Here is a 57,671-nt window from a genome sequence, read left to right as displayed (position 1 = left end):
CCATCGACCGTCCCCGATCTGGTCCGTACGCTGACGCTCTGCGAACCGCCGCTCATCGAGCCGCTCGCCGCACCCGAGGACCACCACCTGCTCGCACCCCTCCGGGCCGGTGATCGGCGCGGCGATGGCAGCCGTCGAACGAGACGACCTGTCCACCGCGTTCGGCACCTCCATGACGCTGGTCTGCGGCGAGAGCCTTGGGGTACGCCCGCCCTGTTGTCTCCCACTGGTCGCCCTCGGTCGAAGCCTGACACCGACCGTTTTCGCACAGGGGTGGCCCGCCCGCCGGTACTGTGCTGCGGCAGAGTGTCGGCGGGCGGGTCCTCGGCGAGTTGCGCTTCCTGCGGTGCTCACCCGCAGGAGTCCGGTGGTGATCGTCCCGGGAGCGTCGGGTTAGCAGGCCCAGTCGGCGAGTTGGGCGGCGATCCGGTGGGCCGGTAGGACGGTGCTGGCCCCGCCGCGGCGGGCGAGTTCGCCGGGCATGCCCCACACGACCGCGGTCTCCTCGGATTCGGCGACGGTGCGGCCGCCGCCGGCGTGGACGGCGCTCATCTCCGCGGCGCCGTCGTCGCCGATGCCGGTCAGCAGGGCGCAGACCAGCCGTCGCGGTTCGATGTGCGCGCGAGCTGAGGCGACGAGCCGGTCCACGCTGGGATGCCAGCGGTGCCCGGTGTCGGACGGAACGCTCTTGACGATCAACCCGTCGAGGCGCCGGGCGACCACGACGTCGGCGCTGCCCCGGGCGAGGTAGATGTGTCCCGGGCGCAGGGTCGTGACCCGGTCCACCTCGTGTACCGGCATCTGGCATGTCTCATCGAGCCGGTGGGCCATTCCCGCGGTGAACGAGCCCGGGATGTGCAGGGCGACGACGACGGGGGCGGCCAGCGAGGCCGGTAGCTGCGGCAGCAGGTCCCAGAGCAGGGCCGGGCCGCCGGTGGAAGCGCCGATCAGCACCAGATCGACGATGCCCGCCCTGGCTGCGGAGCGGCGTTGGGCCGGGGCCGGCGCGGCGGTCCCGGTCTTCACCCGTGCGGACAGGCCCCGGGTCCGGCTGAGCCGGGCGCCGGCGGCGGTGCGGACCTTCTGGACGAGCTCGGTCGCCACCTCGTCGAGGTTCAGCGACACGGTGCCGCCCGGCTTGGCCACGTAGTCGACTGCGCCCAGCTCCAGCGCCTCCAAGGTGACCAGTGCGTTCTTCTCCGTCAGTGACGAGAGCATGACCACCGGCGTCGGCTGATTCGCCATGATCTTCGCCAGGCATGACAGGCCGTCCATCTGTGGCATGTTGATGTCCAGGGTGATCACGTGGGGCCGGAGCCGGCCGAGCTGCTCCAGCGCGTCGTGGCCGTCGCGGGCGGTGTGCACCTCGAACCCGCCGGCGGTGGTCAGCATTCCCTTGATCGCCCGGCGCATCAGCGCCGAGTCGTCGACGACGAGAACCACCAGCGTGGCGACCGCGCCTTCCCGGGCCGGACGGTCGTGTCGTGCGGGAGGGCCTCCTCTGGCCTGCAGTCGATCGTCGAACTCCAGCGTCGTGGCAGTGGTATATGGCACCAGTAACTCTCCGAAAACGTCGTTGTGCAAGTAGACGTGTAAGCCGTGCCGGACCTCTGACAAGCCCGCGCATTACTCGTACGGGGTGTGCACCGGCGCCCTGCGAACGTGGGACCTGGGCGTCGGCGGTGATGGTGATGCTGTGCGGGTGTGGCAGTGCGCGCGGTCAGTCCACTGCGGCGTGCAGGGCCCGGTAGGTGACGGCCTCGATCTTCTGTGAACGGGCGGCGGCGCGTACCAGGTCACCGAGCTCCATGAGGTACTCCGCCATTCGGATGAGGTCGTCCGTGCTGGCGGGGCGTCGGTGTCCCAGGTTCCTGAGTGCCAGGTCGGTAAGCACCGAGGCCGCCTGGACGCCGACGGTGCCGGTGAGAGCGCTGATCATGTTGCTGCGGGCCGACTGGGTGCAGTTGTATCGCGCACGGGTCATGTGGGCTCCTTCGATTTGCGGTCGATCAACGGATGGCTCGATGCCTTGGAGGCGGGCACGCTTGTGGGCGCGGCGACGGCAGGGTGCCGGCCGCGGTCGGTGATGGAAGCGCTGTACCGGGTCCTAGCTGTCAGCGCGGGTCGCGCCCGCCAGGTTCGATCGGCGACATTGCGGTACTGGTCCTTACCATGTCGCGGACCGGTCAGGCGTTGGCAGCCGTGCTGGGCGGTCGCACCACGAAGGTGGACCCGGGCCCGGTGTGCTCGGTCAGGGTGCTGGCGTCGTCGTGGCGCTCGACGATTTATGCAGTGGTCATGTGGGCTCCTTGAAGGTCGAGGGAACGGGCGGCTTCGTGCCCGGTTGCGGGCCTGCCTGTGCTGGCGGTGTCGGCAGGGTGCCGGCCGCGATCGGATATGCAGGCGCTATCAAGGTCCTGCGGTCAGCGCAGGACCCGCCGGTACGGTTCGACCGGACGTCATTTCGGTGCTGGGTGCTGATAAGTCAGGCGTTGGCTGCCGTGCTGGGCAGTCACACCACGAAGGTGGTGCCGGGCCCGGTGTGCTCGGCCAAGGCGATGGCCCCGTGGTGACGTTCGACGATGGTGCGGGTGATGACCAGGCCCAGCGCTGTGCCGGGGATGGGTTGGTCCAGGGCGGTGGAGGCACGGTAGAGGCGGCGGAACAGCCGCGGCCGTTCACAGTGCGGGGGATGCCGATACCGGTGTCGGCGACGGCTCAGACGATGGTCCGGGCGCAGTCCCAGGGCCAGGGCGACCTCGACGTCGGCGAACCGGACGGCCCGGCGGGCGTTGGTGATGTCGTGGGCGAAGGCGTGGAACATCCGCCCGCCGGGTTCCTCGGCGACGGTCGGGGTCAGCTCGATCGGGAACTCGTGGCCGTCGCGGTGCAGTGCGCTGAGCTGCAACTGCTGTCCGACACGGCAGCCGGGTGCACCGGCGGCAAGGTGGGGCCAGGCCGGCGCGGTGCGCGTCACGGGACCCTGCGGGGACGATCAGGTCGGCGACGTCACGGTCGCAGGCTTGGGCGGCGGTGTGGCCGAAGATCCGCTCGGCGGCGGGGTTCCATCCTTTCACCCGGCCGTCGGTGTCGATGGCGATGTAGGCCTGCAGGGCCACCACGAGCACGGACTGCGCCGCACTGACCATTCCATCGACGTTGTTGACTCTCTCCAGCGCGTCCTGTGTCATCACACACCCCAGGGGGCCTCGGCTCGGTGGCCGCGCCATGCCCGGAGGGCGGTAGTTCGACGCTGTCGGCCTTCAGCGTACCCCTGCCGTCCGATGAGGGATACCTCAACGGACACGTGAGCTGCGTTTCGCATAACCTCCTGAGCAGGGCAAACAGGGCCGAGAGTGAGGCATCCGCTGTGATGTCCGGCGATGGCCGAGTCGGCACTGCCGAACCGGATGGCGTCCGTGTTCGGTCCGGCGTTCAGTGCCGCGCTGATGGTCTGGGTGAACCGGATGCCCCAGTTGGCGGTGGCGCCCAGCGACAGACGCTCGACAAGAGCGCCGTTGACGTACAGCGAAAGGATCTTGATCGAACGGGCCCCGTTGGCGTGACACAGCGTGAGGTTGTGCTGTCCGGCGGCGGTAACCGTGACGGCGACGGAGGTTCGCGCCGCGCCGCGGTTGCCGCGGGTTGAGCCGCCGACGAAGCCGGTTCCGGTGTGGCCGGTGGCCTTCACGGCGCCACCGGTGAGGGTGCCGTTCTCGGCCTCCATTTTCGACGGGCCCGCCTGGACCCGGGTCGCCGACGGCGAGTGGTACTGCGCCACGTCATCGACGCCACACCCGGCGCCCACGCCCCGGTCGACGCTCCGGCGACCTGGGTGCCGTCCAACCACGACGTCACCCGGCTGTGGCGTACCGCTGTCTCAACGCGCCTGAGAAAATCGAATCAGCCGCGCCCTTGAAGACCGGGTCGGTGCCGGTCTGACCGGTCAATACCGGGAAGATCGTCAGGTGGACGAAGTCGACCAGGCCGTGGCTGCGGTACAGTGGCGGCGGCACGCTCCCGTGCCCAACCTCCTCCCGGGCGCCCACGCCGCCCGGCACCGCGGAGGCAAAGGGGTGTCCGGCCTCGGGAGAGCGACCGTTCGACGCTGAGACACACCGACGGTTGTGCGCACCGCTGCCGCGTGGGGTTCGCGGCGTGCGTGTGACCGGACGGGACAGCGATGACCGAGCAGAAACATCTCAAGGCCCGCATCCGTGCGCGGATGGCCCGGACCGGCGAGCGGTACGCCGCCGCCCGCCGGCACGTGGTCGGCGACACCGAACGGCCCGCCACCGACCACGACTGGCCGCTGCGTGGTGGACTGCACCCGGAGACCGCCGCCGTGGCGCACGTGCTCGCAAGCCACGGAGTCGGACTGTCCGAGGCGATGGTCCTCGGCATCGGTGGCGGCCTCGGCGCCGGGTACATCCTCTGGGAGTTCGCCGCGCACGACACCTGCCACCTGACGCTGGGTTTCCGGCGCCGGTGGAACTATCTCGACTGGACCGATCAGGTGCTGGACCGGCTCGGTGCCCGCTACCGGGTGCACACCACATCGGGAGCCAAGGGCGCGGCGGCCGCCCTCGACGCGGCGCTGGCGGCGGGCGAGCGGGCGATCGTGGTCCCGGACCGGTACCTGGCCGGGTACTGGGACCTGCCGCCACACCTGGAGGCGCACGGCGGCCATGCGGTCGTCGCCTACGCGGCCACCGATACCGGGGTACGCGTCGACGACCGCAACACCCGTCCGCTGACGGTCCCGGCCGACGCGCTGCACCGGGCGCGGGCGCGCGTCGTCTCGTACCGCAACAAGCTCGTCGTGGTGGAAAAGGCGGCCGCGCCGGAGGACCTCGCCGGCGTGGTTCGCGACGGGATCCGGGAATGTGCCGGGCACCTGGGCGGCACGTCCACGTCGTTCGCGCTGCCGGCCTGGCAGAAGTGGGCGAAGCTGCTCACCGACCGGCGCAACGCGAAGGGCTGGCCGACCGTCTTCGCGGACGGCCGCGGACTGGCCACCGCGATGCTGACGGTATGGGAGGAGGTGGAGCCGGTCGGCATGAGCGGCGGTCACCTGCGCGGCCTGTACGCGGACTTCCTCGACGAGGCCACGCCGCTGCTCGGTGAACGGGCGGCCCAGGCCGCGGAGGCATTCCGCGAGGCCGACCGCCGCTGGCACGCCTTCGCCGAGGCCGCGCTGCCGGCCGACGTCCCGGAGTACGCCCGCCTGCGCGACCTGTCGGCGGCGGTGGCCGAGGGTGTCGCACTGGGCGACGACGGCGCGGCCGGCCGGGCCGAGGCTGCTGCGGAACTGTGGCAGCGCCGGGACGAACTCGACGGGAAGCCGCCGGTGGCGCCTGATCTGGGCCTTCTGGCCGACCGGCTGCGCGCGGTGCACGCCGCGGAGGCCGAGGCGGTCGAGGTGCTGCGCACGCTGTGACGGCCGGAGCGGCGCCCGCCTGACCTGCGGGCGCCGCATCCATGCTGGTCAGACGGCGCGGGCGATGCAGATGCGGGCGTTCAGGCGGGCGCCGGCCTCGTAGAACATGTACTCCACGCCCCCGTCGGTGCCGAACGACGGCGCGGCGGCCCGGCCGTTGTCGGACGCGATCGGGGTGTGAAAGACGCCGAGGTGGACCTCACGGTCGAAGTTGTTGCCGACCTCGGTGATCCGCATCCTGCCGTCGTTGCCGTGGTAGGCGACGTACGTGGTGCCGTTGCGGACGACGACGTGCGGGCCGGAGATGTCGGTCAGGCCGTCGCCGGCCGGGTTGATCAGCGGCGTCTGGGCGAACTGCCACTGGTCCCAGCCGTTCGGTGACCATCCGTGATAGATGTGCCGCTTCCCGCCGAGCACGCCCATGTAGACCATCACGTAGCGGCCGCTGTGCGCGAAGACCCGTGCGTACGACGTCTCGGTCAGGCCGGGCACGAGCCGGGTGCTGAGGATCGGCGTCTCGTCACGGAACGTGAGCCCGTCAGAGGAGCGCGCGACCCGGGTCGTGGTGTTCTCGCCGTGGTAGTAGAGGTAGAACTGCTTCGCCGCCGGGATCCACGTCACGTGCGGTGACGACACGTGGGAGACCGTGGTGCTCGGCAGCACGTTGTCGATCACCGGGTTGGCGGTGTACTCGGTGAACGGGCCGGCCAGCGAGTTCGCGTACGCCACGCAGATGCCGCCGGGCTTCTCATGCGGCGCGTAGTACAGGTAGTAACGGCCGCGGGCCCCGCTGATCTTGTCGTAGACGCCGCGGATGCACGGGAAGATGAACTCGCCGGTCGGGTTGTAGCGCAGCGGCATGGTGAGCGCGTCGCGCAGATATCGGTAGGTCGGCATACCGGCCGGTCCGGCGGCCTGGGCCGCGCGGGGCGAGGCGAACAGGCCGGCGGCACCGGTCACGGCGGCGCCTTTGATCAGGGAGCGTCGATTCAAGGTCCAACCCCTTTGCGGGTACGGGAGACGAGCATCGCGATGCATCGAAGTTTCGTCATCGTTAACTGACCTGGTCAAGGTGCTAATACCTATTACTCCTGGGGTTTCCTTGACGGCCGCCGACGCGGTGCCCCACGATCTCCCCAGTTTGTTAATGCGTATTACCGGCGTAACAGAGGAGACCCTCGTGGCGTCCAGCAGCAGGCGGGTGACTCAGCAGGACATCGCCCGGATGACCGGCGTCAGCCAGACGACCGTGTCGATGGTGCTCAATGAGCGTGAGGACGCCGCCCGGATCGCTCCCGAGACCCGCGAGCGTGTCCTCGCCGCGATCCGCAAGACCGGCTACGTGGCCGACCCGATCGCACGCCGGCTCGCCGCCCAGCGCAACCGCTTCCTGGGCGTCTTCACCTACGAACCGGTGTTCCCGGCCGGGCTCGGCGACTTCTACCACCCGTTCCTCGTCGGGATCGAGGAGTGCGCCGAGAGCATCGGCTGCGACCTGCTGCTGTTCACCAGCGCGCCGGTCGTGGACGGGCGGCGGCGGATCTTCCAGTCCGACAACCGGCTGCGGCTGGCCGACGGCTGCATCCTCCTGGGCCGCTGGCTCGACCCGGAGGAACTGGCCCGGCTGCTCGCCGAGGGGCAGCCGTTCGTGAGCGTGGGCCGCCGCGACGACGCGGGCGGGCCGGTGCCGTACGTGGGCGCCGACTACCCGGCGGCCACGGCCGCCCTGGTCCGGCGGGCGGTGGAGCTGGGGCACCGGCGGATCGCGTACGTGGGCGAGGGCGCGGGGGCCGAGTCGCACGCCGACCGGCTGCGCGGCTTCAACGCCGCCGCCGCGGAAGCCGGCGTCACCGGGGCGCACGTGCGGTTCACCGAAGCACGCGAAGTGATGGACGAATTGTTGAATCAGGAGGTCACGGCGATTTTCGTGGAAGAGTTCGCGGACGGGGCGATGCTGGCCGAGGAGGCTGGGCGCCGCGCGCTGCGCGTACCGGATGATCTTTCTTTTCTGGCTCTCGGTGATCCGACCCGGCCGGCCAGCACCGATCTGGAGTTCACCGGATTCCGGATCCCGCGGCGGGAGATGGGGTGGCAGGCGGTCGAGGTCTTGTCGGCGATCCTCGACGGGACCGGTGGCGAGCTGCAGCGGCTGCTGCCGTGTGAGCCGGTTACCGGGGCGACGCTGGCGGTGGCCCGTGCCTGAGATGCATGCGGACGTGCTGGTCGTCGGCGGTGGGCTCGGTGGAGTGGCGGCGGCGCTGGCCGCGCTGCGGGCCGGGCGGACCGTGCTGCTGACCGAGGAGTACGCGTGGCTCGGAGGGCAGCTGACCAGCCAGGCCGTGCCGCCGGACGAGCACAGCTGGGTGGAACGGTTCGGTGTCACGGCGAGTTACCGGGCGCTGCGTGACGGGATCCGGGACTACTACCGCGCCCATTACCCGCTGACCGATCGTGCCCGCCGGACCCGCGACCTCAACCCGGGCGCCGGACATGTGAGCAGGCTCTGCCACGAGCCGCGCGTGGCGGTCGCCGTGATCGAGGCGATGCTCGCGCCGTACCGCGGATCGGGGCGGCTCACCGTGCTGCAACCGGCCGTGCCGGTCGCCGCGGACACCGACGGCGACCGGGTCACCGCTGTCACCGTCCGCCACAACGGTACGGACCTGGTCCTGACCGCGCCGTACGTGCTGGACGCCACCGAGACCGGCGAGCTGCTGCCGATGACCGGAACCGAATACGTCACCGGCGCCGAGTCGCAGACCGAGACGGGTGAGCCGAACGCACCCGAGACCGGCGATCCGGCGAACATGCAGGCACTGTCGGTGTGCTTCGCCATCGACCACGTCGACGGCGACCACGTCATCGACCGGCCGGCGAACTACGGCTTCTGGCGCACCTACCAGCCGCCGTTCTGGGGCGCGCCGATGCTGTCGTGGCAGACCCCGAACCCCCGCACGCTCGAGATCTCCACCCGCTCGTTCACCCCCAACCCCGACGACGACCCGTGGCTCGTCGACGCCGACCAGCGGGTCAACCCCGGTGACGGCAACCTGTGGACGTTCCGGCGGATCGCGGCGCGCCGCAACTTCACCGGCGGCCTCTACCCGAGTGACATCTGCCTGGTGAACTGGCCGATGATCGACTACTTCGAGCAGCCGTACGTCGACGCAGCCGACCCGGCCGCTGTCGAACGCGCCGCCCGGGAACTGTCGTTCTCGGTGCTCTACTGGCTGCAGACCGAGGCGCCCCGCGCCGACGGCGGCACCGGCTGGCCCGGCCTGCGGCTGCGCGGCGACGTCACCGGCAGCGCCGACGGGCTCGCCATGGCGCCGTACGTCCGCGAGTCCCGCCGGATCAGAGCCGAGTACACCGTCGTCGAGCAGGACCTGTCCCTGGAGATCCGCGGGGACAAGGGCGCGGCGTCGTATGCCGACTCAATCGGTGTCGGCATGTACCGCATCGACCTGCACCCGTCGACCGGCGGCGACAACTACATCGACGTCGCGTCGTGCCCGTTCGAGATCCCGCTCGGCGCGCTCATCCCCCAGCGGGTCGAGAACCTGCTGCCGGCAGGCAAGAACATCGGCACCACCCACATCACCAACGGCTCGTACCGGCTGCACCCCGTCGAGTGGAACGCCGGTGAGGTGGCCGGGGCGCTCGCCGCCTTCTGCCTCGACCGTGGCGTGTCCCCGCGAGCCGTCCGCAACACCCCCGAACTGCTCGCCGAGTTCCAGAACCACCTGAGCGCCGACGGTGTCGAGCTGCGCTGGCCCGACATCAGCGGTTACTGAGAGGAGATCTTTGATGCGCCGAACCCTTGCCGCCATATCCGTCTGCGCCCTGCTCGGCTCGCTCACCGCCTGCGGAGGCGACGAACCCGAGGCCGGCGGCCCGGTCACCCTGCGGATGACCACCTGGTCGGCCAACCCGGCCCACGTCGAACTGTTCAACTCGATCGCCGCCGAATACTCCAAGACCAAGCCGGACGTCAGCGTCACCTTCGAGGCGCTGCCGCTGGAGAACTACACCACCACGGTGACCACGCAGATCGCCGGCGGCAACGCACCGGACATCGCCTGGATCCTCGAGGGCGCCGCCCCCGACTTCGTCGCCTCCGGTGCGCTCACCCCGCTCGACGACAGCATCGAGAACACCGCCGACCTCGCTCCCGCCGCGACCGCGCTGTGGAAGAAGGACGGCAAGCTGATGGGCTACCCGTTCTCCACCTCACCGTTCGGGGTGTTCGTCAACAACGACCTGCTCAAGCAGGCCGGGCAGACGCTGCCCGCCGGTGCCGACTGGACGTGGGCGAACGCGGTGGCCGCCGCCTCGGCCACCGCGGCCAAAACCGGCAAGCAGGGCCTGGTGATCCGCGACTTCGACTACAAGGAGTGGAGCAACCTGGCCACCGTGTTCCGCGGCTGGGGCGCCGACGCCTGGACCGCCGACGGCAAGACCTGCGGCTTCGACCAGCAGCCGATGGTCGACGCGATGACCTTCCTGCACAAGGCGATCTTCACCGACAAGGCGCTGCCGGCACCCGGTGTGGCCGCCGACTTCTTCGCCGGCGAGTCGGCGATGACGATCGCCCAGATCTCGCGGGCATCGCTGCTCAAGGAGGCCAAGTTCGGCTGGACCCTGGTGCCGCTGCCGGCCGGGCCGTCCGGTGAGTACTCGGTGATCGGGCAGGGTGGCCTGGGTGTCATGAAGAAGGGCAAGAACGCCGCCGCCGCGGCCGAGTTCGTCAAGTTCTTCACCAGCCCGGACAACTCCACCAAGCTGGCCCAGTTCTTCCCGCCGCCGCGGCAGTCGCAGCTGAACGCCGACACCCTGGCCAAGGCCAACCCGCTGCTCAAGCCGGAACAGCTGCAGGACGTCGTCATCGACGGCATCGCCACCGGCGTGGTCAAGCCCAGCCACACCGGCAGCGCCGAGATCAGCCAGGCCGTCCGGTCCGCGCTCGACCCGATGTGGAAGCCGGACGCCGACATTCCCGGCGTGCTGCGCGGTGTGTGCACCGCGATCCAGCCGCTGCTCGCCAAGTGACCCTGCTGCAGGACCGGGCCGCCACGGCCCGGTCCGCCCCGGGCCGCCCGTCGTACTGGACGATGCGGCGGCGCGACCACCTGACCGGGTACCTGTTCATCACTCCGGCGCTGGTCGGTGCGGTCGCGTTCGTGTTCCTGCCACTGGTGCTGGTCGTCTGGTACAGCCTGCACGAGTGGAACGTGCTCGCCGACACGTTCGACTTCGTGGGTTCCGAGAACTACCGCAAACTCGCCGAGGACCCGAACGTGCCGGGCGTGCTGCGGGCCACCGCACTCTTCTCGATCGGTCTGGTCGTACTCAATCTCGGTCTCGCCCTCGTCCTTGCGGTGTTGCTGAACCAGAAGTTGCGCGGCACGACATTCTTCCGGGTGCTGTTCTTCTCGCCCGTCGTGGTGTCGCTGCTGGCCTGGACGATCGTGTGGGGCTTCCTGCTGCAGGACAACGGTGGTGTCAACGGGCTGCTCTCCCTGTTCGGCATCGACGGGCCGAACTGGCTGCGGTCGGGGGGCACGGCCATGGTCTCGGTCGTCGTCGTGCAGGTCTTCAAGAACGTCGGCCTCAACATGGTTCTGTTCCTGGCCGCGCTGCAGGGCGTGCCACAGGAGCTCTACGAGGCGGCGCGCACCGACGGGGCCGGGCGGTGGACCGTCTTCCGGCGGATCACGCTGCCGCTGATCAGCCCGACCATCCTGCTCACGTCGATCATCACGGTGGTCGGGTCGTTGCAGGTGTTCGCGCAGATCAGCGTCCTCACGCAGGGCGGGCCGGGCACCTCGACCACGGTGCTCGTCTACTACCTGTACCAGCAGGCGTTCCAGTTCCACGCCTTCGGTTACGGCTCCACCCTTTCGGTCCTGCTGTTCCTCATCGTGCTGGCGCTGACCGTGCTCCAGTGGCAGATGCGCAAGAGGTGGGTCTTCCATGAGTCTTAAAATGCGGATCTTCCTGTACGGGTTGCTGCTCGTGCTGTGCGTGCCGTTCGTCTTCCCCACGTGGTGGATGATCACCAGCTCGTTCAAGCCGAACGCCTCCATCTTCGCGTTCGACTTCGCGCCCAGCACCTGGAGTCTCGAGCCGTGGCGTCAGGTGTTCACCATGCAGCCGTTCGCTCAGCAGTACTGGAACAGCGCGTACATCGCCGTGATCGTCACGCTGGGCACGCTGGTGGTGGCGTCGATGGCGGGGTATGCGTTCGCGCGGATCCGCTTCCCGGGACAGAACGTTCTGTTCCTGGTGGTGCTGACCGGTCTGCTCATCCCGAGCGAGGTGACGATCGTGCCGCTGTTCCGGATGTTCAACAGCCTCGGCATGGTCGACACCCACTGGCCGCTCATCCTGGTCCCGATGCTGGGGCCGCCGAGCGTGCTGGCGACGTTCATCATGCGGCAGTTCTTCATCACGCTGCCCGGCGAGCTCGAGGAGGCGGCCCGCATCGACGGTCTGGGCCGCCCCGCCATCTTCCGGAGGATCGCACTGCCACTGGCCCGGCCGGCCCTCGGCGCGGTGGCGATCTTCACGTTCCTGCACAGCTGGAACCTGTATCTGGAACCGGTCGTCTACATCTCGTCGCAGACGAAGTACACGCTGCCCCAGGCACTGACCCAGTTCACCGACGCCTACCAGGGGCAGCTGTGGAACGTACAGCTGTCGGCGGCATCCATGACGGCTATCCCGGTGCTGATCGTCTTCGTGATCGCCCAGCGGCAGTTCATCGAGGGCCTCGCCCACACCGGGCTGAAGGGCTGAACGGCACGTGTGCCCGGAACTCCGATCGGGGTTCCGGGCACACACGTCCGGTCAGTCGGTGACGGTCCCGTCGATCACGGGACCGGTGATCGGGTCACCGAAGTCGGGCGGGTAGATGTCGGTCGCGAACCGGATGTGCTCGGTGCCCTCGGCCACCCCATCGGTGACCGTCGGCACGCTGAGCTCGACCGAGGTGGTACCCGGCTCGACGACCAGGAACGGCTGCAGGAGGGTCTCCGACAGCGGACGGGACGGCTCGGGGCTCTCGAAGGAGTTCTCCTCGAACCAGACCGGGTCGACATCGGTCGACGACAGCTCCGTCCCGGCAGCCGGCTTCTGCGGCGTGAACGCCAGGTACAGGTAGTCGTCGGCGGGCTCGGACAGAGTCACCGTCCACACCACCGGTGCGCCCTCGGCTGCGGTCGCCGGGTTCGGCGCGACGGTGATCTTCGGCATCGGGTCGTCCTCGCGGACGTCGACGCCGCCGTCGTAATCACCCACCACCGCGTTACGGACCGCCTTGGCGGCCAGCGGGTACCGCCGGTCGCCGCCGAAGGTCGTGTTGCCGGTCACCGAGACCGGTACCTCGATCTTCGTGGCGCCCGGGGCGATGTCGGCCACCCACGACTTGACGTCGCCGGTCCGGCGGTCGGTCAGGAACAACCGGACCGCGGCCCGCTGCTTGCCGCGCACCGACACGGGAACCGAGTAGGTGGCGGTGCCGGAGTCGCCCTCCTCCACCGCCAGGCGGCCGACGTCGACGCGGGCCAGCGGCTCCGGTCGCGGCGCGGGCGTGCCGGGACGCCAGCCCCACGCGTCGATCAGCCACGCCTCACCCTCACCGCGCGGGGTGATGTCGAGCCGCGACACCGCCCGCACACCGCGCGGCAGCGTGAGCCGCACCTCCTGGCCCCAGTACGAGGTCGTCAGGTCGGTGCCCGGCACGCCGCTGATCGTGGCGGTGCCCAGCTCGGTGCGCTTGCCGCGGTCGTCGGTGACCGCGACGCCGAACGAGGTGGCCGGCGCGTTCGGCGGCACGACGAGGCGCAGCGCGAGCGACTGCGCCCCGGCCACCGGCACGGCCTTCGCCGGCTTCAGCGTGGCGGTCGCGGTGCCGTTGAGCGCGACGGCGTAGCGGCCGGGCTCGGGGTACGTGAACGACACGAAGTGCGGTGACGGGCTGAACCAGCCCTCCGTCCACAGGCACGCGGTCTCCTGCGTGGCCCCGGCCTGCTCACAGAGCCGGGCGTTGCCGACGGTCAGTGCCTGGTCGGGAACGATCACCGGAGTGCGGTTGCCGCCGAGCGCGTGACTCAGCACGGTGGCCGGGCCGGCCGACGGGGCGCGGACCCCGGAACCGTCCAGCAGCGGGCGGACCCGGTCGTCACCGCCGACGAACAGACGCGCCGCGGCCGCCAGGTACGTGGCACCGGCCGTCTGCTGCTGCTGCGGAGTGAGCCGTGCCGGGGCGACACCGGGCGTGCACAGCGGGTCGTCCTCGCCGAAGAAGTCGTCGAACGCCGGTCCGACGGCCTGACCGGGCGTCCACTCGGTGTTGAAGTAGTTGTGGTTCGCGCCGACCGCGTAGAGCGCGCTGTGCAGCGCCCGGCCGGAGCCGACGCCGCGGGTGGCGTCGATGTACATCTGACCCTGCAGGTCGGAGACGTCACCGTCGCAGCCGGGCAGGACCGTCGCCGACGGCACGTCCGGCTGCGGGTTGTGGCCGAAGACGGTCGGGCCGATGAGGAACAGGCCGCGGATGTTCCAGCGCACCTTGCCGCGGTAGTCGTCCTGCGCGGCCGGCGGCGGGTTGAGGCTGTCCAGCGCCGCGCGGTTCACACCCTCGCCACCACGCGAGTGGCCCATCAGGAACACCTTCGAAAGATCGGCGCGCGGCGCTGATCGTACGATCGCCGGGGCATTCGATCGTTTGGCCCCCGACCAGTCGGCCCAGAGCTCCAGATGCTTGCGGACCAGCGACGAGCGGGCCTGGGCGCCGCCGTCGTCGTCGGCCCGGTCCTGCGCGTTGATGCCGTTCGCCGAGATCGACACGGTGACGTAACCCTGCGAGGCGAGCAGCTCCTGCGACTGCAGGTAACCGCGGTGACTGGGCACCGCCTCGGACGGGGCCGGGCACGGCCACTCGAGGGTGATCGCGTCCGGGTCGTCACCGGTGAAACAGGTCCAGTGCCGGCCGTGCAGGAACAGCGCGAGCGGCCGCTTGCCGGGCGCGTTCCTCGGCGCCACCACGACGGCCTGCATCTCGACGGGCTGCGGGTAGGTCGACAGTTTGACGCCGGGCAGCGAGTACTCGCCGGTCGTCGTCTTGTAGGGGCCCTTCACCCCCGGGTCGACGTTGTGCGCCGGCCGGGCCGGAACCGTCGCCGGGGTCGTCTTCGCCCTCCGCTGCGCGCTCGGCGGCGCCGCCGCGTCGACGCGCTTGCCGCCGATCCGCACCTGCAGATCCGCCGGACGAGCCGGAAGCCCGTCCTTGAGGACGAAGGTCCGCAGATCGTCGGCGTCGTCGGCCCGGCCGAGCAGCCGGTCACCGGACCAGAACTCCACCGCGGCGTCGCCCGGCGGAATCGGGCGCTCGCTCGTCCAGGTCAGAGCCCGTCCGGAGGCCGACCAACCGGGTGGGAGCGGGTCGGGGGCGGGTTGCGCCGGTGCCGCTCCCGCGGGCACCGCCGATCCGAGCAGAAGTGTGCTTGCCGCCGCCACGGCGACCAAGATTCTTCGCATGTGGACTGTTCTACCGGGCGAATGCAAATATTTAGATCAGTTTGGAAATGGTTTGGGCAGACTCGCGATGTAGCTGCCGGGAGTCAGGCCCGTGGCCTGCCGGAACTCGTTGACCAGATGCGCCTGATCGGCGAAGCCCAGCCGTACCGCAATCTGGGACGCGTCGGCCTCACCCTCGACAGCGAACTGCCGGGCCGCCTCCTGAAGCCGCACCCAGCGCCGCACCCACGCCGGTCCGCAGCCGATCGTCTCGCGCAGGGCCCGCTGCACGGTCCTCGCCGAACGGCCGTGCGGCAACGGGTCACCGCGGTTGATCGCGTCCACCGTCTCGTTCGCCAGGCGCTGCCGCACCTGCCACACCCCTCGCGCGATCTTGCGCATTACGGGTCGCAATGACGGCGGAAGGTCACAAGACCTGGCTGCCTCGCCGCTGTCGTCGTCGATCTTGTGCGGTTGGGGCTGTGTGCGGCGGGACGTCGCAAGATCGGCCGTTACGTGGTGGTGGCGTCCACCAGGCGGAAGCGCTGCGCCAGAATCTCGGTGTCGTCGTCGACAGTGAAGCCGGGGTCGCCGAGCTCGGCGCGGATCTCGGGACTGTGCCAGAACTCCTCGTGGCCCGCCCGCCACTGCGCCACCGACTCGTCGCCCTCGCCCTCGTCGATGACGTGCCGGAGATCCACATCGGCGAGCCGCACCACGCGCACGTCGGTGTACTCGATCGTCGCGACGGGTTGATCACGGGAGTCGACGACCACGCGTCGCGCGCCCACCTCGGGCAAGGGCTCCCCGTCGGCCTCGTATCCGATCATCAGCGCCGACGTGGTCGTCTTGGCGCCGGACAGCACCGCGGCCACCAGCTGGTCGCGCAGTGGCCCGGAGAACGCGAACTCCATCCGAGGGAGATCATCGTCAGTCATCTGGCGACCGTACCGGGCTGCACGTGGCGGACGCCCCGCTGAGGCTGCCTCCGCGAAGGTGCTGCGGGCAAGACGCGCCGATCCGCAGAAGGACCGGGCGATGGAGACGTCGTGATGAAGACGCGGCGGTGAGGGTGCTGTGCGGTCGAGGTGGTGCGGGGAGGGTCAGGAGGGCTGGAGAGGGAGCACGAAGCGGCGGGAGTCCTCGCGGCTGTCGGTGAAGCCGAGGCTCTCGTAGAACTGGTGGGCCGGAAAGCGGTGGTTACTGCTGTTCACCTCGATGAACAGGCAGCCCGCGGCCCGTGCCCGGTTCTCGGCTGCTCCGATCAGCATGCGGCCCGCTCCCCGGCCCCGGACGGCCTCGTCGACGACCAGGGCGGCCAGGCGGCCGAACTTGCCGGTCACCTCCAGCAGCGGGGTCACGTGCAGGGCCGCCATGCCGACCAGTGTGCCCTCGTCGTCGGCGCCCAGGAGGGCGCTCGCCCGGTCGCCCAGCCAATAGTCCAGTCGCTGGCGGACCTCGCGCTCGGTGGACGGGAAGCCCAGCTGTTCGAGCAGGACGGCCAGGCGCGCCGCGTCACCGTGGTGGATGGGCCGGATGTGCATCCCCAGACCGTAGACCGTGACCTTGGGATCGGGGGGTCAGCGAGGCGATTCGCCGGTCACGGTTCGCGGCCACCAGGCGTCCGGGTCGGTGGCCCGGATCTCGGCCAGAACCGTGCGGCCGACGTCGGTGGTGACCGATTCCGCCAGGTAGTCGACCCAGCGTTCCTGCAGGTCGGGACGGTCCGCGAGGCTCTCGCGGACGTGCATGACCGAGTCGAGAGTGTCGGCGTCGCGGGCGATGCGCGCCTCGATGGTGTCCTGGTCCACCCACTCGGCGGCGCGGGCGCGGATCACATCACGGGCCGGTGGGGGCAGCGGGGCGGTCTGGTCGTCGATGACGCGCTGGAACGGTTTCGGCTCGTCCAGATAGCGGCGGGTCAGATGGTGCATGTCCCCGAGCCGGGCCTCGGGAAGGTCGTGCAGCAGGGCGAGGGCCGCCGCGCGGTCGGGGTCGGCGCCGGCCATCGCGGCCAGCGTCATGGCGATGAGCGCGGCACGGAACGAGTGGTCGGCGACGGACTCGCGGTTCGCCATCCTGGCGAGCGGCCAGCCGCTGCGAGTGGTCCGTTTCAGCACGCCTGCCTCGTACAGGAAATCGGAAGTCATCTTTGTCATCCCGTGGTGATCGGGAGCTCGGCGAAGCCGCGCAGCACCAGGCGGTCACGCAGCCGCGGCTCACCGGCGAGGGCCAGGGCGGGCAGCATGGTCAGCAGCATCGGGAAGGCGACCTGCGCCTCGAGCCGGGCCAGCGGCGCGCCGAGACAGTAGTGGGCGCCGCCGCCGAACGAGACCGGCTGGATGTTGGGGCGGTCCGGGTCGAAGCGGTGTGGGTCGGGATAGCGCTCGGGGTCCCGGTTGGCGGAGCCGAGCAGCAGGTTGACGTCGGCGCCGGCCGGCAGATGCAGTCCGCCGTCCAGATCGAGGGGCTCGGCGGCGTAGCGGGCCGCGAACTGGACCGGCGAGTCGTACCGCAGGATCTCCTCGACGAAAGCGGGCGCCAGCTCCGGGTCGGCACGTAGCCGGTCGGCCTGGTCCGGGTGTTCCAGCAGCACCTTGATCCCGGTGCCGAGCAGGTTGGTGGTCGTCTCGAACCCGGCGACCAGCAACAGGACCAGGTTGGACAGCAGCTCGGACCCGGTCAGGCCGGAGCCCTCGGAGGCGAGCGCGCTGGTCAGGTCCTCCCGTGGCTCCCGTCGACGTTCGGCGATCAGGCCGATGAAGTAGTCCTCCAGCTCACGGCCGGCCGCGTCGGCTCGCCGCATCTCCTCCTCGGTGCTGATCGGCTCCAGGACCACGGTGAGGTCGGCGGCCTGCCGACGGAACCACGGCTGGTCGGAGTCCGGCACGCCGAGCAGGGCACAGATGACGGCGATCGGGAGCGGGTACGCGAACGCGCTCACGAAGTCGGCGCGCTCCGGCATCTCCTTGATCAGGTCGGCGGCGCGTTCCGCGATGACGTCACGCAGCGCCGCGACCCGGCGGGCGGTGAAGGTGGCCGCGGCAGCCCGTCGCATCCGGGTGTGGTCGGGCGGATTGCTCAGCAGCATCGACTGGACGATCGAGGCGACGCCCCGGTTCTCCCTCCAGTCCGGCCAGTAACCGTCGTAGACGGCGGCGTCGGCGACCCGCACGGCCGGATGGCGCAGAAGGTGGCTGGTCAGCGCATGGGTGGTGACGAACCAGCGCCCGTCGAGGGCCGCGAACATCGGGGCGTGCGAACGAAGAACCTCATAGGCGGGGTACGGATCACGCCGTCCCTCCGCCGCGAACAGCGACTCCAGAGCGGTTTGAAAATCCATCGGCGTCCCCTTTCACACGACCGGTCCCCATCATTCCCGGCCGGCGTGACGCCGCCAATGGAACCAGGACGGCACAACCGGTTCACCCCGCCCGGGACAAAGGCGGGGTGATCGGTTCGTGATAGGGAGTGAGCGCCGGTTACTCCGCCGACTTCACCGCGATCCGGCCCTCGTCCATGCGCAGCAGGAGCAGACGCGGGTTCACCTCTTCGAGCCATTCGTCGACGGCACGCTTGGCGCCGTCCCACCATCCGTAGTCGTCGAGCAGCAGCACACCACCGGGAACGAGGCGGGGCCAGAGGTGTTCGAGTTCGTGACGGGTCGACTCGTACCAGTCGGTGTCCAGGCGCAGGATGCTGATCTGCGCGGGGATGTCGCCCGGGATCGTGTCCTCGACCTTGCCCTTGTAGTAATGGATCCGCTCCGCGGGGTACGCCGACTCCGCCATCGTGGCCTGCACGTCCTCGAACGACGCGTACGCCCACACTCCGGCCGTCTTGTCGCTGGCCGCGAGCATGTCCGCCGCGGGCTTGCCGTCGTGTCGCTTGTCGTGCTCGGTCGGCTCGCTCATCCCCTCGAACGTGTCGTAGAGGTGCAGCTCACGGCCGGTGTCGCCGTTCTCGATCAGGGTCTTCGCGATAGCCAGCATGCTGCCGCCACGCCAGACGCCGCACTCCACGATGTCGCCGGGGATCTTGTGGCGGACCACGTACCGGACGGCATAGACGAGCGCGTTGAGCTTCTCGGGTGAGGTCATGGTCCACGGCCGGACCGCGCGGATGACGTCGCGCGCGGCCTCGTCGTAGTCGACCGGGAACTTGATCTCCGGCGGCTTCGGCGGTGCGGCCTCGGCGGCGGGCGCCGGCGTCGGCTCGGGCTTCGGCGCGGCCTTGGCCACCGGCCGCTTGACCTTGCGAAACTCGTATCCGGTGAGGTTCCGCATCACTCTATTGACACCCTTGCGCATCGTCACCGTCCGGAAGCTACAGAGTCCCGCAGGACGTGAAAAGATTTCGTAATCAGTTTGCGCAACACGCCAAATACCCCCGGAACTGACATGGCTGCCGTTCCGGACAGCGGCCCGGGACCCAGGCCACGACGATACCGCCAACCGCATGGATGAGGGGGGCACTCGCAACGGCGGGTCTGTCATCCGAACCGAAGGGAAAGAGCGGTCCGAAACGGGAAACGAGGTACGTCCGCCGAATCGCCGACCGGGCAGAATGGGCCGGTGAGTCCGGTGGGGAAACGCGTACTGATCGGTGTCGGGATCGTCGTCGTGGTGGCGGCCCTCGTCGCGGCCACGGCCGCCTGGTGGCGGTGGGACACGCAGCGCCAGCCGCGGGTCGAGGACGTGGCCGCCGACATGAACACGGCGGTCGCGGACGCGGTCGTCGCGGCCGGATCGGAGGCCGCTGCCGCGGTCAGCGCGGTCGTCGCCGCCGCCGAGTGCGATCTCGGACCTCTGCGGACCGGCAACGTCTTCACCGGCAAGGCCGACCTCTACACCGACCCCGGCGCCGAGGACAGCCTGATCACAACGATCGAACAGAATCTTCCGGATCGGTACGCCGTGCGCCGCGGCCCGGCCGTGGCGGGCGTCCGGCCGCTGCATGCCGATCTCGGCGCCGTCAGCCTGTCGGTACGGCGCCTGAGTCCCGGCTGGCTCGCGGTCACCGCCCGCAGCCGGTGCAGCCTGGCGGAAATGACCCCGGCGGCGAGCACGGCGCCCGACGCCGGCACGGTGACCGGGCTGCTGGCCACACTCGGCACCCGTCCCGCGCGCGTCACCGAGCAGCGCCTGCACTGCGCGGCCGGTGACATCGTCACGGTCTCCGCGGTCAGCGAGCCCACCGGCGCCGACGGCCTCCGCGACCGTCTGACCGCCGCCGTCCCGGCCGGGGCCCGGCGCTTCGCGGCCCGCGACTCCAACCGCATCACCTATCGGGACGGGTCCGCATCCGTCGTCATCGCCGCCTCCGACGACGGCGCCGCGATCACCGTGCAGCACACGACGACCTGCTGAGGGCCCGACTTCCGAGGCACGGCGTGCATAACAGAAATTGCGCAACACATCTGTTCACGTTCATTTGAAGAATTCCGCTTGGAAAGTGTTACGCGGGCACCACTGCTAGAGTCGCCTATTTTACCCCTGCCTCTGACCTGGGGATACGCGGCTTCGAATTCGAGAAAACGGCCCGCCTTGAAACGGTGATAGCCGTCTGGCAATATCACCGCACAGATGTGAGCGTTACCAATTCACATCGAACAGGGTCGACCCCGACGCGCCCTGATCATCCCCCGGTACTCCGGCCGGCACGGCGCCGCCGAGCAGTGGCAGCCCGTCCGGGGGCTGAGTCCCCGTACATCCCCCGAGGTTTTCAAGGAGAACGCCCCATGACACCAACCCGGACGCGCAGGCGAACCTGGCGCGCCGCCCTGGCCGCGATGGTCATGCTCGCCGGTGGCGGAGCCGTCGCGATCGTCGCGACCGAGGCCTCCGCCGCGACGATCGACACCAGCGCCTCGTACGTGCTGGTCAACCGCAACAGCGGCAAGGCCCTCGACGTCTACAACCTGGCCACCGGCGACGGCGCCCGGATCACCCAGTGGAGCCGCAACGACCAGGCGCAGCAGCAGTGGCAGTTCGTCGACTCCGGCGGCGGCTACTACCGGCTCAAGTCGCGGCACTCCGGCAAGGTCCTCGACGTCTACAACTTCTCGACCGCCGACGGCGGCTCGATCGTGCAGTACACCGACAACAACTCGACGAATCAGCAGTTCAGCATCCAGGACGTCGACGGCTACATCCAGCTGATCAACCGCAACAGCGGCAAGGCCGTCGAGGTGCAGGGCGCGTCCACCGCCGACAACGCCAACATCGTCCAGTACTCCGACTGGAACGGCAGCAACCAGCAGTGGCAGCTCGTCAAGCTCGGCGGCGGCACCAACCCCTCGCCCTCGCAGCCCGGCGGCTCGTGCACGCTGCCGTCGTCGTACCGCTGGTCGTCGACCGGTGTGCTGGCGCAGCCGAAGTCCGGCTGGGCGTCGCTCAAGGACTTCACCGTCGCGCCGTACAACGGCAAGCAGCTCGTGTACGCGACCACGCACGGCAACACGTCCAGCAGCGGCTGGGGCTCGATGAACTTCTCGCTGTTCACCAACTGGTCCGAGATGGCGTCGGCCAGCCAGAACACGATGAACTCGGGCACGGTGGCGCCGTCGCTGTTCTACTTCGCGCCGAAGAACATCTGGGTACTCACCTACCAGTGGGGTTCCTGGCCGTTCATCTACCGCACCTCCAGCGACCCCACCAACGCCAACGGATGGTCCGCGCCGCAGGCGCTGTTCACCGGCAGCATCACCGGCTCCGGCACCGGCCCGATCGACCAGACGATCATCGGTGACAGCCAGAACATGTACCTGTTCTTCGCCGGCGACAACGGCAAGATCTACCGCGCCAGCATGCCGATCGGGAACTTCCCCGGCAACTTCGGCTCGTCGTACACGACGATCATGAGCGACACCACGAACAACCTGTTCGAGGCGCCGCAGGTCTACAAGGTGCAGGGCCAGAACCAGTACCTGATGATCGTCGAGGCCATCGGCGCGAACGGCCGCTACTTCCGCTCGTTCACCGCTTCGAGCCTGAGCGGCTCGTGGACGCCGAACGCGGCCACCGAGAGCAACCCGTTCGCCGGCAAGGCCAACAGCGGCGCGACCTGGACCAACGACATCAGCCACGGCGAGCTGCTGCGGACCAGCGCCGACCAGACGATGACCGTCGACCCCTGCAACCTGCAGCTGCTCTACCAGGGCCGTTCCCCGAGCTCGGGCGGCGACTACGGGCTGCTGCCGTACCGGCCGGGCCTGCTGACCCGTCAGCGCTGACCCGTACCCGATCCGGGTGCTGCCCCACTGATCCGGGGCAGCACCCGCGGGTCCGACCCGCCGGCACTAAATCGCACTCGACCCACCTGCCGCCCCACAGATCCCGGGGCAGCACCTGACCCACGTGCCGCCCCCACCGACCCCGGGGGCGGCACGTGTGCCACGCCGATCCGCTCGTTCCGGCGTCCGCCAATGATCTCGTCGCCGCCTGGGCCAAGCGTTCGCCTTGGCGATGGGCAGCCTTTGTCTGCCGCCAACGCTGGCGGCAGCTAGGGTCCTGCTCCTCCTGCTCCTCCTGCTTGCTTCGGCGATATGGCGGGGCAGGGTTTCGCGGGGGCTGGGGCTCATGCCGTGAACGAAGAGCGCGTCGGCATCCGGGCCGACGGTCTCGCACCATCGTTCAGGAACGCATCACCGATGATCTCCATCGAGAATGCGCTGGCCGGTCTCTGGAGTGAGATGGTCGGCCACCGCTAGCGGTCCAGAATGTGATTGCGACCCCGATTGCGTGGACTATCGATCGGCGTCCGTTCCATGCAGAGATCCCGGTCAAGGAGCGCCCATGCGTTACCGGCGAACAACGGTTCCCGCCGACCGTTTCTGGGCCCGCCCTCCACAAGGTAAAAGGACGCGGGAATCGACAGCACCGGAATGACCGCGGCTGCCCGCTTGCGGCGCGGCGGGCTCGCGGTTTACATACATCGCAGACTACTGCGATGGTCACCGGAGAGCGCTGGCAGACCGTGCTCGACAGCGGCACGCCACGAGCCGGTCGTGTTGGGCGCGATCCACTCGGGCACGCCGGTGTGTCGCTTCGCGGGTTCACCGGAGATCGACAAAGGCCGGCCGTGCCCAGCGGATCGTGCGGTATCGGTGAGGTCGTGGCCTTCCGCCGGCCCACCAGCGCCGCAACCTCCGGCCGGCCCAGGACCACGGCTTCCCACCGGCCCACCAGCGCTGCAACCTCCCGCCCGCCCAGGACCACGGCCTTCTGCCGGCCCACCAGCGCCGCAACCTCCCGCCCGCCCAAGACCACGACCTCCCGCTGGGTCGATGGAACTGCGGCCTTCTTCTGGATAGGTGGAGTCGTGGCAGTCTGCTGTTTCGAGGATTGCGGCACGAGTAGCGAGGCCGGGTTCTGCAGGAAGGGTTCTTTCAAAGGGTTGACCCGAAGTATCACTGCAGGATCCGGCGGAGGCGACTGCCCTTCCCGCTCCGGCGGAGGCGACTGCCCCTCCCGCTCCGGCGGAGACGACTGCCCCTCCCGCACCGGCAGGGACTGTGGTTGCCCCTCCCGCAACGGCGGATGCTGCGGCGGGGCGGCCGGTGTCCGCGGCGACGAAGCAGTCGACGTCCGCGGCGGCGAAGCGGTTGACGTCCGCGGCTCGGGAGACCTCTGCGGCGCCGAGGGATCGGACCCTGCGGCGGCAGACGATCGTGCTGCGTCAGACGGGGTGTGCCCACCCGGGCGGCCCCGCCGGAGCTTGGCGGCGTGACGACGCTGAAGACCGTAGAAACGGCGGCGCTCATGCTCACGTCGGAATTCGTCGCGCTCGGCAGAATGGTTTCGCGCTTTGGTCCGGTCACGGAACCGCGCGGTTTCCTGCCTGCCGAACAACGACATCTGGCCCATGCTTAAATTGTCCCGTACGCGTACAGCGAAGTGTAAGCACTTGATCTTGCCTATTTAATTTTGTGCCGGACGAAACAGGATTACCCGAACCACTCCGCCGGCCGGCCGAACGGGTTCGTCACTCGGAGGAAGGGGAAACTCATGTCGTACGTCGGCGAGCTGCGCGAACTCGTTGGCCAGCGACCACTGCTGCTCGCCGCGGCCGGTGTCATCGTTGTCGATGAGGTGGGTCGCTGGTTGCTTCAGCGGCGTGTCGACGACGACCTGTGGGGACTGATCGGTGGGGCCTTGGAGCTCGGAGAGTCCTTCGAAGACGCTGCCCGTCGGGAGCTCCTCGAGGAGAGCGGCCTCGTCGCCGAGTCGCTTGAACGACTCGACGTGTATTCGGGTCCCGATTTTCAGCTCACGTATCCCAGGGGAGACCGAGCCTACGTTGTGGGTGTGACGTTCCTGGCGGGTCGTGTAGCCGGCACTGCGGTGGCGGATGGGGAGGAGGGTTCCGAACTGGGGTGGTTCAGCCCGGATCATCTTCCTGTCCTCAGCGGATACAACGGGCTGCTGATCACCCGGGCCCGGGCACTCCTCGCGGACCGCAGAGACCAGTCCGCGCAGAGCGGACCGCGGCGAACGCAGCGAGAGGAGCAGACCGCGAGCACCGGACCGCGCAGAGCGGACCGCGGCGAACGCAGCGAGAGGAGCAGACCGCGAGCACCGGACCGCGCAGAGTGGACCGCAGAGACCACACCGCGTAGATCTGACCGCGCAGAGCGGACCGCGTAGATCTGACCGCGCAGAGCGGACCGCGTAGATCTGACCGCGCAGAGCGGACCGCGTAGATCTGACCGCGCAGAGCGGACCGCGTAGATCTGACCGCGCAGAGCGGACCGCGTAGATCTGACCGCGCAGAGCGGACCGCGAAGAACCCACCGCGAAGAACCCACCGCGCAGAACCCACCGCGACGGCCGGACCGCGGAAGATGAGTCCACTCGGCCGGGTGCCGCCCGAACCCCGACAACCGGGCGCCCGGGCCGAAGAGGGGTATCGGCGGTCGTCGAAGCGCTGATAGAAAGGCAGCGTGGTCAGCACACCTGCCGAGGTCGACCGGCTGCTCAGCGCCGCCGACGAGAGCACCGCGCGGGTAGGTCTCGGCCCGGAGACCCGGGCGGCTGTCGTGCGGGCCGTCGCCGCTGCCCGTGAACTCGGCGATCCTGGCCGTCTGTTGCACGCCCTCGGCCGTGCCGCGCTCAACCTCGCGCTCGAGCGACTCGCCGACGGCGGCGACGTCACCGAGGTCTGGGAGAAGGCCGAAGAGGTTCTCGTGCTCGCCGGCGGTCTGCTCGCCGATCCGGAACTCCAGGCCGATGCCGTCTATCGCACCGCGCAGGCAGGTCAGATCCTGGCCGCCACCGGTGACGCGGAACGCGGACGTGACATCGTCGAGCGGCTGTGGCGGTCGGTCGCGCCCCGGCCCGCCGACGACCTCGACGCCCTCCGCGCCCGGACGGCGGCGCTCACCGCGTTGGTCACCATGCGGCTCGACACGGACCCGGCCGGCCTCGGCCCGCTCGCCGCCGAGATGGTCGACCTGCAGCGCCGGCTCGCCCGCGAGGACGGGATTCCGGCCTCCGTGGTCGACCTGTCGGAGGCCCTCGGCATCTTCGTGCGGGTGGCTCGGACACTGGGGCGACCGGATCTGATGCGGGTGGCGCTGACCGAGCAGTACTCCTTGGCGCAGAATTTCGAGGGCTCGCGAGCGCAGGAGCAGCGGGACCGGATCATGGCGGCTCTGTCGGAACTCCATCAGGCCGCGCCGGACATCCCGATCGTGGTGCCGGGCTCCGGCGCCTGGCGGATGCGCGGCTCCTACCTGGATCTGCTGTTCGAGCCGGGGCCGTCCGGGTCGGCGAGCGGTTCGTTCGCGGCACGGCTGGCGGCCGAGTCCCGGCTGACCGGCCCGGCGTCCGGGGGCCGGCTGCCCGCCGATCCGTCGGTGATCCGCGGCTGCGCTGCCCGGCTCGATCACGGGATCGCCCTGGCCGGTGCGGAACGCCTGGCCGAGGCCGACCAGGTCTTCGCCGAGCTCGCGGACGAACTGAGCCTGCACGACGGGGTGATGCCGGAGCCTGCCCGGGGAGACGTCCGGCGTCTCTGGGCCGCGGCCCTCTATGAGCGGGCGATGCTCCGGCACGGCCTCGGTCATTCCGACGACGCCTGGAACCTCGCCTGGCTGTCGATCGTCGTCTCCGTCCGACGGCACGAGGGCCCGGCGCCGGAAGGCCCGACGCCCGAGAACCCGACGCCCGAGAACCCGACGCCCCAAGAAGCGGCGCCCGAAGAAACGGCGCCCGAGAACCCGACGCCCCAAGAAGCGACGCCCCAAGAAGCGACGCCCCAAGAAGCGACGCCCCAAGAAACGGCGCCCGAAGAAACGGCGCCCAAGAACCCGACCTCTCAAAAACCGGCGCCCGAAAGAACGGCGCCCGAGAACCCGGCGCCCGAAAGAACGGCATTCAGAAGAACGACACCCGGAACCGCGGCGCACCGGGAGGCGCTGGCCGACACGGCCACCCACATGGTCGACGCCGCCACGATAGCGGTCGCCGCCGGCCGTCCCGAGGACCAGATCATGCTGCTGTCCGAGGCGATCAGACGTTGCGCAAACCAGACCGACCCGCGGTTGCGGCGGATCCTCGGCAAGGCCCTTCACAACCTGGCCGCCGCGCTGCGCCAGCACCCGGACGCCGCGACGGCCCTGTCCGAACGAGCGCGCGAGGTCCGCCGGGAACTGGCCGATCCGGCCGACCCGGGCAGCCTCCGGGAGTACGCGAACACGCTGCTGCTCACCGCGGCCCTCGCCGTGGACCGGCAGGACTGGCAGGTGGCCGTCGAGCGCCTCGCCGCCGTCCTCCCGCTCGCGCTCGCCGTGGGGGCGGCCGGGGAGGCGATGGCCGCTCACGCGCGACAGCTCGCGACGGCGGTCGCCGCCCGGGCACCCGAGCTGGTGGACCGGTTCCACCATGAAGGCCACTGGCCCTATCCGACGCGCTGACGACCCTGCCCGACCTCGAGGCGTCACCGCCCTATCCGACCGCGAAGCGTCACCGCCCTCCCCGACCGCGAGGCGTCACCGCCCTCCCCGGCCGCGAAGCGTCACCGCCCTCCCCGGCCGCGAAGCGTCACCGCCCTCCCCGGCCGCGAAGCGTCACCGGACCTACCCGGCCGCGAAGTGTTGACGGCAACCGGCCCTACTCGGCCTCGTAGGTCGTCCGCACCGACTTACCGGACGACCACCGATCGGGCGATCGGCGTCGGCACCGGCCGTTAGCCTGCCCGAATGCGAAAATCTCTTCTCGTTGTCGTCGTTGCGGGCCTCGTCGCCTCGACGGCCGCTTGTGGCGGCGACAAGACCGGCAGCGACAAGACCGGCAGCGACAAGACCGGCAGCGACAAGACCGGCAGCGAGACCGGCAGCAAGACCAGCGCCGCGACGGTCACGCAGCCGAGCGCCGAGCCCGCCGCGGCGCCCGCAGAGGAGAAGGAGCCGCTCACCGCCACGGCGATCCTCGAGAAGCTGCAGGCGGCGAAACTGGGGCTCACCAACGGTTCCACGCAGACCGAGGACGACGACCCGAACAACCTTCTCGGCCGGCCCGACGGCTACGTCTCGCGTGCCTCGGCCGACCTTCCCGGCGGCGACCGGTCGGGCAAGAGGTATTCGGTCGACCGGGGCCTGGTCATCGAGGTGTTCGACAGCGCTGATCTGGCACAACGACGCAGCGACTACATCAAGGGCCTGCAGAGGGAGAGCCCCGTCCTCGGCACCGAATGGCACTACCGCACCGCCGACGGGACCGGGCTCGTCCGGGTCAGCGGCGACGTCAAACCGTCCCTGGCCAAGAAGGTCGGGGCGGCGGTGGCCGGGCCGGACAGCACCACCGACGAGCTGAAACTCGCCGTGAAGGCCTACAGCGACGCCTTTCTCACCGGTGATGCGAAGACCGCGTACAACCTGCTGTCCGAGAGATGCCGGAAGCGGATGTCGTCATCGGAGTTCACCGGCATCGTCGACGCGGCCGAGAGGATGTACGGCAGCGCCTTACCGCTGGAGACGTACTCCGCGAAGGTGTCCGGCGATCTGGCCCGGGTCACCTACACCTATTCGGTGAAGGCGATCAATCAGGAGGCCGAGCCGTGGGCCCGTGAGAACGGAGACTGGCGCCAGGACGACTGCTGACCGCAGGGCCGGGCAGGTCGTAGGCGGCCCGGACGGCCTCGGTGACCCGCTCGACGGTCAGGCCCGGCACCACGTCCTCCAGACTGCCGACGGTGGCCGGGTCGAAGTCGTAGCCCAGTTCGCGGTAGGCGGCAGTGTGCACGTCTCGCAGCTGCGTCGTGCCGCTGACCTGGATCACCGTGCTGAACAGCCAGCCGTCGCGGGTCACCCGCTGGGCCGAGCCGACGATCTTCATGCCGCCGGCGTTGATGCTGTACTCGCCGGGGCAGTACTCCCCCGGCACCGGCCCGATCCGGGCGTCGACGCCGAGACCGATCAGCATCTCGGCGTGCAGACCGGCGAAGCGCTGGAAACGTTCCACCGGGTCGAGGGACTTCTGCTCAGCGCGATGCACATGGTCGACCACGACGCTGCCACGGTGATAGGCGGCCAGGCTGCCACCCTGCGGACGGACGACAGGATCAAAACCCAGATGTCGTACGGCTGAAGCCGCCCGTTCATAGCCGGGTCGGAGCGTGTCCCGCCGGCTGAACGCGGCCGTCGGGGCCGGCGAGTAGACGCGCAGGATGTCCCGTGCGTCGCCGAGCCCCTGCCTCAGCAGCAGCGGTCCGAGCTCCACGTCGGAGCCCGGACCGCCGGCCGCATCGTCCTCGGAGAGAAGGACCGTCGTCACAGCCGGGCGATCGCCGAGGCCGGGTTCTCGATCGCGTCGGCGACGCCGCGCATGAAGCCGGCCGCCACACCGCCGTCACAGACACGGTGATCGAACACGAAGCTCATCTGCGTGATCTTACGGACGCAGAGCTGCCCGTCGACCACCCACGGCCGGTCCATGATGCGGCCGAAGCCCAGGATCGCGACCTGCGGATGGTTGATGATCGCGGCACTGCCGTCGACGCCGAAGCTCCCGTAGTTGTTGAGCGTGAACGTGCCGGCGGCCAGTTCCTGCGGGGTCGCCTTCCCTTCACGGGCGGTGCCGGTGAGCCGCCGGATCTCGTCGCCGAGGCGGGCCGTGGTCATCGACTCGGCGCCGATCACGGCCGGCACCACGAGACCGCGGTCGCCCTGCACGGCGATACCCAGGTTGATCCGCTCGTACTCGACGATCTCCTGACGTTCGGCGTCGAACCGAGCGTTGAGCACCGGATACTCACGGAGCCCGGCGACCACGAAGCGGGCGATGTAGGCGAGCAGGCCGGGGCCGCCCGGGTTGCTCTCCCGCAGCCGCCACAGTTCCGTGGCGTCGACGTCCACCCAGACGGTCGCCTCGGGAATCTCCGCGCGGCTGCGGGACAGCGTGGCCGCCACCGCCTTGCGGAACCCGGACAGCGGAGTACGCCGCTCCCCGGTCACCGCCACCGGCGCCTCCGCCACGACCGGCGCCGCGACGAGCCGCTCGACGTCGGCGCGGACGATCATCCCGCCGCGGCCGGTGCCCTCGACCGTACGCAGATCGATGCCGTTGTTCCGTGCCAGGTTGCGAACCAGCGGGGAGATGACGGTCGGCACCCGGCGAGGACCAGGGCTCGGATGCGCCGGCGCGGTGCTGCGGGACCGCGGCCTGCGGCGACGAGCCGTGGAGGTCGCACCGGAGGTGCCGTAACCGATCAGGACGTTGCCCGAACCGGCCTTCTCCTCCTCCCGGTAGGTCTCGGCCGCCGTGGAGACCCCGGCCTCGACGGGCACGACCGTGATCAGCGGCTCACCGACCGCGAGGGTGGTACCGGCCGCCGCATGCAGGGTCGCGACCCGTCCGGCATACGGCGAGGGCACCTCGACCACCGACTTGGCGGTCTCCACCTCGGCGATGCTCTGGTCGACGGCGACCGTGTCGCCCTCGGCGACCAGCCACTGCACGATCTCCGCCTCGGTGAGCCCTTCGCCCAGATCCGGCAGACGGAAGGTGAGCTCCGGCATCACTGCTCCCACTGCAGGTCGTCGACGGCGTCGAGCACCCGGTCGACGCCGGGCAGCTGGAAGTGCTCCAGCTTCGGCGGCGGGTACGGGATGTCGAAACCGGTCACCCGGCGGATCGGCGCGGCCAGCGAGTTGAAGCAGCGCTCGGTGACGCGGGCGACGATCTCCGACGAGACGCTCGCGAAGCCGGACGCCTCGGCGACGACCACGGCACGGCCGGTGGAGCGGACCGCGGCGCAGACCGTCTCGTCGTCGAACGGCACGATCGAGCGCAGGTCCACCACCTGCAGGCTGCGGCCCTCGCGGGCGGCGGCCTCGGCGGCCTCCAGCGCCACGGGCACGGCCGGGCCGTACGCGATGAGGGTGGCGTCGGTGCCCTCGCGGCGGACCACGGCGGTGCCGATGCCGGGCGCGCGGACCGGCAGCGCGACCTCCTGCTTGCTCCAGTACAGCTTCTTCGGCTCCAGGAACACGACCGGGTCGGGCGAGGCGATCGACTCGCGGAGCAGGGCGTACGCGTCCGCCGGAGTGGCCGGGGCGACGACGTGCAGGCCGGGCGTGTGCGCCCAGTACGCCTCGGAGGAGTCGCAGTGGTGCTCGACGCCGCCGATGCCACCGGCGTACGGCACCCGGATCACCATGGGCAGCGTGACCCGGCCGCGGGTGCGGTTGCGCATCTTCGCGACGTGGCTGGCGATCTGCTCGAACGCCGGGTACGAGAACGCGTCGAACTGCATCTCCACGACCGGGCGCATGCCGTTCATGGCCATGCCCACGGCCATCCCGACGATCCCGGACTCGGCCAGCGGCGTGTCGAAACAGCGGTTGTCGCCGAACTCGGCGGTCAGCCCGTCGGTGATCCGGAAGACGCCGCCGAGCGCGCCGACGTCCTCACCGAACATCACCACCGACGGGTCGTCGGCCATGGCGTCCCGCAGCGCCCGGTTGAGTGCCTGCGCCATCGAGAGAGAACGGACCTCGGTCTTCGGTACGGGTGAGGCGAGCACCGTCATCAGTTGGCTCCTTCCCGGCTCAGCTCGTCGGCGACCAGCGCCGCCTGCTCCCGCAACTGCGGGGTGGGGCTCGCGTAGACGTACGCGAAAAGGTCCTCGGGGTCGGGCTCTATGTCCCGGTTGAGTCCGTCACGCAGATGGGCGGCGACCCGCTCGGCCTCGGCGGTGAAACCGGCCTCGATCTCGTCGGTGAACAGCTCGCGTTCGCGCAGGTGGGCGCGCAGCCGCTGGATCGGGTCACGGTCCTTCCAGGCCTCGACGTCGGCGTCGTCGCGGTAGCGGGTCGCGTCGTCGGCGTTCGTGTGCGCCTGCATCCGGTAGGTGTGCGCCTCGATCAGCTGCGGGCCCTCCCCCGCGCGGGCCCGTTCGACGGCGGCGCCGAGCACCGCGAGCAGGGCGGCCATGTCGTTGCCGTCGACCCGCTCGGCGTTGACGCCGTACCCGATGCCCTTGTGCGCCAGCGACGGCGCCGCCGACTGCCGCGACAGCGGGACGCTGATGGCGTACTCGTTGTTCTGGACGAAGAAGACGACCGGCGCCTGGAACACCGCCGCGAAGTTGAGCGCCTCGTGGAAGTCGCCCTCGCTGGTGCCGCCGTCGCCGCACATCGCCATCACCACGGTCGGCTCACCGCGCAGCCGGGCCGCGTGCGCCACACCGACCGCGTGCGGGAGCTGGGTGGCCAGCGGTGTGGCGTGCGGGGCGACGTGGTGCAGGTACGGGTCGTAGCCGCAGTGCCAGTCCCCCTTGAGCAGGCTCAGCGCCTCGACCGGGTCGACGCCCTTGACCACCGCGGCGACCGTGTCCCGGTACGTCGGGAACAGCCAGTCGCCGGCTTCGAGCACCTGCGCGGCCGCGACCTGGCAGGCTTCCTGACCGTGCGACGACGGGTAGACGGCCAGCCGGCCCTGCCTGACCAGCGCGTACGCCTGGTCGTTGAGCCGGCGGGCGGTGATCAGCGACCCGAGCGAGCGCAGCAGGGTGGCGTCGTCCGGTAGCGCGTGCGAGGGGGAGTCAGCCGCTCGGCCTTGTGGGTCGATGAGGCTGACCGGTTCCGCTGAAGGCAACAGCCGACGGGGGTCAGGTGTCATGGGGGTAATGGTTGTGGCTGGCGTCACGGTGTTCCAGAAGTCGGCCGAATTCGAGAAAACCTGCTCCCTCAGCGGCCCGTAGGATGCCAGATGTCCAGCTGAACGGTCGTTGGGGCGAGGAGGTGAAGACACGTGGCCACGGGACTCGACGACATCGACCGCCGGATCCTCGCCGAGCTGAGCCGCGACGGGCGCATGCCGATCCGCCAGCTCGCCGAGACCCTGCACATCTCACGGGCCAACGCGTACGCCCGCGTGCAGCGTCTCCGCGACACGAACGTGATCAAGGGTTTCCGCGCCGAGGTCGACCATGTCGCCGCCGGGATGGGCACCTCGGCGTACGTCACGGTCAACCTGCGCCAGGCCGAGTGGCGGGTCGTCGGCGAACAGCTGCGGGCACTGCCCGGCGTCGTGCACATCGCGCTCGTCGGCGGCGACTTCGACGTCATCATGCTGGTCCGCGCCAGGGACAACACCGACCTGCGACGCCTGGTCCTGGACGAGATCCAGGGCATGCCGGGGGTGGTCAACACCCGGACCCTGCTGGTGTTCGAGGAGTTCGAACCCGGGTTCAGCGAGCCAGGGGGGCCGAGCACCACAGGTGCTGCGCCTCGGTGACCGTGGGCAGGTGTCCCAGGACCGGGCCGAAGTCGCCGTCCGGAGGGGTCGCCGGGGCAGGCAGGTCCGCGGCGCGGCCCGCGCCGACGCAGAACACCACCTCACGGACCGGGTCGGGCAGCTTCACCGGTCCGTCGCCGTAGTCGTCGCCGTAGGGGCGGCGTCGTTCCAGCGGCAGCGGCACGTCGAACTCCTCGCGCACCGAGCGGCCGGGCTCCAGCTCGGTGATGCCGATCAGCGGCGTCGTCGTCCAGTCGGTCCTGTCCGACTCCTCCTGGTGGAAGGCGCGTTTGGCGACCTGGACCCGGCCCTCCGGCTCGCTGCCGATGACGTACACCGAGGCCGGGTCCTCGACCATCGACCCGGACGGGCTGAACGCCGGCACCCGGTTGAAGACGATCAGCTTGCCGTTCGACCGGTTGGTCAGCTCGTAGGCGATGTGCAACGCCTGGCCGCGTACGTCGATGGCGGTGGTGAAACCGACGTCCGGCGGGTTGCCCTTCGGGCGCGGGTCGGCCGGCTCGGAGGGCTCGCCGGTGCAGGCGGCGCAACCCAGCGTCAGGGCCAGGACGGCACCGGCGAGCAGCCGTCTAGTAGGCGTCACGGTGCGGTGCCCCCATCTCTTCGCGCAGGCCGTTCTCGGTCAATTCGTACGGATGCTCGGGGTGGATCTGATCGGGTGTGTCGGGATCGTCGTCGTGGTCGATCGGCAGACCGGTCGCCTCGCGTTCCCGGTTGTTCGCCCCGGGGTTCTCCGGGCCGTCGTGCACACCCGGCGCCAGACTGTCGTTCATGTAGTCGTAGACGTGCGCGAACTCGTGGTACAGCACCGCCACGGGCGGCCCCTCGACGTACCCGCGGCCCTGGTCGGTGTTGAGGTGGTTGATGTGGGTGTTGTAGGCGATCTCGTTGCCGCCGTCGACCCGGCTGGCCGTGCTGTTGTTGGGGTCGCCGGGGTCGTTGTACTCGCGGATGGTCAGCGAGTCGCCCTCGTGGTGCCACAGCCACCAGCCGCCCTCGGTGTCCTCGTGGCCCTGCTGCAGCGCCTGGAGCATCTGCTGGCCGCGCGGTGACGAGCCGAGCATCTCCAGGTCGGCCTCGACCCGTTCGCGGAACTCGGGTGTTCCCTCGATCTGGATGAACGTCTGCAGCGTCTTGATCTCGACGGTGACGGTCTGCTCGACGTTGCTGCCCCGGTCGTTCTTCTCCGCGTGCACCGTGTCGTCGCCGCGGCCGCCGTCGGTGGTGTCGCTGCCGGCTCCGGCGTAGACGACGTCGTCGCCTCCGCCGGCCCTGATCGCGTCGTCGTCACGCCCGCCGGAGAGGATGTCGTTCCCGGTGCCGCCGTCGATGGTGTCGCCGCCGGTGGCGCCCTCCAGGTAGTCCTGGCCCTCGCCGCCGCTCAGCGCATCGTTGCCGGACAGGCCGTACAGGATGTCGTCGCCGAGGCCGCCGGTGCCGATGTCGTCGCCCGCGCCGGTGTCGGCGTAGTCGCGGCCCGCCCCTGCCGACACGCGGTCGTCGCCGGCGCCCGAGTAGATCCGGTCCTTGCCGTCCAGGCCCAGGATGGTGTCCCGGCCGTCGCCGCCGCGCAGCTCGTCCTCGCCGACGCCGCCGATCAGGGTGACGTGCACGCCGGTGCCCGGCGCCACGGTGATCCGGTCGTTGCCGACGCCGCCGCGCACCACGATCTCGGCGTCCGGCGGGTAGTGGTGCTTCACACCGTTGACCTCGACGACCTGCAGGCCGGTCCGCGGGTCGATGCTCACCGTGACCTGGTCGTCGCCGGTGCCGGTGTTCACGACGACGCGGTTGCCGTCGCGGATCACCGACGTGCCGGCGGCCTCGGCCGGCATGTAGTACGGCGGGCTCGTCCCGGCGGCGACCCCGTTCCACGCTGTCGCGATCCGGGCGAACTCGGTGGTGGCCTGCCGGAACTTCGTTACCGTGGCGTTCAGCGCGCTGTCGAGTCCACTGCGGATCTCGGCGCACTGGCCGATCGAGTCGATCACGGTGGTGCTCTGCTCGTAGGTCTTCGGCGCGAACAGCAGATGCATCGGCGCGTCCCAGGTGAACGGAACCGCGGTCACCCGGCCCCACTCGCCGGTCAGGTGCGACTGTGCCGACCGCAGCGCCCCGGCCGCGTCCTCCAGCGCGTTCGCCGCGACACCGGCCTGCTCCTGCGCGTGGTCGAGGTCGGTGACGAGTTTGCGGCGGTGATCGTCGTACGAGTCGGCGGCCGCGCCCGCCCAGCCGTCGCCGAGCAGGCTCATCGCGGCGGCGTTCACCTCGTCGGCGGTGGCGCCGAGGGAGCGGGCGACCGCGCGCCAGGACTCCGCGGCGGCCGAGATCTGATCCGGCCGCGCGTGCAGATCCCACACGTCGGGGGTGCTGACCGCGGGCGGCGGTGGTTCCGGCGTCGTCATCGTCGCCTCCCCTAGATCGGAAGATTCGGATGGGTACGGCGAAGGTCGGCCGCGGCGTCGTCGTCGGCCTTCTTGTAGGCGAACGCGATGCGGTAGAGCCGGTCCATGTCGCCCTCGAGCACCGCGACCAGCCGTTCGACCGCCACTCCGCCGCCGTCCACGGTGTCCTGCGCGGCGGCCAGCACGGTGCCGGCGCCGACGCTGTCACCGACCGCGGACTGCGGGACCGCGAACGGTCCCTGGGCCTGCCGCCAGGCGTCGGAGAGCGACTGCGACGCGCGCAGCATCCTGTCGGCCACCCGGGTCACGGCGGCCGGATCGACGCGAACCTCGTCTTCCGCCACGCGGCGATGCTATCGGCACGGGTCGACGGGCACCGCCCCCGTCACCCTTGACGGCACACAGCACCATCGATGTCTTGGACACCGAGCAGCTTCGCGAACTGGCCCGCCGGGTCGTCGTCCGGGCGGCGAACCGTGCTGGGGGTACGCGGGCGGCGTACGACTCGTGGCGGTTGATCCGTGCCGGTGACCGTGGCGGGCAGATCGCGGTGGACGGCGTGTGGCAGGCCTGGCTGTATGATCCCGACCCTCGCTGGTGGACGGCCCTGTCCCGATGGCGGCTCCCGGCCGATCCGCGTTCGCGAGTGGACAGCGGCCTCCGGAGCGCCGAGCAGGTGCACGCGCTGAGCCTGGCCGCGCTGGACGACCCCGCGACGGGCACGTCAGCCGACGGGCTGGTGCAGGCCGTGACCATGACAGGGCATCCGATCGCGGAGATCGCCCAGCGGCGGATCCTGGCGCTGGACGGCCGGTCCACGATCGACGACGTCTGTCTCGCCGCGATCGGCCGCCCGGACGTCGTGGGCCTCCTTGAACGGTACGGCCTCCAGCCCGTCAGCGAGCCGGCCGCGGCCGCGTACTTCCTGCTCACCGGGCAGCAGTTCCGCTACTGGGAGCACGATCCCGACCAGACGCTGCTGGCCCGCGCCTACCGTGAGCTGCCGGCTCTGCGGCCGCGGTTGCGCGGTGCGATCCCGGACTTCGGCGACGTCGACGCGGCCCGGGTGGTGGTCACCGCGCTGGACGGTGTCACCAAGGAACCGGCCGAGGTCGCGTACGTCGCCGGCCGGATGGCCGACGGCCACGACTGGGATGGACTGTGGCGGTTCGCTCGCGGCCTGCCGCCCGCGGAGGCGTCCCGGGCGCTGCGGGAGGCCGACCCCGGCTGGCGGCCGTCCGATCTCGACGAGGCCGAGCTGTACCTGCTGCTGCGGAGCACCGACACGGCCGGTCTGCTGAACCGTGTCACGGCGCTCGGCACACCACGCAGGTTCGAGGTGGACGGGCGGGTCCTGCACGGCGCGTTCAGTGCCGACGCCACGCTGACGGCGATGACCGTCCGGCGCGGCAGCCGCGTCGTCGTCCAGGTCCTCGATCTGGAGCAGGGCAGATCGGCCCAGGCGTACGACCTGGGCGCCGACGACCACGGCCCGGTCTCGTTCGCGGGGCGCCGGCTGATCGCCTGCCAGCCGTGGCCGGGCGACACGTCGTCGAACTCCACCGTCTGGTGGTTCGGCGACCGCAAGCGCATCGGCCGGGCGCTGCCGGGCAGGGCGCTCGACCTGCGGCCGGTGTCCGCCGACGGGGCGGCGCAGATCGCGCTGGTGCAGCGGTCGCCGCGGCACCAGCCGGAACTGATGACGGTACGACGCCACGGGCCACCGGCGACACGGCAGCCGCGGATGTCCGGCCTGAACTGGCCGCCGCCCGGCATCACCTCGCCGAGTTCCCTGCTGGCCACCGATCCGGCGTCCGGGCGGATCGCGGTCGCCGACAAACAGATCCTCATCGCCGACGTGGTCCGCGGCAACCGGCTCCGCGGCCTGGTCCTCCACAGCCGGGCGTTCAGTGACGGGGCGTACCTCTCCCTCTGCTTCGACGGGCCGGAACACCTGATCGCCGCCGACGGCTTCGAGGTCACACGTTTCCAGATCGCCGGGTGGTATGTGCTGCCGGTCGCCCGCACGGACGCCGCCCGTGGCCTGGTCGTCCGCGTGCCGTACCGCAACGCCGTGGCTGTGGCCGATCCGGGTCAGGGGATCGTCTACCTCGACGCCGAGACCCTCGAACGGCAGGACGAGTCCACCGGCGGGCTCACCGGCCTGCGTGGCCATCCGAAGTTGTGGGCGGCGCCGGACGGATCCCACGCGGCCTGTCTCGACTACTCGGCGGTCCATGTCGTCCTGGCCGCCGAAGCGCCGCTCGCCGACCTGAGCAGGCGCGCCCTGGACCAGGCCACAGGGGCCGACGAGGTGACACTGGCGACGGCCCGGAACCATCCGGCCATCCGTGAGCGGGCCGGGGTGCTCCTGGACATCCTCGAGGCGAACCAGCACCTCCGCCGGGCAGCAGGCGGGCCGGGCGCCCGGTGTGAACCGGGCGCCTGACCGGCGCGCACGACGACCCGTGGTCGAAACGGGGACGGGGCGGAAGGTCGGTGAGCCGCCCGCTCTGCCGGGCCGGAGCCTCCTCCGGCTCTCTGAGCTACCGCCGTGCCGTCGCAGCCTGCCCCACCGCCGGGACTTGCCGCAACCGAATTAACACGCCTGCCCGGAGAAGACACCCGCACGCCGCAGAGTCCGGGCCAGCAGCGGCGAGGAGACCGTCACACCGTGCACCAGCTCCGGGGCGGGGGCCGGGAGCTCGGTCAGGTCCTGCCGGTACGGCTGGGTCCACCCGGCGGCCTCCGGGTCCACCGCGTGGCGGCGGCACGTCTCGCGGACCAGTTCGGCGGGGCACTCGTCGTCACCGAGCACGACGTCCCACGGCCGCGGCAGATCCGCCCACACACGGACGTCGACGTGCTGGCTCCCGCCGTCCAGCAGGTGCCACGCCGCCACGTCGGAGGCGACCAGCGCCGGGACCTTCCCCGGGCAGCTCGCCTCCACCACGTCGTCGTAGCCGAGACCCCGGGTCAGGTTCAGCCACCCGGTACGGGCCTGGTTGAACGCCCGCGACGCACTGTTCCACGACGACGAGTCGTCACCGACCCGCGTGATCATCACCGTCGGGTCGCGGTGGTGATCGAAGGACTCGCGCAGCGCCCGCGCCGACGCGGCCAGCTGCTCGTAGTAGCGGCCCATCAGCTCACCGGCCTGCGTGTCGTCGAGCATGTCCAGGATCCGCCAGCGGGTCAGCACCGAGCCCAGCACCACCGGCCGGCAGGTCGGGGCCGCCAGCGCCCCCGCCAGCAGCTCCTCACCCAGGCTGTCCATCGGCCGGGTCTGGCTGCCGGAGGTGAAACGGGTCCGCAGGTTGAGCCGGGCCACGTAGTAGGCGGTGAACGCCGCCGTCGCGGGGCACGCGACGAAGTCCTCCTCGGTGACCAGGTACGCCAGCCGCGACTTGCCGAACGCCACGGACGCCTCCCGGTCGCGTTCGGCCGCCAGGACCTCGGTGCGCTGCTGCAGGTGCAGCACCGCACGGACCGCCCGGCGGTAGGCCCGCACCGGCACACCCGGCAGCCGTTCCCGGCGGGTGGCCGCGTCCATCCGGTCACGGGCGTCGGCGTGTCCCCCGTGATCGCCGCGCGGGCCGCGTGCTTTCGGCACACGGTGACGGGTCCCGCCCCAGTAGGTCACCGCGACCGGCCGGCGCGCGACCGTGGGACGGGCCGGCCACGGCTGCTCGTCCGGCAGGCCGAGCAGCGGCAGCGCCACGCTCAGCCAGGCCCGCAGCGACGCGGGGTCGGCGGGGTCGGCCTGTTCCGGAGCGGGCAGGCCCGCGGTGCCCGCCACCGTGTTCACGGCGGCCTCGGCTGCCGCGTAGGCGCGGGTCAGGCCGGGGTGACGCCGCCACGTTCCCGGCATCGACGTCCGGTCCGGCCCGTATACGGCCCGGGTCGCCAGCTCGTGGCGCATGATCGCGTAGATGTCGCGGGTGGCCGCGGCACTCAGCCAGCGCTCCGCACCCAGTTCGACCAGGTCGATCACGACGTCCTGCGGTGGCCGTCGCTCCCGCAGCCCTCGGTACAGCCGGTGCAGGATCTCGTCCTGCGACCGTTTCACCGGCATCATTCATGCGCCTCCCCTGCCGGCCGGCGGCCAGCCGCACAGTATCGAGCCTCGTCGTCGAGACGTACAACGGAATTAGCCGTGATGTTCGCTGGCAGTGAACGCCGGAAGAGACGGAACACCGCCACAGTTGAGCGTGGAGTACTCAACTTCCCGGAGGTACCCGTGGCCAGCAAGCAACTCCCCGTGCTGTTCCTTGACGACATCGTCCTGCTTCCGGGCATGGTCGTCCCCGTCGAACTCGACGAGGCCGCCCAGGCCGCCGTGGACGCGGCCCGCACCTCGGCCGGCTCCGAGCTGCTGATCGCACCGCGACTCGACAACCGGTACGCCGCGTACGGCGTGGTGGCCAGCGTCGAGCGGGTCGGCAAGTTCCGCGGCGGATCCGCCGCGGCCGTGCTGCGGACCCGGTCCCGGGCCAAAATCGGCAGCGGCGTGACCGGACCCGGCGCGGCGCTGTGGGTCGAGGCCGAACCCGAGCCCGCCGGACCGGCGAGCGAGCACGCCCGTGAGCTCGCCGCCGAATACAAGCAGCTGGTCGTGTCGGTGCTGCAACGTCGCGAGGCGTGGCAGGTCATCGACTCGGTCAGCGCCATCGACGACCCCAGTGACCTGGCCGACACCGCCGGCTGGGCGTCGTACCTGTCCAACGACCGCAAGCGCGAACTGCTGGAGACGCCCGACGTCGAGGCCCGGCTGCGGCTGCTGATCGAGTGGACCCGCGACTTCCTTGCCGAGTCCGAGGTCAGCGACACCATCGAGAAGGACGTCCGCGAGAGCGTCGAGAAGCGCAACCGCGAGTACCTGCTGCGCGAGCAGCTCAAGGCGATCCGCAAGGAGCTCGGCGAGGGCGAGGCCGACGGCACCGACGACTACCGTGCCCGTGTCGAGGCCGCCGACCTGCCCGAGGCGGTGCGTGAGTCGGCGCTGCGCGAGGTCGGCAAGCTCGAACGCGCCGGCGACCAGAACCCGGAGGCCGGCTGGATCCGCACCTGGCTCGACACCGTCCTCGACCTGCCGTGGAACGAACGCACCACCGACAACACCGACCTGGAGGCGGCCCGCGCTGTCCTCGACGCCGACCACCACGGTCTCGACGAGGTGAAGGAACGCATCGTCGAGTATCTGGGCGTGCGTGCCCGCCGCGAGTCCCGCGGGTTGGAGACCGTCGGCGGCCGTGGATCGGGCGCCGTGATCCTGCTGGCCGGCCCGCCCGGAGTCGGCAAGACCTCGCTGGGCGAGTCGGTCGCCCGTACCCTCGGCCGGAAGTTCGTCCGGGTCGCCCTGGGCGGCGTGCGTGACGAGGCGGAGATCAGAGGCCACCGGCGGACGTACGTCGGCGCGCTGCCCGGCCGGATCGTGCGGGCCATCCGCGAGTCCGGGTCGATGAACCCCGTCGTGCTGCTCGACGAGGTGGACAAGGTCGGCAGCGACTACCGCGGCGACCCGGCGGCGGCGCTGCTCGAGGTGCTCGACCCGGCGCAGAACCACACGTTCCGCGACCACTACCTGGACCTCGACCTGGACCTGTCGGACGTGCTGTTCATCGCCACGGCGAACGTGCTGGAGACGATCCCGCAGGCGCTGTTCGACCGGATGGAGCTCATCGCGATCGACGGCTACACCGAGACGGACAAGGTGGCCATCGCCCGCGACTTCCTCATCCCCCGGCAGCTGGAACGGGCCGCCCTCTCCCCGGACGAGGTGACGGTCACCGAGGACGCTCTGCGCGAGATCGCCGCCAACTACACCCGGGAGGCCGGCGTACGCTCATTCGAGCGCCTGCTGGCCAAGGCGTTCCGCAAGGTGTCGCTGAAGAGTCTGCCGGCCACCGTGGACGCGGGCGATCTGAGGGACCTGATCGGGCGGCCACGGTTCGAGCCGGAGTCCGCCGAGCGCACCGCGGTTCCGGGTGTGTCGACCGGCCTGGCCGTCACCGGGATGGGCGGTGACGTGCTATACATCGAGGCGTCGCTGCTGCCCGGCAGTTCCGGCGGCCTGTCGGTGACCGGCCAGCTCGGCGACGTCATGAAGGAGTCGGCGCAGATCGCCCTCTCCTACGTGCGGGCGCACGCGGGTGAGCTCGGCATCTCGCCCGAACAGCTCGACCACCCGATCCACCTGCACGTACCGGCCGGGGCGGTGCCGAAGGACGGTCCGTCGGCCGGAGTGACGATGACGACGGCGCTGGTGTCGCTGCTGGTCGGCCGCAGCGTGCGGGCCGAGGTCGGCATGACCGGTGAGGTGTCGCTGACCGGCCGGGTGCTGCCGATCGGCGGCGTGAAGCAGAAGCTGCTCGCCGCCCAGCGCGCCGGCCTCACCGAGGTCTTCCTGCCCAAGCGCAACGAGCCCGACCTCGACGAGGTCCCGGCCGACGTGCTGGAGGCGCTGACCGTACACATCGTCTCCGACGTCCGGGAGATCCTGGAGACCGCCCTGGAACCGGTGGCCTCCGACTCGGTCGCGGCGGTCTAGGCGGGCGGCCGGGTTGCGGCGCTTCCTGAGGGCCTACGAGCATTCCCTCGTACGCCCCGCCAGCACCGCAGCCCGGCGCCCCGTCCTGCCATCCCCCGGCACCGCACGCCCGGCCGGGCAACCGACCCGTCCCGCCCCCGGCACCGCACGCCCGGCCGGACAACCGAACCCTCCTGCCTCCCGGGCACCGCACGCCCGGCCGGACAACCGAACCCTCCTGCCTCCCGGGCACCGCACGCCCGGCCGAGCAACCGGATCGCGTTGTCGAGGCCGGTCTCCACAGGTCAGGGTCTTCCGGCAATTCGCCGGCCACCGGTCGCGGACGGTCGTGCCAGGCCCGACAGCGGCGCTCTCAGACCCGCCCGCTTCGCCACCCACCCGCTGCCCGCGGCTCCACGCAATCCCGTGCCGCCCAACGACCGCGACAGACGGTTCCGCGCACCTCCGCCACCCGCCCGCCCGCAAGCGCGGGACACACGCACGGGCTTCGCGGGTGCTCCCGACGCCGCCGGCAACGACAGTCCGGTCACACAGCGAAGCCGTGGACGCCCACCGTCGCCGCCGCGCCGGCAAGGTCGCGCACAGCAGTTACGTGCGACCGCGCCTCCGCAGCACCGGCCCCACCACTCCACGACAACGCTCTCCCAGGCACCGCATCAGGCGGCGCTCTTCAACCCAGCCGGGATCCCACTGCCACCCTTTGGCAGCTGGAATCCACTGCTGAGACACGACCGGCGCGCTCGAACCCGCCCGTCAGCCGCATCCGTCTGAGCCGTCGGCGGCGCTCGGTCGGCTGATGGCCTGGCGTCACGGTCGTGGGCTCCGGAGTCGTGGGGGTCGGTTACCGCCGCGACCCGGTGCTGGACGATCAACTACGGCCGTTTTCAGAGCCGGGCTCCGGGATATCGCTGCCTCCGGCCCGGTAAAGGGTTCACCGCCCACGGCTGGGCGATCAAGCGGCCTGGGGAAGGGTTCGCCGGGCACGGCTGGACGATCAACAGCCCGGGAAAGGTTCACCGCCCACGGCTGGACGATCAAGCGGCCTGGGGAAGGGTTCACCGGCCACGGCTGGACGATCAACAGCCCGGGAAAGGTTCACCGGCCACGGCTGGACGATCAAGCAGCCCGGGAAAGGTTCACCGGGCACGGCTGGACGATCAAGCAGCCCGGGAAAGGTTCACCGGCCACGGCTGGACGATCAAGCAGCCCGGCACAGACCCCGACTTCGAGAGCTCTAGCGGCGCGGTGTCGGGCGGCGACGAGGGGCGGCGGCGGTCCGGCGGGGCGGGGTGGCTGTCCGGCGGCGCGGGGCGGCGGGCCCGGTAGGGGTGCGGCCTCGGCGGGCCGGGGGCGCTGAACGGCGGGTGGTTCCGCCGGTGGTGAGGCCGGCCACGACGATGACGGCGAACGCGCCCAGGGCCAGGCCGCGCGGCAGGGCCAGACGGAGGCCGGACACGCGGTCGGGGGTCTCCGGGGCCACCCAACCGGCCGGGTCGGCCAGCACCGTGATCGTCGCCCCGGTGGCGAACTCGTCGGTGTCGCGGCAGATCCGGCCGGTGACGGGGGTGCCGTCCGGGTGGGTCAGGCGGTAACAGGATTCGCTGACCTGCTCGTCGCCGCGGACACGGTGGGCACGTTCGACGCTGTCGACGCGGACGGTCTCGGGCTCGCCCCACAGGTCGAGGGCGACGAGCCGGGCCGCGAAGAAGCCCGCCACGCCGAACACGGCCACCGCCAGCGGAAGCGCTACGGCTACCACGGCGCTCCACCGTGATCGTCCGGCCGCCGGGCGGGCCTGGGACGGGCGCACCAGGCTGTAGATCAGCAGCGCCACCGCCACGAGCAACGCCACGAGCCAGACGGACCAGGCGCGGACGGAGGCGACGGCGGCGAAGATCCCGGGCGTCAGGAACAGTGCGGTGTACGCCAGCCGGCGGCCGAGATCGTTTTTCACCCCCTGATTCTGGCCGCGGCGCGCCACCCGAACGCGATCGGCCCGGTCATCCTCGCGAGGATGACCGGGCCGTGGTGCGCGGAAGGGTCAGCGCCAGGTGTCGTTCAGCGTGGCCTGGCCGCTGGCCGGGACCGTGGCGGTGCGGTTCGCGCCGGACTCCCAGGTGACGCTGCCGTCGGTGTTCTTGCGGATGTACTTGTACTCGAACGCGGTGCCCGCGGGCAGCGAGACCGTGCCCTTCCACACCGGGTAGCTCGCGGCCGACAGCGCGACCGCGCCGGCCGGGGCCCAGTTGCCGAGCGCCGCCTGGTTGCCGACGACGAAGATGTTCTGTCCGAGCGTGGTCGTCGCGGTGACGTTGAAGCCGGCACCGGCCGTGGCCGGGTTGGACGGTGCCGGGGAGGTCGGCGTGGTCGGGTTGCTGCCGCTGGCGCCGACGTAGAGGGCGACCGCCTCACCGGCCGGGATGGTGGCGGTGAACTGGCCCGCGGAGTTGACCGCGTAGGTCGTACCGGAGCATCCGCCGTTCGCCGTGGGGTCGCCGTGCTGGACGTCGCAGTAGGTGCCGGCCGGCAGCGAGGTCTGGAAGGTGCGGGTCAGGCTGCTGCCCTCGTGGTTGATCGCGACGTAGCCCTTGTTGCCACGGCTGAAGGCGATCTGGTCGGCGCCGTTGGACCACCAGTTGGTCACCGCGGTGCCGCGGGTGGCGTTGCGGAAGCCGACCATGTTGCCGATCTGGCGCCACGCGTGCTGGCACTTCCAGCCGTCGGCGTAGCAGGCGTTGACGGCGCCGTTGTTCGGCGGCCCGGCGTCGTGGTTGCTGAACTCGTAGCCGGAGTTGACGTCGGGGGCGCCGTACGGCCAGGCCAGCGTGAAGACCTGAGCGAGCGTGTAGGCGGAGCCGTTCTTGTAGCTGAGGGTGTCGCCGCCGCGCTCGGTGTCGTGGTTGTCGACGAACGTGGCGGCCTGGTTGCTGGGCAGGTAGCCCCAGGAGGCGCCGAAGTTCGACAGGTAGGCGAGGTTCTCGTTGAGGAAGACGCGCTTGAGATCGCGGGCGAACCGGAACTCCTGCACGTCGCCGGTGCCGGTGTACTCGGTCGGCTGGACGGCCTCACCGGCGCCGAAGATCACTTCCTGCTTCCAGTAGGCGCCGGTGTTGCTCAGCTTCGACTTGATGCCGGCCAGGTCGGCTGCGGACATGTGCTTGGCCGCGTCGATCCGGAAGCCGTCGACGCCGAGCGACGACAGGTCGTTCATGTAGCCGGCGATCTTGCCGCGGACGTAGTCGCTGCCGGTGTTCAGGTCGGACAGGTTGACCAGTTCACAATCCTGGACGTTGCTGCGGTTGGCGTAGTTGTTGATCGCCGTACGGCAGGAGTGGAAGTCGGGGTCGGAGTAGACGCCCGGGTAGTTGTACTTCGAGTACTGGGTGCCGCCCGTGCCGGTGCCGGAGCCCGCCGACATGTGGTTGATGACCGTGTCGACGACGACCTTGACGCCGGCCGCGTGACAGGCGTTGACCATGCTGGTGAACTGGGCGCGGTTGCCGAGACGGCCGGAGATCTGGTACGAAACCGGCTGGTAGGAGGTCCACCACTGGCTGCCCTGGATGTGCTCCTGCGGCGGCGAGACCTGCACGTATCCGTAGCCGAGCCGGCCGAGGGTGTTGGTGCACTCGCGGGCGATCGAGTTGAACGACCACTCGAACATGACCGCGGTGACGTCCTTCTCGCCGGGCGGTGCGGCGAACGCGTCGGGGCCGGTGACTACCTGGGCGACGCCGAATCCGCCGACGCCGAGGGCGAGGGTGGTGGCGGCGAGGATGCGGGTCAGGCGTCGGCGCCTGCGGGGACTGTCCACATCTACCTCCGGGGAAAGGGGGAACGGGTCTGCAAGCCTTGCTGCAACAGCCTTGAAACTTTCTGAAAATCTTTGCGGCAAAGATAGATACCAGCCAGTGCGGCCGTCAAGACATCTGCCGGAAACAGAAAAACGCCGCCCCGCAGCGGGGCGGCGTTCCTCCTGAGGACTAGCTCAGGCCGTTCTCCGACAGGAAGGCCTTCGCGACAACCGCGATGTCCTTCTTGTCCACCTGCACCTGGGCCAGGTAGCTGGTCAGGTTCTCGGTGGTGAGCTTGCCCGAGACGGCGTTCAGGGCACCGGTCACGTTCGCGTTGTTCGCCTCGGTGCGGATCAGCGGGATGACGTTCTGCGAGGTGAACAGGTTCTTCGGGTCCTCGAGGGTGACGAACTTGTTGGTGACGATCGAGGAGTCGGTGGAGAACAGGTTCGCGACCTGGATGTCACCGTCCTTGAGGGCGCTGACGGTCAGCGGGCCACCCGGGTCGAGCGGCTTGTACTCCTTGAACTCGACGCCGTACACCTCCTTCAGGCCCTTGAGACCCTGCTGGCGCTCGGTGAACTCGGGGCCGCCGCCGGCGATCAGCGTCGGCGCCACGGCCTTGAGGTCCTCGATGGTCTTCAGGTTGTTCTTGGTGGCGGTCTCCGCGCTGACCGTCAGGGTGTCCTTGTCCTCGGCCGCCGACTGCTCCAGCACCTCGGTACCGGCCGGCAGCACCTTCTTGAGCTCGGCGAGAACAGCGTCGGGGCTGCTCACACCGGCCGGGACGCCGTTCGGGGACAGCGCGGCCAGCAGGGCGCCGTTGTACTCGGGCAGCAGCGAGATCGAGCCGTCCTGCAGGGCCTTGAGGTAGACCTCACGGGCGCCGATGTTGAACTTGCGGGTGACCGTGACGCCCTTGGTCTCCAGAGCCTGCGAGTAGATCTCGGCGAGCAGCTGGCTCTCCGGGAAGTTGGCCGAACCGACGGTGACCGAGCCACCTGCCGCGCCCGAGGCGGCCGGTTCGTCGGCCAATGGATCACTGTTGGCGCCACACGCGGTGAGCGTGAGGGCCATGGCAACAGCAGCGACGATGCGCTTCATTTACGAGCCTTTCAATCCGGGTGAGACGACCAGGCGCTGGATCAGCGCCAGGAACAGATCCACGAGTACGGCCAGTGCGGCGACGACGATGGCGCCGGCCAGTACCCGGGAGTAGTCGTTGACGGCCAGACCGTCGATGAGGAGCCGGCCGAGTCCGCCGAGCCCGACCGCGGCCGCCACGGTGGCGGTCGCGACGACCTGCAGCGCGCCGTTGCGGAATCCGCCGAACATGACCGGCAGGGCCATCGGCAGTTCGACCCGGGTGAGCACCTGCCACGGGCGCATTCCCATGCCCCGGGCGGCGTCGACGACGCGCTGGTCGACGTTGCGCATCCCGGCGTACGCGGAGGTGAGGATCGGCGGGATGACCAGTACGGTCAGCGCGATCAGCACCGGCAGCAGGCCGAGTCCGAGCAGCGTGACCATGAGCATGAGCAGGCCCAGCGTCGGCAGCGAACGGCCGGCGTTGCCCGCGTTGATGGCGATGAACGAGCCCTTGCCGGTGTGCCCGATGTACAGGCCGACGGGCAGGGCGATCAGCGCGCCGAACAGCAGCGCCAGGCACGTGTAACCGAGGTGCGACAGGATCAGGTTCGGGATGCTGCCGGTGGCGCTGAGGTCCCAGTGGGCCGGGTCGGTCAGGTAGGAGAAGTTCATGCGGCACGCGTCCACGGGGTGATCGCCCGCTGCACGAGCACGATGATCAGATCGGCGATCCCGGCCAGCAGCACCGACAGGACGACCCCGACCAGGATCGGCTCGAGGTAGAACAACTGGAAGCCGCGGGTGAACAGCTGCCCGAGGCCGCCGATGCCGATCAGCGAACCAACGCTGACGAGGCTGATGTTGGAGACCGTGGCGACCCGCAGACCGGCCAGGATGACCGGCAGCGCGATCGGCAGCTCGACGTCGATCAGCCGCCGCGTGCGGCGGTAACCCATGGCGGTCGCCGCCTGCGCCACCACCGGGTCGACCGAGCGCAGGCCGTCGGCGACAGTCCGCGCCAGCAGGGCCACGGTGTAGATGGTCAGGGCCACCACGACGTTGATCGGCGACAGCACCTTGGTCCCGAGGATCACCGGCAGGAACACGAACAACGCCAGCGACGGGATCGAGTAGAGCACGCCGAACGTGTTGACCAGCGGGTGGTACAGCCAGGTGAACCGGACCGCGAGATAACCCAGCGGCAGCGAGATCACGAAGCCGAACAGGATCGGCAGCAGCGCCAGGTAGAGGTGCTCCTGCAGGGCCTGCCAGACGATCTCGGAGTTGTTCCTCAGGTATTCGATCATCGGCGTCGGCTCGCCAGGTAGTCGGCGAGTTCGTGGTGGCTGACCTGCCCGTCGGCGGCGCCGTCCGGCCCGACCCGCACGGCGATCCCGCCCGGGGAGCTGATCACCAGGTCGGTGACCACGCGCAGCGAGTCGCCCTTGGTGAACACGCCGGGCAGGCCGAGCGGCCGGCCCGCCTCGTCCAGCTCGATGCCGTCGACCGGGCGCACCGGCAGCTCGGCGGCGCTGTCGAAGGACAGGCTGCGCAGGCCACGGTCACGTCCCACGAACGACGCCACGAAGTCGTCGGCCGGGTTCGCCAGCAGCTCCCGCGGCGTCGCGAACTGGGCCAGCCTTCCTCCGGTGCGCAGCACCGCCACATGGTCGCCGAGCTTGATCGCCTCGTCGATGTCGTGCGTCACCATCGCGATGGTCTTGCCCAGATCCTGCTGCAGCCGGAGGAACTCGGTGTGCAGCTGGGCCCGGACGACCGGGTCGACGGCGCTGAACGGCTCGTCCATCAGCATGATCGGCGGATCGGCGGCGAGCGCCCGGGCCACGCCCACACGTTGCTGCTGGCCACCGCTGAGCTGGGCCGGGTAACGCTTGGCGAAGTCGGCCGACAGGCCCACCCGCTCGAGCAGCTCGTACGCGGCGTTGCGGGCCTCGCGGCGGGTTTTGCCGAGCAGCACCGGGACGGTGGCGACGTTGTCCAGGACGGTCCGGTGCGGGAACAGTCCGGCGTGCTGGATCACGTAGCCGATGCTGCGGCGCAACAGCGCCTCGTCCTGCTCCGCGACGTCCTTCCCGTCGATCAGGATCCGCCCCGAGGTCGGAGCGATCATCCGGTTGATCATCCGGAGCGACGTGGTCTTGCCGCAGCCGGAGGGCCCGACCAGTACGGTCAATTTGCCGGTGGGCAGCTCAAGGCTGAGGTGGTCCACCGCTGTGGCGCCGCCGCGGTAGACCTTCACGACGTCCTCGAATGTGATCATGGCGCTCCAGGAGTTGATCTTCCTACTACCACTATTCATACTCGCGAAGTAGTAAATGGCGTGTCAACGGCGGGACACGGTTGGGAGACGATGTGCAGGTCAGGCTCGACGGTCACACGTTGACCATTCCAGATCTCGTGACGATCGCATCCGGAGCCACCGGAATCACCGTCGACCCCGCCGCGCTGGCCCTCGTCGAGAAGTCCCACGACGGCCTGCGCGAGGCTCGTGCCCGCGGTTCGGTGTACGGCGCGAACACCGGTGTCGGCGCCAACCGGCACGAGTCGGCCGGTGACCCCGACGGCCACGCCCTGCGCCTGCTGCGCAGCCACTGCGCCGCGGTCGGACCGGTGGAGGACGACGGCACGGCCCGCGCCGTCATGGCCGTACGACTCAATCAGATCCTCGCCGGAGGATCCGGTGTCTCACGCCGTGTCGCCGAGACCCTCGTCACCGCCCTGCGCGACGGCGCCGTGCCGACCCTCCACCGCTGGGGCGCCATCGGCACCGCCGACCTGGCGCCCCTCGCCGAACTCGCGCTCACCCTGGCCGGCGACCGCCCCTGGCGGCACGGCACCGGTCCGGTGATCGCCCTGGACGCCACCGACGCCCTCCCGCTGATCAGCTCGAGCGCGCTCACCGTAGCCACCTCCGCACTCGCCGTCGCCGACGTCCACAGTCATCTACGCGCCTCAACGATCATCGCGGCGCTTTCCTTCCTGGCGCTGCGTGGCAACCCGGAGGCCTTCCATCCGGCGGTGCACGCGGCCCGCGCCCATCCCCACCAGATCGCCCTCGCCGAAACCCTGAACGACCTGGTCACCGGCGCCGCACCGGCCCTGCGCATCCAGGATCCCTTCGGCCTGCGCGTAGTGCCCCAGGTCACCGCGCCGGCCCTCCACGCGGCCGAGTCACTGACCACGGCGGTCACCGCCGAACTCAACGCCGCCGTGGAGAACCCGCTGGTCACCGTCGACGGTGTCCGCCACCACGGCCAGTTCCACACCGCCACCCTGGCCGCCGGGCTCGACGCCGTCCGGGCCGCCTACCTGCCCGTGCTCTCCCTCTCGGCGGCCCGCCTCGGCCTGCTCATGCGCCCCGACATGACCGGCCTGCGCTCCTTCCTCGCCGACGGCCCACCCGGCAGCTCCGGCCTCATGATCACCGAGTACGTGGTGCAGGACCTGCTCGCCGAGATGCGCGCCACGGTCCAGCCCACCGCCGCCGGAACCCTGACCATCTCGCTCGGCCTCGAGGAGCACGCCAGCTTCGCCACCCAGGGCGCCCGCTCGCTGCGGACCATGACGGGCCTCGCGCCGACCCTGCTCGGCGCCGAACTCCTCGCCGCCGTCCGCGCCCTGCGCCTCGCCCCCGACCGGCTCGCCGCCGGGCCCCTGCAGGACGCCTACGACCTCGCCGCCGCGGCCCTCTCCCCCGACCTCACCGACCGTCCACTCGACACCGACCTCACCGCCGCGGCCGGCCTGATACCGGACCTCGGCGCGCTGCTCTGAACCGGCGACCGCCGAGACGCCGCGGCCGGCCTGATACCGGACCCCGCCGCGCTGCTCTGAACCGGCGACCGCCGGGTCAGGGCCGGTCACTCCAGGGCGGCCTCGAAAACCTCGCGGAACCGCCGCACGAAAGCCCGCTCCCGCAGCGTCCACGCCAGCGCCTCGGCGGGTGTCGCACCGGACAGCACTGGTGGCCCGTTCTCCGCCCGCGTCCGCCAGAACCGCTCGTTGCGCACGAACCGCTAGCCGTCGAATCCGGCATCGGCCAGCTCCGACAGCAGCGTCCGGACGAACTCCGACGCCGGTGACCGGGGACGCCGCATCGTGTCACCGACCCGGAACACCCCGGCGGTCAGCCGGTCGCCACCCAGCGGCACCTCGGCCACGACGCCCTTTCAGACCCGGGCCGGGCGGGCGTGGCGGACGGTCAGCGCCACGGCGGCCACCACGGTGAAGGCGCCCGCCACCCACCAGACACCGAGGGCGTCGAGCCACGTCGTCACCTGTCCCTGGATCCCGGTGACGGCGCCGACCAGCGGATCCTCGGCAGAGCCGCCCGAGGCCACCCGCAGTTCGAACCAGCCGTAGTAGGTGACGTACAGACCCGCCAGCACCAGGAAACCGCCCGACAGCCGGGAGATCCACGGCAGGACGGCCCGGGTGCGCCGCACGGTCGCCTCCCGCGCGAAGGCGACGAGCATGGCGAGCAGACCAACGACCAGACCCATGCCCATGCCGTACGCGACGAACGCGGCCACCCCGGCGGTGACATCCCCGCCGCCCGACACGAGACCGGTGACCGCCAGGAACGGCGCGATGGTGCAGGACAGCGACGCCACCGCGTAGGACGCGCCGTAGCCGTACAGAGCGAGCAACGAGCCCGACGGAGACCCGGCGGCGAGCCGCGGAAGCCGGACCCGCAGCTCCCGCCCGGACAGTAACCAGCCACCCAGCAGGACGAGCACGCCTCCGACGACCACCGCCGCCCACGGCAGGTGCCGCTGGATCGGCACGGTGGTGACGCTGAGCACCACGCCGATGAGCCCGAACACGGTGACGAAACCGGCGGTCATCGCGGCCGACAGGCGCAGCGCGCGCAGCACCCCGCCCGGCCCGGCGACGAGCAGCGCCAGGAACGACGGCAGCAGCGCGAACCCGCACGGGTTGAACGCGGCCAGCAGTCCGGCCGCCAGGGCGAAGGTGATCGTCTCCACGATCATGAGTACGGCCCGGCGCGCCCGGCGGATTACCGCCGGAACGCTCAGGTCCGTGTTCTCGCCGCCGATGGCGCGGACCGTGATCAAGCCGCGTCGTTCCGGGCCGAAGCCGCCGACCGCTCCGAGGCAGCCGAATCTGCCCGCCGTCGGGGCCGGGATCACCGGGCTTCTGGCGCTGATCGTCGTGGCCGGCGCGAGACGTCGAGGTCACCATGACGGCCCCGCACTGGTTCACGATCGTCAACGGCCTGGCGTACCACGCGTCCGAGAAGAAGCCGGGCGCCCGCTGGGAGCTGGCCGACATGGTCTCCAGCGCGCTGGGCAGCCACCCGCATCCCACCATGGGATTCCCGCGCCCCTGAGCGTGTACACGGAACGGGTCCGCCGATCAACGAGGGGCACCGTCCGAATCGGCCGGTCCGTCGGAGGATCGGGTGAACGTCGTACTCGGTGGTGACACGGCTGCGTTAGCGTCAGGTCGCGTCATCCGTTTCCGCAGCTGGGAAGCCGAGGAGGACTCGTGGCCGCTGGTCCGCAGATCAACCGGAAGACCCTCGACACGATCGCGGCACTATGGCCGCAGTCGACACTCGCCGGCAAGGCGGACCAACTGTTCTGGCGGGCGCGCAACCGATACGTCGCGATCCGCGGGGACGCCTCGGCCGGCAAGTCGACCATGATCAACCTCATGCTCGGGAGCCGCGCCCTCGACGCCAGCGAGGGGCAGACCACGGCCTGCATCACCGAGGTACGGATGGTCGGCGGCGAGGACGGAGCGGTGGAACCGCGGGTGCACCTGGCGAGCGAGCGGCTGCTCAGCGAACGACTGGACCGGCTACGTACGCTCGCCACGGAGATCGAGTTCGTCGACTACCGGCACACCGTCCAGACCGGACGCGAGCGGCTGCGCGCCGGACCGATCGAGCCGGGCAGCGCGGTCACGCAGACGGACTGGCGGCAGCTCGGATTCAGCACCGCGCTGGGCAGCAACGAGCGGCACAACGTCCTCGTCGACCGGATGATCCACCTGGGACGCGTCGGATCACCACATCCGCTGGAGTGGGCCCTGACCGAGGGGGTCAGTTTCCTCGACCTGCCCGGCGATGCCCGTGGTGAGGTCTTCAACGAGGTGGTCCTGGCGGAGGCCCAGCATTCCTACGCCCCGGCGGTCACCCTGCGGCTGTGGAACGCCGGCAGCAACGACCGGCCCCAGCTCGAACCTGGGGAGCTGCTGGTCGTCACCTTCCTGGACGACCCGCGGGTGGTGCCCGGCGGCAACTTCATGAAGACCATCCACGGGACACTGCAGGACTACGGTCGTACGCCCATGGTGTTGTCGGTCGCCGCCGACGCCCCTGCCGATCTGAATCTGGTCCCGCTGAGCGCGCAGCAGGCGATCCAGCAGCTCCGTGCCTGGGAACAGTGGCTGGCTCAACCGGCTCAGGTCGCCGACCCCTCATACCAGCTGCTGCACGGCGCGGTCCGGCGCACACTCGCGCACCCGGACGGTGGCATGGGCGTCATCCTCGACACGATCCGTGACGCGCTCGAGGCGGCGCCGCGGCAGTCGGCCGGCGATGCGGACCTACGCGAGCTGGCGACCACGGTCCGGGACGAGGCGCTGCATCTGCGTGACCAGCTCGTCGAGCCGAAACCCGAGCGGGTGCTCCGGAACGAGAAGAAGATCGCCAAGCAGAAGGATCGGCAGGAGCGCCGGCTGGAGCTGGCAGCCGTGGCCCGGGAGACCCTCTACGGCGAGCACTCCAGCGAACCGTGGCGGACCCTCGACGAACTGATCCATGACGGGTACCTCGACGAACCGGTCGACGTCGTGGCGTTGCTCAGCGATCACGCCACCGCGGCGGAACTGGCCTGCTACAGCACCGCCGGGATCACCGCGACCCCACGCCTGGCCGAGATCTCCGCCCCTCTGCTGCAAGAGCTCGGCCGGCTGCTCACCGTGTCGCGGTCCGGAGACGATCCGCCGTCCTGGGTGGACGTCGCCCGCGTCCGGTGGGAACTGTGTGACCTGCTGACGGGTCTGGCCGCTGCCGCCGAACAGCCGGGCGCCCCGCCACGTGGTCAGGATCCCGGCGCCGCACCGGCCGCCTTGAGCTGGCCCGAGTACTCACGCCGGGCGGGTGTGCTGAACGCCTGTCTCAAGTGGGCCGGATCGTTCCACTGACCGCCGGGGAACCGTGACCATGCTGCGCCTCAGCCGCATCCCGGGCTCCGCCGGCTCTCCCCACCTGCTGACCATCACGGGTGAGGACCCCCCGGCGAGCTGGATCGTCGAGGTCCGCCGGGCCGGCGGCGAATCGATCCGCACCCGGTGGGACCGCACCCGGCTGTGTCTCGACGAGCCGGTGCACACCGGCGAACTGCTTCGGATCATCGTTCTGCAACCGCAGCCGGGCGGCGCCCGGCTGCGGTATCCCGTCCGCATTCTCGTCCCGGAGGTCACCATGACCGACGCCACCCTGAGGGTCCAGGCCATCCCGGTGCTCGACTTCGGCACACACGGGCAGTGCGCCGCTCTGTGGGACAACAACCGCCGGCTACCCCGCGGGCAGTTGTCGGACAGCCAGATCACCGCCGTCGCCGAGGTCATCGGGATGGATCCCGGAACCCAGCCCGAAGATGTCGAGGTACGGGCGGCACACGCCTGGACCGGGGAGGACGTGGACGTCGCCGACCTCCGCTCACGGGCATGGGACGAGGTGTTCGGCAACCCGCCACTCGAGCACTACGCGATCCGCGAGGTGATCCAACCTCGTACCCTCGCCCTCGGCAACGACCGTCTCGGCTCCCGCGGTCTCAAACGTGACCTGCTCAAACACAGCCACGACGAGAAGGCGCTGGAGTCGCTCGTGGAGGCCTACCGGGAGATGGGCGAGGAGGCGCTCGGGTCGTTGACCAACGACTTCGGCGACCGCCTGCTGCCGTACGAGATCCAGTTCACCTACCCGACCCGGCTCCCCGCCGCCCAGCGGGTCCGGCTGCAACGCCTGCTGGAGGCCACCGGGCTGCCGAAACCGAGGCTGTACCTGGACGAGGCGACCGCTGTCGCGTTCTTCGACCTGCTCACCCGGATCGGCCAGCGCAACGTCCTGGGGCTGGCCGCGCTCCAGGCGCGCGCCCAGGGCAACGGTCACGCCACCGGCCTCAGCGACCGGGTCCTGGTCATCGACGTCGGGGCCGGCACCACCGACGTCGCTCTGATCGACATGCGGATCGTCGACGCCACCCCGGACGCGGCACGAACCGTGGCCGGCCACGGTCACTTCTGGATCCTCGCGCCCTACGTGCAGGCGGCCGGTGGACACCTGAACTACGGAGCCGACCGTCTCACCCTGGACTTCTTCAAGGTGATCAAGGAGCGGCTGCGGGAACGGGGCACCGAGGTCGCCACCGACTGGCGCTCGGACGATTCCCGCTGGGCGGACTTCCTCGTCCTGTGGCAGGTCGCCGAGGAGACCAAGCATCGCGCGCTCGGTCCGTCCGCCGGGCAGGACCTGGACGTCGTGGTCCCGTTGTCCTCGGGGACCGTGGTGGTTCCGTTGCGCTGGCGGGCGGACATGGCGCCGCACGCCGAGTCCTTCCTGCGCCGGCTCGCCAAGCTCGCCGCGGGCATCGCCAAGGCCGGGCTCGAGAGCGCCGCCGAACAGAGCTCGCCGGACACCGCGCCCCGGGTCGACCGGGTCGTCCTCTCCGGGACCTCGTTCCGCTCCCCCTACCTGCGCGACCGGCTCGAACAGGTGCTGCTCGCCGTCTTCAAGGAGGAGAACGGGCTCAATCACGACTTCGACCTGACCACACACCGCAACCATCTCAAGAGCGCCGCAGCACTCGGCGCCGCCTTCGCCGCCTCGATCCGCGACAACGAGTCGCACCCGGAACACCTCGACGTGATCGCGGACCTCCGGGCCGGGGTGCACAAGTTCGGTGTCCGCAGCGCCGACCTGCGTACCAACCTGGCCGCCGAGTTCCGGACCGCCATGGGCGGCATGGCGAGCGGGACGACCACGATATTCGCCCACGGCATTCAGCTGTCGCGGTACGCACCCGTGTCCGGTGCGGAGGGCAACGGTGCCGAGACCCGCCGCTTCGCCCGCTCGATCGGCCATGCCGTCTGGCCGACCATCACGATCGAGCGCCGGGACGCGGCCGACGTACGGACCTCGCTGGCCGGCACCGACCATCGAGGATCCGACAGCCACATCGCGTGGGGAACGTTCCGCATCGAGGGACTCGACGAACTGTCGCGCAGCCGGCCGGACCTCGACGACGCGCACCGCCGGACCAGTGCCGCCTACGAGATCGACGAGAACGAGAACGTCACGATGTACCTCTACCTCGACGAGGCTCCCCCGCTCGACCTCCGGGACGGCAACCCCGTCGGCGAGCTTCCGGCCGGGTCCGTCGGCGACGGTCGTCTCACCGCCGACGTCCACCTCAACGCCGGCAACCAGCTGCAGGACCTGGGCACGCCGCTGCTGGCGGCCGGATCCCCGCTGCCGGCGGTGGTCAGCGTCTCCGCGGCCAGAGAGCGCGCCTCACTGAGCGTGTTCACCGGCGCCTCGGACCGCCCGACGGTGCTGACCGTCCAGCACGGGCACACGTGGGTCAGCGTGGACGGTGACGGCGTGGTCCGGTCACACCTGTTCGAGCCGCCGATCCTCGCCGACGAGCACGACGGCACCACCGAGGCGACCACGCGGTTCCTGGAGCAGGCGCTGCCGGACCGGGCCGGTGAGCGGCACCGGGCGAGTCGCTTCGCGATTCAGCCGGCCGGGCAGTACGACGAGCAGAGCGACCCGTTCTCCGGCGTCCACTGACCGCCCGCCATGGCCGATCTCGTCCACTTCTGCCTGCTGGCCGACCGTTCCGCCTCGATGCTCACCGACGACGCGATCGGCAGCCTCAACCTGACCCTTGACCGGGTGCTGAACGTGCTCGCCACCGACCCTCTGATCAACTACCACGCGCGGGTCGGGGTGATCTCGTTCAGCACCGGTGCCCGCGTCGAGCGCCCGTTCGCCACGCCGAAGGCCCACGGGGCACCGCACACCCTGACCGCCGGCGGCTGGACCGATCTGACCGCCGGGCTCGACCTGGCCCGTGCCGAGCTGGCCCGCGAGGTCGACGAGTGCATCCGCTCCGGCGGGCGGCCCAAGGCTCCGGTGCTGTTCGTGCTGACCGACGGCCGGCCCACCCCGATGCCGCACGGCCGGCCGTGGCAGCAGGCGCTCGCCGACCTGCCGGCCGGGTTCCGGCCCGAACTGCGCCCGCACGTACTGGCGTTCGGCATGGGCGACGCCGACCGGGACGTCCTGCGGGAGATCGCCAAGTCACCGGTCGGGCTCGGGTCGTACATCGTGGACCGTGGCATCGACGCCTCCGCGGCCATCGCGAGCTTCGGGGAGATGTTCCTGCAGACCGTGTTCCTGACCATCACCGCGGCGGCCGCCACCCGGCCGCCGAACCCGCCGCCCGGTATCGAGGAGCTGGCCTGGCGCGACGAGGACCTGCCGTGACCGAGCGGGCGCTGTTCGCCGGTCCGGACGAGATGCGCGCCGCGGCCGGGGTGGACGGCGGCACGAGCGGCGTCTGGACGGTCCGCGCCGGCTGGCACACGAATCCGGGGCGTCGCCCGCACACCAACTGCGACGACACCGTGTCGGTGTGGCGGCGCGGCCATCGCCTCCTCGCGGTGGCTGCCGCGGCGGGCGCTTCAGGTCCGTCGCCACATGCCCGGGCGGGGGTACGGGCACTCGTGCGCCTGACCGACACGGACCCGGCCGCCACGGCCGGTGACCTGGTCCGCTCGCTGGCCACGATGGTGACGTCCCGCGCCGGGGACTCGTCGCCGTCGTTCGCGGTCGGTGTCTTCCCGGTGACCGCGGGCCGCGGCAGCGCACCGGCCTCGGTGGCGCTGCTCGGGCCGTACGCCGGAATCTGGCGTCTCGGTGCCGACGGTCGGCCGGAGGTGCTCCTCAGCCCCGGCGAGGACGGCCCGCGGCCCGTCGACCGGCTCGAACTCGACGACGGCGACATCATCTGCCTCGGCGCCGCGGGGCTGGCCAGCGAGCCCGGCGGC

At 70.6% G+C, this 57,671-nt stretch carries 51 protein-coding genes and 1 pseudogene (1 of these 52 only partly in view); 21 read left to right on the top strand and 31 right to left on the bottom strand.

The window, feature by feature from the left end:
• Positions 1–393: 393 nt before the first annotated feature.
• The 6 genes and pseudogenes from cheB to CLV67_RS52105 all read right to left on the bottom strand — a co-directional run bounded on the left by cheB (position 394) and on the right by CLV67_RS52105 (position 4,016).
• The gene (gene cheB, locus CLV67_RS28865; RefSeq protein WP_239166558.1) at positions 394–1,554 is read right to left on the bottom strand and encodes a chemotaxis-specific protein-glutamate methyltransferase CheB; all 1,161 of its coding nucleotides are present in this window, start codon (positions 1,552–1,554) and stop codon (positions 394–396) included.
• 166 nt (positions 1,555–1,720) lie between these two features.
• Entirely contained in the window at positions 1,721–1,984 is a 264-nt protein-coding gene (locus tag CLV67_RS28860; RefSeq protein ID WP_106323905.1) for a hypothetical protein, read from the bottom strand.
• Between the two features lie 528 nt (positions 1,985–2,512).
• Positions 2,513–2,824 carry an ATP-binding protein gene (locus CLV67_RS53610; protein ID WP_373873171.1) on the bottom strand — a complete coding sequence of 104 codons (312 nt, stop codon included), beginning with the start codon at positions 2,822–2,824 and terminating at the stop codon, positions 2,513–2,515.
• A gap of 106 nt (positions 2,825–2,930) precedes the next feature.
• Positions 2,931–3,149, bottom strand: a pseudogene (locus CLV67_RS54805) (PAS domain S-box protein); the annotation flags it as partial.
• Positions 3,150–3,190: 41 nt separating this feature from the next.
• Complete coding sequence (locus CLV67_RS28850) at positions 3,191–3,781, bottom strand: CBM35 domain-containing protein (RefSeq protein ID WP_146169326.1); 591 nt, start codon at positions 3,779–3,781, stop codon at positions 3,191–3,193.
• Positions 3,782–3,854: 73 nt separating this feature from the next.
• Complete coding sequence (locus CLV67_RS52105; RefSeq protein WP_170154032.1) at positions 3,855–4,016, bottom strand: hypothetical protein; 162 nt, start codon at positions 4,014–4,016, stop codon at positions 3,855–3,857.
• Positions 4,017–4,183: 167 nt separating this feature from the next.
• Here CLV67_RS52105 and CLV67_RS28840 point away from each other — a divergent pair, with 167 nt between their 5' ends.
• Positions 4,184–5,440 (top strand): BtrH N-terminal domain-containing protein, encoded by a 1,257-nt coding sequence (locus CLV67_RS28840; RefSeq protein WP_239166556.1) that lies wholly within the window; start codon positions 4,184–4,186, stop codon positions 5,438–5,440.
• A gap of 48 nt (positions 5,441–5,488) precedes the next feature.
• Here the strand turns inward: CLV67_RS28840 and CLV67_RS28835 are convergent, their stop codons facing one another.
• The gene (locus tag CLV67_RS28835; RefSeq protein WP_239166555.1) at positions 5,489–6,433 is read right to left on the bottom strand and encodes a twin-arginine translocation signal domain-containing protein; all 945 of its coding nucleotides are present in this window, start codon (positions 6,431–6,433) and stop codon (positions 5,489–5,491) included.
• A gap of 187 nt (positions 6,434–6,620) precedes the next feature.
• On the opposite strand from CLV67_RS28835, the gene CLV67_RS28830 reads away from it, so the two are divergent.
• The 5 genes from CLV67_RS28830 to CLV67_RS28810 are packed head-to-tail and all read left to right on the top strand — an operon-like array spanning position 6,621 to position 12,238.
• Entirely contained in the window at positions 6,621–7,643 is a 1,023-nt protein-coding gene (locus tag CLV67_RS28830) for a LacI family DNA-binding transcriptional regulator (protein WP_239166554.1), read from the top strand.
• 1 nt (position 7,644) lies between these two features.
• Positions 7,645–9,234: an FAD-dependent oxidoreductase gene (locus CLV67_RS28825; RefSeq protein WP_106323896.1), complete on the top strand. Its 1,590-nt coding sequence runs from the start codon at positions 7,645–7,647 to the stop codon at positions 9,232–9,234.
• Positions 9,235–9,247: 13 nt separating this feature from the next.
• Positions 9,248–10,489 carry an ABC transporter substrate-binding protein gene (locus tag CLV67_RS28820; RefSeq protein WP_106323894.1) on the top strand — a complete coding sequence of 414 codons (1,242 nt, stop codon included), beginning with the start codon at positions 9,248–9,250 and terminating at the stop codon, positions 10,487–10,489.
• The gene (locus tag CLV67_RS28815) at positions 10,486–11,424 is read left to right on the top strand and encodes a carbohydrate ABC transporter permease (protein WP_239166553.1); all 939 of its coding nucleotides are present in this window, start codon (positions 10,486–10,488) and stop codon (positions 11,422–11,424) included. The genes CLV67_RS28820 and CLV67_RS28815 overlap by 4 nt, the downstream gene beginning before the upstream one ends.
• Entirely contained in the window at positions 11,414–12,238 is an 825-nt protein-coding gene (locus tag CLV67_RS28810; protein WP_106323892.1) for a carbohydrate ABC transporter permease, read from the top strand. The genes CLV67_RS28815 and CLV67_RS28810 overlap by 11 nt, the downstream gene beginning before the upstream one ends.
• 51 nt (positions 12,239–12,289) lie before the next feature.
• On the opposite strand, the gene CLV67_RS28805 is transcribed toward CLV67_RS28810, so the two are convergent.
• From CLV67_RS28805 to CLV67_RS28775, 7 genes are all read right to left on the bottom strand, one after another.
• Positions 12,290–14,980 (bottom strand): alpha/beta hydrolase, encoded by a 2,691-nt coding sequence (locus CLV67_RS28805; RefSeq protein WP_106323890.1) that lies wholly within the window; start codon positions 14,978–14,980, stop codon positions 12,290–12,292.
• Positions 14,981–15,016: 36 nt separating this feature from the next.
• On the bottom strand, positions 15,017–15,331 hold the full coding sequence (locus tag CLV67_RS28800) for a helix-turn-helix domain-containing protein (RefSeq protein WP_170154040.1): 315 nt from the start codon (positions 15,329–15,331) through the stop codon (positions 15,017–15,019).
• 140 nt (positions 15,332–15,471) lie between these two features.
• Positions 15,472–15,897 carry an ASCH domain-containing protein gene (locus CLV67_RS28795; RefSeq protein WP_106323886.1) on the bottom strand — a complete coding sequence of 142 codons (426 nt, stop codon included), beginning with the start codon at positions 15,895–15,897 and terminating at the stop codon, positions 15,472–15,474.
• Positions 15,898–16,062: 165 nt separating this feature from the next.
• Positions 16,063–16,503 carry a GNAT family N-acetyltransferase gene (locus CLV67_RS28790; RefSeq protein WP_106323884.1) on the bottom strand — a complete coding sequence of 147 codons (441 nt, stop codon included), beginning with the start codon at positions 16,501–16,503 and terminating at the stop codon, positions 16,063–16,065.
• A gap of 36 nt (positions 16,504–16,539) precedes the next feature.
• On the bottom strand, positions 16,540–17,109 hold the full coding sequence (locus CLV67_RS28785; RefSeq protein ID WP_170154039.1) for an HD domain-containing protein: 570 nt from the start codon (positions 17,107–17,109) through the stop codon (positions 16,540–16,542).
• A gap of 5 nt (positions 17,110–17,114) precedes the next feature.
• Positions 17,115–18,302: a cytochrome P450 gene (locus tag CLV67_RS28780; RefSeq protein ID WP_106323880.1), complete on the bottom strand. Its 1,188-nt coding sequence runs from the start codon at positions 18,300–18,302 to the stop codon at positions 17,115–17,117.
• 139 nt (positions 18,303–18,441) lie between these two features.
• On the bottom strand, positions 18,442–19,245 hold the full coding sequence (locus tag CLV67_RS28775; RefSeq protein WP_106323878.1) for a TylF/MycF/NovP-related O-methyltransferase: 804 nt from the start codon (positions 19,243–19,245) through the stop codon (positions 18,442–18,444).
• A 288-nt stretch (positions 19,246–19,533) separates the two neighbouring features.
• Here CLV67_RS28775 and CLV67_RS28770 point away from each other — a divergent pair, with 288 nt between their 5' ends.
• The 6 genes from CLV67_RS28770 to CLV67_RS52765 all read left to right on the top strand — a co-directional run bounded on the left by CLV67_RS28770 (position 19,534) and on the right by CLV67_RS52765 (position 28,061).
• Positions 19,534–20,328, top strand: a complete 795-nt coding sequence (locus tag CLV67_RS28770; protein ID WP_146169325.1) for a hypothetical protein — start codon at positions 19,534–19,536, stop codon at positions 20,326–20,328.
• 371 nt (positions 20,329–20,699) lie between these two features.
• The gene (locus CLV67_RS28765; protein WP_106323874.1) at positions 20,700–22,193 is read left to right on the top strand and encodes a non-reducing end alpha-L-arabinofuranosidase family hydrolase; all 1,494 of its coding nucleotides are present in this window, start codon (positions 20,700–20,702) and stop codon (positions 22,191–22,193) included.
• A gap of 1,492 nt (positions 22,194–23,685) precedes the next feature.
• Positions 23,686–23,832 (top strand): hypothetical protein, encoded by a 147-nt coding sequence (locus CLV67_RS52100; RefSeq protein WP_170154038.1) that lies wholly within the window; start codon positions 23,686–23,688, stop codon positions 23,830–23,832.
• 135 nt (positions 23,833–23,967) lie between these two features.
• Positions 23,968–24,606, top strand: coding sequence for an NUDIX hydrolase (locus CLV67_RS28760; protein ID WP_106323872.1), 639 nt, complete (start codon positions 23,968–23,970; stop codon positions 24,604–24,606).
• Positions 24,607–24,902: 296 nt separating this feature from the next.
• Positions 24,903–26,876, top strand: a complete 1,974-nt coding sequence (locus CLV67_RS28755) for a hypothetical protein (protein ID WP_106323870.1) — start codon at positions 24,903–24,905, stop codon at positions 26,874–26,876.
• 285 nt (positions 26,877–27,161) lie between these two features.
• Positions 27,162–28,061, top strand: a complete 900-nt coding sequence (locus CLV67_RS52765; protein ID WP_203737326.1) for a nuclear transport factor 2 family protein — start codon at positions 27,162–27,164, stop codon at positions 28,059–28,061.
• Here the strand turns inward: CLV67_RS52765 and CLV67_RS28745 are convergent.
• The 4 genes from CLV67_RS28745 to CLV67_RS28730 are packed head-to-tail and all read right to left on the bottom strand — an operon-like array spanning position 28,000 to position 32,082.
• Positions 28,000–28,734 carry a lipoate--protein ligase family protein gene (locus CLV67_RS28745; protein ID WP_106323868.1) on the bottom strand — a complete coding sequence of 245 codons (735 nt, stop codon included), beginning with the start codon at positions 28,732–28,734 and terminating at the stop codon, positions 28,000–28,002. The genes CLV67_RS52765 and CLV67_RS28745 overlap by 62 nt on opposite strands.
• Positions 28,731–29,978 (bottom strand): dihydrolipoamide acetyltransferase family protein, encoded by a 1,248-nt coding sequence (locus tag CLV67_RS28740; RefSeq protein ID WP_106323866.1) that lies wholly within the window; start codon positions 29,976–29,978, stop codon positions 28,731–28,733. Before CLV67_RS28740 ends, CLV67_RS28745 begins: the two co-directional genes overlap by 4 nt.
• Positions 29,978–30,991 carry an alpha-ketoacid dehydrogenase subunit beta gene (locus tag CLV67_RS28735; protein WP_106323864.1) on the bottom strand — a complete coding sequence of 338 codons (1,014 nt, stop codon included), beginning with the start codon at positions 30,989–30,991 and terminating at the stop codon, positions 29,978–29,980. Before CLV67_RS28735 ends, CLV67_RS28740 begins: the two co-directional genes overlap by 1 nt.
• The gene (locus tag CLV67_RS28730) at positions 30,991–32,082 is read right to left on the bottom strand and encodes a thiamine pyrophosphate-dependent enzyme (RefSeq protein ID WP_106323862.1); all 1,092 of its coding nucleotides are present in this window, start codon (positions 32,080–32,082) and stop codon (positions 30,991–30,993) included. Before CLV67_RS28730 ends, CLV67_RS28735 begins: the two co-directional genes overlap by 1 nt.
• 132 nt (positions 32,083–32,214) lie before the next feature.
• Between CLV67_RS28730 and CLV67_RS28725 the strand changes: the two genes are divergently transcribed.
• Positions 32,215–32,700: an Lrp/AsnC family transcriptional regulator gene (locus CLV67_RS28725; protein WP_106323860.1), complete on the top strand. Its 486-nt coding sequence runs from the start codon at positions 32,215–32,217 to the stop codon at positions 32,698–32,700.
• Here the strand turns inward: CLV67_RS28725 and CLV67_RS28720 are convergent.
• From CLV67_RS28720 to CLV67_RS28710, 3 genes are read right to left on the bottom strand one after another with little or no spacing between them, the layout of a single operon-like run.
• Entirely contained in the window at positions 32,654–33,304 is a 651-nt protein-coding gene (locus CLV67_RS28720) for a hypothetical protein (protein ID WP_106323858.1), read from the bottom strand. The two genes, CLV67_RS28725 and CLV67_RS28720, sit on opposite strands and share 47 nt — an antisense overlap.
• Complete coding sequence (locus CLV67_RS28715) at positions 33,291–35,126, bottom strand: M91 family zinc metallopeptidase (protein ID WP_106323856.1); 1,836 nt, start codon at positions 35,124–35,126, stop codon at positions 33,291–33,293. The genes CLV67_RS28720 and CLV67_RS28715 overlap by 14 nt, the downstream gene beginning before the upstream one ends.
• 11 nt (positions 35,127–35,137) lie before the next feature.
• Positions 35,138–35,470, bottom strand: a complete 333-nt coding sequence (locus CLV67_RS28710; protein WP_106323854.1) for a hypothetical protein — start codon at positions 35,468–35,470, stop codon at positions 35,138–35,140.
• A 74-nt stretch (positions 35,471–35,544) separates the two neighbouring features.
• Here CLV67_RS28710 and CLV67_RS28705 point away from each other — a divergent pair, with 74 nt between their 5' ends.
• A complete protein-coding gene (locus CLV67_RS28705; RefSeq protein ID WP_146169324.1) occupies positions 35,545–37,575 on the top strand; it encodes a hypothetical protein in 2,031 nt (676 codons plus the stop codon).
• A gap of 150 nt (positions 37,576–37,725) precedes the next feature.
• Here CLV67_RS28705 and CLV67_RS28700 read toward each other — a convergent pair whose 3' ends face one another.
• The gene (locus tag CLV67_RS28700) at positions 37,726–39,195 is read right to left on the bottom strand and encodes a hypothetical protein (protein ID WP_146169323.1); all 1,470 of its coding nucleotides are present in this window, start codon (positions 39,193–39,195) and stop codon (positions 37,726–37,728) included.
• Between the two features lie 90 nt (positions 39,196–39,285).
• Here CLV67_RS28700 and lon point away from each other — a divergent pair, with 90 nt between their 5' ends.
• A complete protein-coding gene (gene lon, locus CLV67_RS28695; RefSeq protein WP_275414924.1) occupies positions 39,286–41,676 on the top strand; it encodes an endopeptidase La in 2,391 nt (796 codons plus the stop codon).
• Between the two features lie 1,234 nt (positions 41,677–42,910).
• Here lon and CLV67_RS28690 read toward each other — a convergent pair.
• The 6 genes from CLV67_RS28690 to CLV67_RS28665 form a co-directional block, all read right to left on the bottom strand.
• On the bottom strand, positions 42,911–43,630 hold the full coding sequence (locus CLV67_RS28690) for a hypothetical protein (RefSeq protein WP_146169322.1): 720 nt from the start codon (positions 43,628–43,630) through the stop codon (positions 42,911–42,913).
• An 87-nt stretch (positions 43,631–43,717) separates the two neighbouring features.
• A complete protein-coding gene (locus CLV67_RS28685) occupies positions 43,718–45,490 on the bottom strand; it encodes a carbohydrate-binding module family 20 domain-containing protein (RefSeq protein ID WP_239166551.1) in 1,773 nt (590 codons plus the stop codon).
• A 169-nt stretch (positions 45,491–45,659) separates the two neighbouring features.
• Positions 45,660–46,574, bottom strand: a complete 915-nt coding sequence (locus CLV67_RS28680; protein ID WP_106323843.1) for an ABC transporter substrate-binding protein — start codon at positions 46,572–46,574, stop codon at positions 45,660–45,662.
• Positions 46,575–47,231, bottom strand: a complete 657-nt coding sequence (locus CLV67_RS28675) for an ABC transporter permease (RefSeq protein WP_106324227.1) — start codon at positions 47,229–47,231, stop codon at positions 46,575–46,577.
• Positions 47,228–47,866: an ABC transporter permease gene (locus CLV67_RS28670; RefSeq protein WP_106323841.1), complete on the bottom strand. Its 639-nt coding sequence runs from the start codon at positions 47,864–47,866 to the stop codon at positions 47,228–47,230. Before CLV67_RS28670 ends, CLV67_RS28675 begins: the two co-directional genes overlap by 4 nt.
• A complete protein-coding gene (locus CLV67_RS28665) occupies positions 47,863–48,840 on the bottom strand; it encodes an ABC transporter ATP-binding protein (RefSeq protein ID WP_106323839.1) in 978 nt (325 codons plus the stop codon). The genes CLV67_RS28670 and CLV67_RS28665 overlap by 4 nt, the downstream gene beginning before the upstream one ends.
• A 92-nt stretch (positions 48,841–48,932) precedes the next feature.
• Between CLV67_RS28665 and CLV67_RS28660 the strand changes: the two genes are divergently transcribed.
• The gene (locus tag CLV67_RS28660; RefSeq protein WP_275414923.1) at positions 48,933–50,354 is read left to right on the top strand and encodes an aromatic amino acid ammonia-lyase; all 1,422 of its coding nucleotides are present in this window, start codon (positions 48,933–48,935) and stop codon (positions 50,352–50,354) included.
• A gap of 86 nt (positions 50,355–50,440) precedes the next feature.
• Here CLV67_RS28660 and CLV67_RS52095 read toward each other — a convergent pair whose 3' ends face one another.
• The 3 genes from CLV67_RS52095 to CLV67_RS28655 are packed head-to-tail and all read right to left on the bottom strand — an operon-like array spanning position 50,441 to position 51,733.
• On the bottom strand, positions 50,441–50,590 hold the full coding sequence (locus CLV67_RS52095) for a hypothetical protein (protein WP_170154037.1): 150 nt from the start codon (positions 50,588–50,590) through the stop codon (positions 50,441–50,443).
• 6 nt (positions 50,591–50,596) lie between these two features.
• Complete coding sequence (locus CLV67_RS52090; RefSeq protein ID WP_170154036.1) at positions 50,597–50,740, bottom strand: hypothetical protein; 144 nt, start codon at positions 50,738–50,740, stop codon at positions 50,597–50,599.
• A gap of 9 nt (positions 50,741–50,749) precedes the next feature.
• Positions 50,750–51,733: a cytochrome c biogenesis CcdA family protein gene (locus CLV67_RS28655; RefSeq protein WP_106323835.1), complete on the bottom strand. Its 984-nt coding sequence runs from the start codon at positions 51,731–51,733 to the stop codon at positions 50,750–50,752.
• Positions 51,734–51,783: 50 nt separating this feature from the next.
• Between CLV67_RS28655 and CLV67_RS52085 the strand changes: the two genes are divergently transcribed.
• The 5 genes from CLV67_RS52085 to CLV67_RS28635 all read left to right on the top strand — a co-directional run.
• On the top strand, positions 51,784–51,933 hold the full coding sequence (locus tag CLV67_RS52085; protein ID WP_170154035.1) for a hypothetical protein: 150 nt from the start codon (positions 51,784–51,786) through the stop codon (positions 51,931–51,933).
• 158 nt (positions 51,934–52,091) lie between these two features.
• Positions 52,092–53,756 carry a dynamin family protein gene (locus CLV67_RS28650; RefSeq protein WP_106323833.1) on the top strand — a complete coding sequence of 555 codons (1,665 nt, stop codon included), beginning with the start codon at positions 52,092–52,094 and terminating at the stop codon, positions 53,754–53,756.
• 19 nt (positions 53,757–53,775) lie between these two features.
• Positions 53,776–56,409 carry an Hsp70 family protein gene (locus tag CLV67_RS28645; RefSeq protein WP_106323831.1) on the top strand — a complete coding sequence of 878 codons (2,634 nt, stop codon included), beginning with the start codon at positions 53,776–53,778 and terminating at the stop codon, positions 56,407–56,409.
• Between the two features lie 9 nt (positions 56,410–56,418).
• Positions 56,419–57,108, top strand: coding sequence for a vWA domain-containing protein (locus CLV67_RS28640; protein ID WP_106323829.1), 690 nt, complete (start codon positions 56,419–56,421; stop codon positions 57,106–57,108).
• A protein-coding gene (locus CLV67_RS28635) for a hypothetical protein (protein WP_106323827.1) crosses the window boundary here: on the top strand, positions 57,105–57,671 show its 5' portion. The gene runs 141 nt beyond the window's last position; 567 of the gene's 708 nt are visible here — the first part of the coding sequence; it begins with the start codon at positions 57,105–57,107; its stop codon lies off the right edge, out of view. The genes CLV67_RS28640 and CLV67_RS28635 overlap by 4 nt, the downstream gene beginning before the upstream one ends.

This window comes from Actinoplanes italicus (assembly GCF_003001815.1).
Lineage (GTDB): Bacteria > Actinomycetota > Actinomycetes > Mycobacteriales > Micromonosporaceae > Actinoplanes > Actinoplanes italicus.
This window is presented reverse-complemented; position numbering and strand designations above follow the sequence as displayed.

Bases quoted from the DNA above. Each gene is read 5' to 3' on its own strand.
- CLV67_RS28785 (WP_170154039.1), bottom strand. From the start codon at position 17,109: ATGACTTCCGATTTCCTGTACGAGGCAGGCGTGCTGAAACGGACCACT.
- CLV67_RS52765 (WP_203737326.1), top strand. From the start codon at position 27,162: ATGCGAAAATCTCTTCTCGTTGTCGTCGTTGCGGGCCTCGTCGCCTCG.
- CLV67_RS28675 (WP_106324227.1), bottom strand. From the start codon at position 47,231: ATGAACTTCTCCTACCTGACCGACCCGGCCCACTGGGACCTCAGCGCC.
- CLV67_RS28820 (WP_106323894.1), top strand. From the start codon at position 9,248: ATGCGCCGAACCCTTGCCGCCATATCCGTCTGCGCCCTGCTCGGCTCG.
- CLV67_RS28740 (WP_106323866.1), bottom strand. From the start codon at position 29,978: ATGCCGGAGCTCACCTTCCGTCTGCCGGATCTGGGCGAAGGGCTCACC.
- CLV67_RS28810 (WP_106323892.1), top strand. From the start codon at position 11,414: ATGAGTCTTAAAATGCGGATCTTCCTGTACGGGTTGCTGCTCGTGCTG.
- CLV67_RS28840 (WP_239166556.1), top strand. From the start codon at position 4,184: ATGACCGAGCAGAAACATCTCAAGGCCCGCATCCGTGCGCGGATGGCC.
- CLV67_RS28735 (WP_106323864.1), bottom strand. From the start codon at position 30,991: ATGACGGTGCTCGCCTCACCCGTACCGAAGACCGAGGTCCGTTCTCTC.
- CLV67_RS28775 (WP_106323878.1), bottom strand. From the start codon at position 19,245: ATGCGGAACCTCACCGGATACGAGTTTCGCAAGGTCAAGCGGCCGGTG.
- lon (WP_275414924.1), top strand. From the start codon at position 39,286: ATGTTCGCTGGCAGTGAACGCCGGAAGAGACGGAACACCGCCACAGTT.
- CLV67_RS28640 (WP_106323829.1), top strand. From the start codon at position 56,419: ATGGCCGATCTCGTCCACTTCTGCCTGCTGGCCGACCGTTCCGCCTCG.
- CLV67_RS28670 (WP_106323841.1), bottom strand. From the start codon at position 47,866: ATGATCGAATACCTGAGGAACAACTCCGAGATCGTCTGGCAGGCCCTG.
- CLV67_RS52085 (WP_170154035.1), top strand. From the start codon at position 51,784: ATGACGGCCCCGCACTGGTTCACGATCGTCAACGGCCTGGCGTACCAC.
- CLV67_RS28645 (WP_106323831.1), top strand. From the start codon at position 53,776: ATGCTGCGCCTCAGCCGCATCCCGGGCTCCGCCGGCTCTCCCCACCTG.
- CLV67_RS28780 (WP_106323880.1), bottom strand. From the start codon at position 18,302: ATGGATTTTCAAACCGCTCTGGAGTCGCTGTTCGCGGCGGAGGGACGG.
- CLV67_RS28680 (WP_106323843.1), bottom strand. From the start codon at position 46,574: ATGAAGCGCATCGTCGCTGCTGTTGCCATGGCCCTCACGCTCACCGCG.
- CLV67_RS28825 (WP_106323896.1), top strand. From the start codon at position 7,645: ATGCATGCGGACGTGCTGGTCGTCGGCGGTGGGCTCGGTGGAGTGGCG.
- CLV67_RS28795 (WP_106323886.1), bottom strand. From the start codon at position 15,897: ATGACTGACGATGATCTCCCTCGGATGGAGTTCGCGTTCTCCGGGCCA.
- CLV67_RS28665 (WP_106323839.1), bottom strand. From the start codon at position 48,840: ATGATCACATTCGAGGACGTCGTGAAGGTCTACCGCGGCGGCGCCACA.
- CLV67_RS53610 (WP_373873171.1), bottom strand. From the start codon at position 2,824: ATGTTCCACGCCTTCGCCCACGACATCACCAACGCCCGCCGGGCCGTC.
- CLV67_RS28860 (WP_106323905.1), bottom strand. From the start codon at position 1,984: ATGACCCGTGCGCGATACAACTGCACCCAGTCGGCCCGCAGCAACATG.
- CLV67_RS28730 (WP_106323862.1), bottom strand. From the start codon at position 32,082: ATGACACCTGACCCCCGTCGGCTGTTGCCTTCAGCGGAACCGGTCAGC.
- CLV67_RS28790 (WP_106323884.1), bottom strand. From the start codon at position 16,503: ATGCACATCCGGCCCATCCACCACGGTGACGCGGCGCGCCTGGCCGTC.
- CLV67_RS28715 (WP_106323856.1), bottom strand. From the start codon at position 35,126: ATGACGACGCCGGAACCACCGCCGCCCGCGGTCAGCACCCCCGACGTG.
- CLV67_RS28760 (WP_106323872.1), top strand. From the start codon at position 23,968: ATGTCGTACGTCGGCGAGCTGCGCGAACTCGTTGGCCAGCGACCACTG.
- CLV67_RS28805 (WP_106323890.1), bottom strand. From the start codon at position 14,980: ATGCGAAGAATCTTGGTCGCCGTGGCGGCGGCAAGCACACTTCTGCTC.
- CLV67_RS28765 (WP_106323874.1), top strand. From the start codon at position 20,700: ATGACACCAACCCGGACGCGCAGGCGAACCTGGCGCGCCGCCCTGGCC.